Origin of the sequence: Roseovarius salinarum (genome assembly GCF_002834145.1) — a bacterium.
Classification (GTDB): domain Bacteria; phylum Pseudomonadota; class Alphaproteobacteria; order Rhodobacterales; family Rhodobacteraceae; genus Roseovarius; species Roseovarius salinarum.
The window spans coordinates 1-54,686 of record NZ_PHNT01000008.1; the positions used below are offsets into that span (position 1 = coordinate 1).

The 54,686-nt window shown below is 69.1% G+C and carries 57 protein-coding genes, 3 tRNA genes and 1 pseudogene (1 of these 61 running past the window's edge); 34 read left to right on the forward strand and 27 right to left on the reverse strand.

Going from position 1 to position 54,686, the window contains the following annotated elements; all coding sequences use genetic code 11:
* Positions 1 to 482: AMIN domain-containing protein (locus CEF10_RS08900; RefSeq protein ID WP_157932984.1), on the reverse strand; the 482-nt coding region annotated here is incomplete at its 3' end.
* Positions 483 to 666: 184 nt separating this feature from the next.
* A complete protein-coding gene (locus CEF10_RS08905; RefSeq protein WP_101067799.1) occupies positions 667 to 1,818 on the reverse strand; it encodes a pyridoxal phosphate-dependent aminotransferase in 1,152 nt (383 codons plus the stop codon).
* 60 nt (positions 1,819 to 1,878) lie between these two features.
* Here CEF10_RS08905 and CEF10_RS08910 point away from each other — a divergent pair, with 60 nt between their 5' ends.
* Genes CEF10_RS08910 through CEF10_RS08920 form a run of 3 tightly spaced genes read left to right on the forward strand, consistent with a single transcriptional unit; the run spans position 1,879 to position 4,535 of the window.
* The gene (locus CEF10_RS08910) at positions 1,879 to 3,207 is read left to right on the forward strand and encodes a M48 family metalloprotease (protein ID WP_101067800.1); all 1,329 of its coding nucleotides are present in this window, start codon (positions 1,879 to 1,881) and stop codon (positions 3,205 to 3,207) included.
* 25 nt (positions 3,208 to 3,232) lie between these two features.
* Positions 3,233 to 3,988 carry a DsbA family protein gene (locus CEF10_RS08915; RefSeq protein WP_101067801.1) on the forward strand — a complete coding sequence of 252 codons (756 nt, stop codon included), beginning with the start codon at positions 3,233 to 3,235 and terminating at the stop codon, positions 3,986 to 3,988.
* 4 nt (positions 3,989 to 3,992) lie between these two features.
* Complete coding sequence (locus CEF10_RS08920; RefSeq protein WP_108723459.1) at positions 3,993 to 4,535, forward strand: thioredoxin domain-containing protein; 543 nt, start codon at positions 3,993 to 3,995, stop codon at positions 4,533 to 4,535.
* Positions 4,536 to 4,611: 76 nt separating this feature from the next.
* Here the strand turns inward: CEF10_RS08920 and ispG are convergent, their stop codons facing one another.
* The 3 genes from ispG to hemA all read right to left on the reverse strand — a co-directional run bounded on the left by ispG (position 4,612) and on the right by hemA (position 8,443).
* Positions 4,612 to 5,742: a flavodoxin-dependent (E)-4-hydroxy-3-methylbut-2-enyl-diphosphate synthase gene (gene ispG, locus CEF10_RS08925; protein WP_101067802.1), complete on the reverse strand. Its 1,131-nt coding sequence runs from the start codon at positions 5,740 to 5,742 to the stop codon at positions 4,612 to 4,614.
* An 84-nt stretch (positions 5,743 to 5,826) separates the two neighbouring features.
* Positions 5,827 to 7,089 carry a helix-turn-helix domain-containing protein gene (locus tag CEF10_RS08930; RefSeq protein WP_101067804.1) on the reverse strand — a complete coding sequence of 421 codons (1,263 nt, stop codon included), beginning with the start codon at positions 7,087 to 7,089 and terminating at the stop codon, positions 5,827 to 5,829.
* A 130-nt stretch (positions 7,090 to 7,219) separates the two neighbouring features.
* The gene (gene hemA, locus CEF10_RS08935) at positions 7,220 to 8,443 is read right to left on the reverse strand and encodes a 5-aminolevulinate synthase (protein ID WP_101067805.1); all 1,224 of its coding nucleotides are present in this window, start codon (positions 8,441 to 8,443) and stop codon (positions 7,220 to 7,222) included.
* Between the two features lie 208 nt (positions 8,444 to 8,651).
* On the opposite strand from hemA, the gene CEF10_RS08940 reads away from it, so the two are divergent.
* The 3 genes from CEF10_RS08940 to CEF10_RS08950 all read left to right on the forward strand — a co-directional run bounded on the left by CEF10_RS08940 (position 8,652) and on the right by CEF10_RS08950 (position 12,084).
* Positions 8,652 to 10,025, forward strand: a complete 1,374-nt coding sequence (locus tag CEF10_RS08940; RefSeq protein WP_101067811.1) for a M20/M25/M40 family metallo-hydrolase — start codon at positions 8,652 to 8,654, stop codon at positions 10,023 to 10,025.
* A 7-nt stretch (positions 10,026 to 10,032) separates the two neighbouring features.
* A complete protein-coding gene (locus tag CEF10_RS08945; RefSeq protein WP_101067812.1) occupies positions 10,033 to 10,899 on the forward strand; it encodes an alpha/beta fold hydrolase in 867 nt (288 codons plus the stop codon).
* Between the two features lie 72 nt (positions 10,900 to 10,971).
* Positions 10,972 to 12,084, forward strand: coding sequence for a leucine-rich repeat domain-containing protein (locus CEF10_RS08950; protein WP_101067820.1), 1,113 nt, complete (start codon positions 10,972 to 10,974; stop codon positions 12,082 to 12,084).
* Positions 12,085 to 12,319: 235 nt separating this feature from the next.
* Here CEF10_RS08950 and CEF10_RS08955 read toward each other — a convergent pair.
* Positions 12,320 to 12,396 (reverse strand) — tRNA-Asp (locus CEF10_RS08955).
* A 223-nt stretch (positions 12,397 to 12,619) separates the two neighbouring features.
* Between CEF10_RS08955 and CEF10_RS17185 the strand changes: the two genes are divergently transcribed.
* A complete protein-coding gene (locus tag CEF10_RS17185) occupies positions 12,620 to 12,757 on the forward strand; it encodes a hypothetical protein (protein ID WP_232796449.1) in 138 nt (45 codons plus the stop codon).
* Positions 12,758 to 12,779: 22 nt separating this feature from the next.
* On the opposite strand, the gene CEF10_RS08960 is transcribed toward CEF10_RS17185, so the two are convergent.
* A tRNA-Val gene (locus CEF10_RS08960) sits at positions 12,780 to 12,855 on the reverse strand.
* A gap of 43 nt (positions 12,856 to 12,898) precedes the next feature.
* Positions 12,899 to 13,504 (reverse strand): histidine phosphatase family protein, encoded by a 606-nt coding sequence (locus tag CEF10_RS08965; RefSeq protein WP_101067828.1) that lies wholly within the window; start codon positions 13,502 to 13,504, stop codon positions 12,899 to 12,901.
* Between the two features lie 121 nt (positions 13,505 to 13,625).
* On the opposite strand from CEF10_RS08965, the gene CEF10_RS08970 reads away from it, so the two are divergent.
* Complete coding sequence (locus CEF10_RS08970) at positions 13,626 to 14,105, forward strand: MaoC family dehydratase (RefSeq protein ID WP_232796450.1); 480 nt, start codon at positions 13,626 to 13,628, stop codon at positions 14,103 to 14,105.
* Positions 14,106 to 14,154: 49 nt separating this feature from the next.
* Here the strand turns inward: CEF10_RS08970 and CEF10_RS08975 are convergent.
* Positions 14,155 to 14,229: transfer RNA gene (locus tag CEF10_RS08975), tRNA-Val, on the reverse strand.
* 13 nt (positions 14,230 to 14,242) lie between these two features.
* The gene (locus tag CEF10_RS08980; protein WP_232796451.1) at positions 14,243 to 14,779 is read right to left on the reverse strand and encodes an HU family DNA-binding protein; all 537 of its coding nucleotides are present in this window, start codon (positions 14,777 to 14,779) and stop codon (positions 14,243 to 14,245) included.
* 95 nt (positions 14,780 to 14,874) lie between these two features.
* Here CEF10_RS08980 and CEF10_RS16870 point away from each other — a divergent pair, with 95 nt between their 5' ends.
* Positions 14,875 to 15,084, forward strand: coding sequence for a hypothetical protein (locus CEF10_RS16870; RefSeq protein WP_157932985.1), 210 nt, complete (start codon positions 14,875 to 14,877; stop codon positions 15,082 to 15,084).
* Between the two features lie 75 nt (positions 15,085 to 15,159).
* Here CEF10_RS16870 and CEF10_RS08985 read toward each other — a convergent pair whose 3' ends face one another.
* Complete coding sequence (locus CEF10_RS08985; protein WP_232796452.1) at positions 15,160 to 15,405, reverse strand: hypothetical protein; 246 nt, start codon at positions 15,403 to 15,405, stop codon at positions 15,160 to 15,162.
* A 226-nt stretch (positions 15,406 to 15,631) separates the two neighbouring features.
* Complete coding sequence (gene lon, locus CEF10_RS08990) at positions 15,632 to 18,040, reverse strand: endopeptidase La (protein WP_101067837.1); 2,409 nt, start codon at positions 18,038 to 18,040, stop codon at positions 15,632 to 15,634.
* Between the two features lie 298 nt (positions 18,041 to 18,338).
* Here lon and CEF10_RS08995 point away from each other — a divergent pair, with 298 nt between their 5' ends.
* Positions 18,339 to 19,034 carry an FkbM family methyltransferase gene (locus CEF10_RS08995; RefSeq protein ID WP_101067839.1) on the forward strand — a complete coding sequence of 232 codons (696 nt, stop codon included), beginning with the start codon at positions 18,339 to 18,341 and terminating at the stop codon, positions 19,032 to 19,034.
* 79 nt (positions 19,035 to 19,113) lie between these two features.
* On the opposite strand, the gene tgt is transcribed toward CEF10_RS08995, so the two are convergent.
* A complete protein-coding gene (tgt, locus tag CEF10_RS09000; RefSeq protein WP_101067841.1) occupies positions 19,114 to 20,244 on the reverse strand; it encodes a tRNA guanosine(34) transglycosylase Tgt in 1,131 nt (376 codons plus the stop codon).
* 68 nt (positions 20,245 to 20,312) lie between these two features.
* Between tgt and rimK the strand changes: the two genes are divergently transcribed.
* The 5 genes from rimK to tpiA all read left to right on the forward strand — a co-directional run bounded on the left by rimK (position 20,313) and on the right by tpiA (position 23,850).
* Positions 20,313 to 21,734 (forward strand): 30S ribosomal protein S6--L-glutamate ligase, encoded by a 1,422-nt coding sequence (gene rimK, locus CEF10_RS09005; protein WP_198586170.1) that lies wholly within the window; start codon positions 20,313 to 20,315, stop codon positions 21,732 to 21,734.
* Between the two features lie 85 nt (positions 21,735 to 21,819).
* Complete coding sequence (locus tag CEF10_RS09010) at positions 21,820 to 22,182, forward strand: SUF system Fe-S cluster assembly protein (RefSeq protein WP_101067843.1); 363 nt, start codon at positions 21,820 to 21,822, stop codon at positions 22,180 to 22,182.
* A gap of 74 nt (positions 22,183 to 22,256) precedes the next feature.
* The gene (locus CEF10_RS09015; RefSeq protein ID WP_101067844.1) at positions 22,257 to 22,637 is read left to right on the forward strand and encodes a HesB/IscA family protein; all 381 of its coding nucleotides are present in this window, start codon (positions 22,257 to 22,259) and stop codon (positions 22,635 to 22,637) included.
* A 41-nt stretch (positions 22,638 to 22,678) separates the two neighbouring features.
* Positions 22,679 to 22,969 carry a TfoX/Sxy family protein gene (locus CEF10_RS09020; RefSeq protein ID WP_269801320.1) on the forward strand — a complete coding sequence of 97 codons (291 nt, stop codon included), beginning with the start codon at positions 22,679 to 22,681 and terminating at the stop codon, positions 22,967 to 22,969.
* 119 nt (positions 22,970 to 23,088) lie between these two features.
* Positions 23,089 to 23,850: a triose-phosphate isomerase gene (gene tpiA, locus CEF10_RS09025; protein ID WP_101067846.1), complete on the forward strand. Its 762-nt coding sequence runs from the start codon at positions 23,089 to 23,091 to the stop codon at positions 23,848 to 23,850.
* Positions 23,851 to 23,867: 17 nt separating this feature from the next.
* Here the strand turns inward: tpiA and CEF10_RS09030 are convergent.
* Both CEF10_RS09030 and CEF10_RS09035 read right to left on the reverse strand, forming a co-directional pair.
* A pseudogene (locus CEF10_RS09030) lies at positions 23,868 to 24,074 on the reverse strand (TRAP transporter large permease subunit); the annotation flags it as partial.
* A 155-nt stretch (positions 24,075 to 24,229) separates the two neighbouring features.
* Positions 24,230 to 24,691 carry an Lrp/AsnC family transcriptional regulator gene (locus CEF10_RS09035; RefSeq protein WP_101067848.1) on the reverse strand — a complete coding sequence of 154 codons (462 nt, stop codon included), beginning with the start codon at positions 24,689 to 24,691 and terminating at the stop codon, positions 24,230 to 24,232.
* A gap of 146 nt (positions 24,692 to 24,837) precedes the next feature.
* On the opposite strand from CEF10_RS09035, the gene cysG reads away from it, so the two are divergent.
* The 6 genes from cysG to CEF10_RS09065 all read left to right on the forward strand — a co-directional run bounded on the left by cysG (position 24,838) and on the right by CEF10_RS09065 (position 30,261).
* Complete coding sequence (cysG, locus tag CEF10_RS09040) at positions 24,838 to 26,235, forward strand: siroheme synthase CysG (protein WP_101067849.1); 1,398 nt, start codon at positions 24,838 to 24,840, stop codon at positions 26,233 to 26,235.
* A 1-nt stretch (position 26,236) separates the two neighbouring features.
* Positions 26,237 to 26,545, forward strand: coding sequence for a DUF2849 domain-containing protein (locus tag CEF10_RS09045; RefSeq protein WP_101067851.1), 309 nt, complete (start codon positions 26,237 to 26,239; stop codon positions 26,543 to 26,545).
* Entirely contained in the window at positions 26,538 to 28,205 is a 1,668-nt protein-coding gene (locus CEF10_RS09050) for a nitrite/sulfite reductase (RefSeq protein WP_101067853.1), read from the forward strand. The genes CEF10_RS09045 and CEF10_RS09050 overlap by 8 nt, the downstream gene beginning before the upstream one ends.
* Positions 28,192 to 28,926, forward strand: coding sequence for a phosphoadenylyl-sulfate reductase (locus CEF10_RS09055; protein WP_101067855.1), 735 nt, complete (start codon positions 28,192 to 28,194; stop codon positions 28,924 to 28,926). The genes CEF10_RS09050 and CEF10_RS09055 overlap by 14 nt, the downstream gene beginning before the upstream one ends.
* Complete coding sequence (locus CEF10_RS09060) at positions 28,923 to 29,336, forward strand: DUF934 domain-containing protein (protein ID WP_101067856.1); 414 nt, start codon at positions 28,923 to 28,925, stop codon at positions 29,334 to 29,336. The genes CEF10_RS09055 and CEF10_RS09060 overlap by 4 nt, the downstream gene beginning before the upstream one ends.
* Positions 29,337 to 29,406: 70 nt before the next feature.
* On the forward strand, positions 29,407 to 30,261 hold the full coding sequence (locus tag CEF10_RS09065; RefSeq protein WP_101067858.1) for a ferredoxin--NADP reductase: 855 nt from the start codon (positions 29,407 to 29,409) through the stop codon (positions 30,259 to 30,261).
* 75 nt (positions 30,262 to 30,336) lie between these two features.
* On the opposite strand, the gene CEF10_RS16875 is transcribed toward CEF10_RS09065, so the two are convergent.
* Positions 30,337 to 31,296, reverse strand: coding sequence for a hypothetical protein (locus CEF10_RS16875; RefSeq protein ID WP_157932987.1), 960 nt, complete (start codon positions 31,294 to 31,296; stop codon positions 30,337 to 30,339).
* A 249-nt stretch (positions 31,297 to 31,545) separates the two neighbouring features.
* On the opposite strand from CEF10_RS16875, the gene infC reads away from it, so the two are divergent.
* The 3 genes from infC (at position 31,546) to CEF10_RS09085 (ending at position 33,578) form a co-directional block, all read left to right on the forward strand.
* Positions 31,546 to 32,040: a translation initiation factor IF-3 gene (gene infC / locus CEF10_RS09075; RefSeq protein WP_232796453.1), complete on the forward strand. Its 495-nt coding sequence runs from the start codon at positions 31,546 to 31,548 to the stop codon at positions 32,038 to 32,040.
* Between the two features lie 44 nt (positions 32,041 to 32,084).
* Positions 32,085 to 32,684 (forward strand): SAM-dependent methyltransferase, encoded by a 600-nt coding sequence (locus tag CEF10_RS09080; RefSeq protein ID WP_101067862.1) that lies wholly within the window; start codon positions 32,085 to 32,087, stop codon positions 32,682 to 32,684.
* A 105-nt stretch (positions 32,685 to 32,789) separates the two neighbouring features.
* On the forward strand, positions 32,790 to 33,578 hold the full coding sequence (locus CEF10_RS09085) for a hypothetical protein (RefSeq protein ID WP_101067863.1): 789 nt from the start codon (positions 32,790 to 32,792) through the stop codon (positions 33,576 to 33,578).
* 119 nt (positions 33,579 to 33,697) lie between these two features.
* Here CEF10_RS09085 and CEF10_RS09090 read toward each other — a convergent pair whose 3' ends face one another.
* The 6 genes from CEF10_RS09090 to CEF10_RS09115 form a co-directional block, all read right to left on the reverse strand.
* Positions 33,698 to 34,489, reverse strand: a complete 792-nt coding sequence (locus CEF10_RS09090; RefSeq protein ID WP_101067864.1) for an FAD binding domain-containing protein — start codon at positions 34,487 to 34,489, stop codon at positions 33,698 to 33,700.
* Positions 34,490 to 34,502: 13 nt separating this feature from the next.
* Positions 34,503 to 36,866: a xanthine dehydrogenase family protein molybdopterin-binding subunit gene (locus CEF10_RS09095; protein WP_101067865.1), complete on the reverse strand. Its 2,364-nt coding sequence runs from the start codon at positions 36,864 to 36,866 to the stop codon at positions 34,503 to 34,505.
* A 122-nt stretch (positions 36,867 to 36,988) separates the two neighbouring features.
* Complete coding sequence (locus CEF10_RS09100) at positions 36,989 to 37,474, reverse strand: (2Fe-2S)-binding protein (protein WP_101067866.1); 486 nt, start codon at positions 37,472 to 37,474, stop codon at positions 36,989 to 36,991.
* Positions 37,475 to 37,553: 79 nt separating this feature from the next.
* A complete protein-coding gene (locus tag CEF10_RS09105; RefSeq protein ID WP_101067867.1) occupies positions 37,554 to 38,546 on the reverse strand; it encodes a molybdopterin-binding protein in 993 nt (330 codons plus the stop codon).
* A complete protein-coding gene (locus tag CEF10_RS09110; protein ID WP_101067868.1) occupies positions 38,543 to 39,508 on the reverse strand; it encodes an XdhC family protein in 966 nt (321 codons plus the stop codon). Before CEF10_RS09110 ends, CEF10_RS09105 begins: the two co-directional genes overlap by 4 nt.
* A gap of 69 nt (positions 39,509 to 39,577) precedes the next feature.
* Positions 39,578 to 41,113: an NAD(P)H-hydrate dehydratase gene (locus tag CEF10_RS09115; protein WP_101067869.1), complete on the reverse strand. Its 1,536-nt coding sequence runs from the start codon at positions 41,111 to 41,113 to the stop codon at positions 39,578 to 39,580.
* Between the two features lie 174 nt (positions 41,114 to 41,287).
* Between CEF10_RS09115 and CEF10_RS09120 the strand changes: the two genes are divergently transcribed.
* The 5 genes from CEF10_RS09120 (at position 41,288) to CEF10_RS09140 (ending at position 46,189) form a co-directional block, all read left to right on the forward strand.
* On the forward strand, positions 41,288 to 41,626 hold the full coding sequence (locus tag CEF10_RS09120) for a P-II family nitrogen regulator (RefSeq protein WP_101067870.1): 339 nt from the start codon (positions 41,288 to 41,290) through the stop codon (positions 41,624 to 41,626).
* 33 nt (positions 41,627 to 41,659) lie between these two features.
* Positions 41,660 to 43,066: a type I glutamate--ammonia ligase gene (gene glnA / locus CEF10_RS09125; RefSeq protein ID WP_101067871.1), complete on the forward strand. Its 1,407-nt coding sequence runs from the start codon at positions 41,660 to 41,662 to the stop codon at positions 43,064 to 43,066.
* A gap of 245 nt (positions 43,067 to 43,311) precedes the next feature.
* Positions 43,312 to 44,262 carry a hypothetical protein gene (locus tag CEF10_RS09130; RefSeq protein ID WP_101067872.1) on the forward strand — a complete coding sequence of 317 codons (951 nt, stop codon included), beginning with the start codon at positions 43,312 to 43,314 and terminating at the stop codon, positions 44,260 to 44,262.
* An 86-nt stretch (positions 44,263 to 44,348) separates the two neighbouring features.
* Entirely contained in the window at positions 44,349 to 45,308 is a 960-nt protein-coding gene (locus tag CEF10_RS09135) for a metallophosphoesterase family protein (RefSeq protein WP_101067873.1), read from the forward strand.
* 104 nt (positions 45,309 to 45,412) lie between these two features.
* Positions 45,413 to 46,189: a hypothetical protein gene (locus tag CEF10_RS09140; protein ID WP_101067874.1), complete on the forward strand. Its 777-nt coding sequence runs from the start codon at positions 45,413 to 45,415 to the stop codon at positions 46,187 to 46,189.
* Here the strand turns inward: CEF10_RS09140 and CEF10_RS09145 are convergent.
* From CEF10_RS09145 to CEF10_RS09155, 3 genes are all read right to left on the reverse strand, one after another.
* Positions 46,165 to 46,932, reverse strand: coding sequence for a heme-dependent oxidative N-demethylase family protein (locus CEF10_RS09145; RefSeq protein WP_101067875.1), 768 nt, complete (start codon positions 46,930 to 46,932; stop codon positions 46,165 to 46,167). The genes CEF10_RS09140 and CEF10_RS09145 overlap by 25 nt on opposite strands.
* Before the next feature lie 69 nt (positions 46,933 to 47,001).
* Positions 47,002 to 47,928: a GGDEF domain-containing protein gene (locus tag CEF10_RS09150; RefSeq protein WP_157932988.1), complete on the reverse strand. Its 927-nt coding sequence runs from the start codon at positions 47,926 to 47,928 to the stop codon at positions 47,002 to 47,004.
* A gap of 1 nt (position 47,929) precedes the next feature.
* Positions 47,930 to 48,433 (reverse strand): methanogen output domain 1-containing protein, encoded by a 504-nt coding sequence (locus CEF10_RS09155; RefSeq protein ID WP_101067877.1) that lies wholly within the window; start codon positions 48,431 to 48,433, stop codon positions 47,930 to 47,932.
* 190 nt (positions 48,434 to 48,623) lie between these two features.
* On the opposite strand from CEF10_RS09155, the gene dddP reads away from it, so the two are divergent.
* Entirely contained in the window at positions 48,624 to 49,964 is a 1,341-nt protein-coding gene (gene dddP, locus CEF10_RS09160) for a dimethylsulfonioproprionate lyase DddP (protein ID WP_101067878.1), read from the forward strand.
* On the opposite strand, the gene CEF10_RS09165 is transcribed toward dddP, so the two are convergent.
* Positions 49,951 to 50,838, reverse strand: coding sequence for an endonuclease/exonuclease/phosphatase family protein (locus CEF10_RS09165; protein WP_157932989.1), 888 nt, complete (start codon positions 50,836 to 50,838; stop codon positions 49,951 to 49,953). The two genes, dddP and CEF10_RS09165, sit on opposite strands and share 14 nt — an antisense overlap.
* A gap of 194 nt (positions 50,839 to 51,032) precedes the next feature.
* Here CEF10_RS09165 and CEF10_RS09170 point away from each other — a divergent pair, with 194 nt between their 5' ends.
* The 3 genes from CEF10_RS09170 to CEF10_RS09180 all read left to right on the forward strand — a co-directional run bounded on the left by CEF10_RS09170 (position 51,033) and on the right by CEF10_RS09180 (position 53,630).
* Entirely contained in the window at positions 51,033 to 51,764 is a 732-nt protein-coding gene (locus CEF10_RS09170; protein ID WP_157932990.1) for an FkbM family methyltransferase, read from the forward strand.
* A 98-nt stretch (positions 51,765 to 51,862) separates the two neighbouring features.
* Positions 51,863 to 53,080, forward strand: a complete 1,218-nt coding sequence (locus CEF10_RS09175; RefSeq protein WP_101067881.1) for a bifunctional alpha/beta hydrolase/OsmC family protein — start codon at positions 51,863 to 51,865, stop codon at positions 53,078 to 53,080.
* A gap of 142 nt (positions 53,081 to 53,222) precedes the next feature.
* Positions 53,223 to 53,630, forward strand: a complete 408-nt coding sequence (locus CEF10_RS09180; RefSeq protein WP_101067882.1) for a hypothetical protein — start codon at positions 53,223 to 53,225, stop codon at positions 53,628 to 53,630.
* On the opposite strand, the gene CEF10_RS09185 is transcribed toward CEF10_RS09180, so the two are convergent.
* Positions 53,620 to 54,057 (reverse strand): DUF6314 family protein, encoded by a 438-nt coding sequence (locus CEF10_RS09185; protein WP_101067883.1) that lies wholly within the window; start codon positions 54,055 to 54,057, stop codon positions 53,620 to 53,622. The two genes, CEF10_RS09180 and CEF10_RS09185, sit on opposite strands and share 11 nt — an antisense overlap.
* Before the next feature lie 106 nt (positions 54,058 to 54,163).
* On the opposite strand from CEF10_RS09185, the gene purB reads away from it, so the two are divergent.
* Positions 54,164 to 54,686, forward strand: the start of a protein-coding gene (gene purB / locus CEF10_RS09190; protein WP_101067884.1) for an adenylosuccinate lyase. 791 nt of this gene lie beyond the right edge of the window; 523 of the gene's 1,314 nt are visible here — the first part of the coding sequence; it begins with the start codon at positions 54,164 to 54,166; its stop codon lies off the right edge, out of view.

Below are 54,686 nucleotides of genomic sequence, written 5' to 3' on the forward strand. Positions count from 1 at the left end.
GCGGCCGGTGCCGGCCGCGCCCAGCCGGGCAGGTCCGGCGCGCCGGCGGCCGCCGCGAAGGCCCCGGCCGAGACCGGGTCCAGCGTGACCCGCAGACGCGCCCGTCCGGTTTCCCCGTCCACATCCAGCCCGCTGCGGTCAAGCGCATAGGGCCCGGCAAGGTCCAGCACCATGCGCGACCAGCCGGGCCGGAACACGCCCACGCGCGCGCCGCGCACGCGGTCGGTTTCAAGCAGCGCGGACGCGTCGAGGCCCTGCCAGTCGACCTCGCGGAAATCGAGCACGAGGCGCGGCGGCTGATCCAGGGTGAACACGCGGTAGGGCACGCCCTGGCTGAGCGCGAGGTCGATGCGCACGCCCTCGCCCGCCGCCGCGATGCGGCTTTGCGCCGGATCCGGGCGCGCCAGCCCGGAAAACTCCTGCGCCGCGGCCGCGCCGCTCAGCACGACGGCGGCCACGAGGGCGCAAATCTTTCGGATCATCCTGCTCACCTGCCGTTTGCCGTTCTCGCGGGCCCGTTTTGCCGCGATGATACACGATAAGGGCGCGCTTTGCACGATCGTCCTGCCCCCCTGTCGCCGCCGGATCCCGGGGCCCGCGGCGGATGCCTCCGGCGGGAGTATTTCGGGCAAGATGAAGCGCCGGAACGCGGATCTGCCGCTGCGCTCAGCGCGCCGGGCGGTCCTTCATGAAGCGCTCGAGCCGTGTCAGCCCCTCGCGGATGTCGTCGGTGGCGCGCGCATAGGAGAACCGCAGCGTCCCGCGACCGCGGGCCGGGTCGAAATCCACGCCCGGCGTGACGGCGACGCCCGCCTGCTCGAGGATCTCTGCGGCGAAAGCATGGCTGTCGTCGGTCAGGTGGTCCACCTGCGCGTAGACGTAGAAGGCGCCATCCGGCGGCGCGATCCGGTCGAAGCCCGCCGCCGGCAGCCCCTCGAGCATCAGGCGGCGGTTCTCGGCATAGACAGCGAGGTTCGCGTTCAGTTCGTCGGTGCAGTCCATCGCGGCCAGCGCGGCCACCTGGCTGGCGTGCGGAGCGCAGATGAACATGTTCTGCGCCAGTCGCTCGATCACGCGCACGTGGTCCTCGGGCACGACCATCCAGCCCACGCGCCAGCCGGTCATCGAGAAGTACTTCGAGAAGGAATTGATGACGTAGGCGTCGTCGCTGACCTCCAGCGCGGTGACGGCCTTCGCCTCGTACTCGATGCCGTGGTAGATCTCGTCGCTGATGAAGCTGGCGCCGCCCGCCCGCGCGGCGTCCATCAGCGCCGCCAGCCCCGCGCGCCCGAGCATGGTGCCCGAGGGATTCGCCGGCGAGGCCACCATCAGACCATCGAGCGCCCGCCCCTCCAGATCGCCCGGCACCGGCTGCAGGCGGTTTTCCGCCGCCGCCTCCAACAGCACCGGCTCGAGGTCGAGCGCGCGCAGGATCTGCCGGTAACTGGGATATCCGGGGCTGGCGATGCCCACGCGCTGGCCCGCGTCGAACAGCGCCGTGAAGGCCAGGATGAAGGCGCCCGACGAGCCGGGCGTGATCACCACGCGCTCGGGCGACAGGTCGACGTCGTACCATTCGCCGTAAAGCCGCGCGATCCGCGCGCGCAACGCCGGCAGGCCGAGGCCCACGGTATAGCCCAGCGCGTTTTCCTCCAGCGCGCGGGCCAGGACGTGCCGGGCGCCGGCCGGCGCGGGCGTGCCGGGCTGGCCCACTTCCATGTGGATGACATGGCGGCCCGCGTCCTCGGCGCGGCGGGCGGCTTCCATCACGTCCATCACGATGAAGGGATCGACACGGCCGCGGGTTGAGTTTCGCATGCGTTTGTTCCTAGACTGCCGTCACGTGACCCGTTTCACCCGGATCGAGGCAGGCCGTCAATGAAGCTTTTCCGCCTTGCCGCGCTGTGCGCCCTGCTGGCCGTGGCGCTGGCCGACCCCGCGCGCGCGCTGTCGCTGCTGCGCGACCCGGATATCGAGCATGCGCTGAACCGCCTGTCGGAACCGGTGCTGAAGGCGGCGGGGCTGAGCCCCACGCGCACGCAGATCCTGATGATCGACGATCGCAGCCTGAACGCCTTCGTCATCGACCGCGACCACATCTTCCTGCACTCCGGGCTGATCCTGAAGATGGACACGCCCGCCATGCTGCAGGCCGTGATCGCGCACGAGGCCGCGCATATCACCAACGGCCATCTCGCCCGCCGCCCGGTGAACATGCGCAACGCCCGCACCGCCGCCGGGCTGGGGATGGCGCTGGCCGCCATGGCGGGCGCGATCAGCGGCAGCCCCGATGCCGCCGCCGGCATCGCGCTGGGCACCCAGAACACCGCGCGCCGGGTCTTCTTCTCGCACACGCGCGCCGAGGAAAGCTCGGCCGACCGGTCGGCGATGCGCTTTCTGGCGCGCGCCGACGTCGACCCGCGCGGCATGGTCGAGGTCATGGATGTCTTTCGCGGCCAGGAGGCGCTGATGCCCGGCCGGCAGGATCCCTACGCCCGCACGCACCCGCTGTCGCGCGACCGTTACCGCGTGCTGGACCGGCTGGCGGAAACCTATGCCGACGACGGCGGCAAGGCCGACGCGCAGGCGCGCTACTGGTTCGCCCGCGCCAAGCACAAGCTGTCGGCCTTCATCCGCTCGCCCAAGTGGACGCTCAACCGCGCCGGCGAATCCGGCTATGCGGACGTGGCCAAGATGCGCGAGGCCATCGCCTGGCACCGTCGCTCGCAACTGGACCGCGCCCTGCCCGCGATCGACGCGGCGATCGCGCAGCGCCCCGATGACGCCTTCTTGCTGGAACTCAAGGGGCAGATCCTGATGGAAAGCCGGCGTTTCGATGCGGCAGCCGCCGCCTATGGCCGCGCCGTGGAGCTGGCCCCCGACAACGCGCTGATCCTGGGGGCGCACGGCCGCGCGCTGCTTGCGCAGGGGCGCACCGGCAAGGCCCTGCAGGTGCTCGAGCGTGCCCGCGCCCGCGACGGGCAGGACCCGCGGGTGCTGCGCGATCTCGCCGTGGCGCACGCGCGTGCCGGCAACAAGGGCCAGGCGTCGGTCGTGACCGCCGAACGCTACGCCATGAGCGGCCGGCTCGAGGATGCCGCCCTGCACGCCAAGCGTGCCTCCGACCTTCTGCCACGCGGGTCGACCGCTTGGCAGCGCGCGCAGGATGTGCTTTCTGCCGCCAAGACGGCCAAGGCCGACAAGTAGCCCGCCACCAACGGAGATGCCCCGCATGACACGCATTCCCCTTCTCGCCGCGATCGCCGCGGTTTTCGCCTTCGCCGCCCCCGTGCAGGCCATCGACCTGACGGACATGACCTCGGAGGAGCGCAAGGCGCTGCGTGCCGAGATCCGCGCCTACCTGATCGACAACCCCGAAGTCATCATGGAGGCCATCGAGGTGCTGGAGGAGCGCCAGGCCGCGCGCGCCGCCCGGGACGACGCCAAGCTCATCAAGCAGAACGCCGAGGCGGTATTCGACGACGGCCATTCCTGGGTCGGCGGCAACCCGGACGGTGACGTCACGCTGGTGGAGTTCATGGATTACGAGTGCGGTTACTGCCGCCGCGCCTTCCCCGAGGTCGAGAGCCTGATCGAGACCGACGGCGACATCCGCTTCATCATCAAGGAGTTCCCGATCCTCGGCGAGGGTTCGGTGCTGTCGTCGCGTTTCGCCATCGCGGTCAAGCAGACGGTCGGCGACGCGGCCTACAAGGCGGTGCACGACTCGCTGATGTCCTTCAAGGGGGAGATCGGGGAGCCGGCGCTGCGCCGCATCGCGAAAGGGCTGGATCTCGACCCGGCACCGATCATGGCACACATGAACACCGACGCCGTGACCGACGTGATCGCGCAAAACCACGCGCTGGCACGCAAGCTCAGCATCAGCGGCACGCCGACCTTCATCATGGAGGACCGGATGCTGCGCGGCTACGTTCCGCTGGAGCAGATGATGCAGATCGCCGACGAGATCCGCGCGGACGACTGACATGATGACGGCGCGGCGCCTCTTGATACCGGTCGCCGCGTCGGTTCTGGCCGCCGGCGCGGCGGGCGCGCAGTCCAGCTTCTCGGACCTGGACGCGGCCGAACGCGCCGCGCTGCACGCCGAGATACGCGCGCTTCTGCTGGACGAGCCGGGGCTGGCGCGGCCGGCCAGCCGGGCACTCGATCCGCCGCAACCGCCGCGGGCCGAAGAGATCTACGCCGAGGAAATCGCGCGCGACCTCGGCGCCATCTCGGAGCGGCGCGACAGGCTGTTCGGTGCCGGCCTGCCCGGATTCGGCCCGGCGGACGCCGCGCGGCGCATCGCGTTGTTCACGCGAAAGGACTGCCCCGCCTGCGCGCGCGCCGAGGCTGACCTGCGCGCGATGGCGCGGGCGCGGCCGCTGCGCGTCACCGTGCTGGACATGGAGGCCAATGCCGATCTTGCGCGCGACCTCGGTCTCGATACCGCGCCGAGCTACGTTCTGCCGGACATGATGCTGCGCGGCCACATCCCGAAGGTCGTCCTGCGCCGTTACCTCGACGACTGACGCCACACCTTCATCTTGCCTCAAATACTCCCGCCGGAGGCATCCCGGCGTCCCGGCCGGAGCGGGCGGCGGGGCATCACTCCGCAGCCGGGCGTTCGGCTTCGCCCGCCTCGATCTCGGCGGCGCGCTTCTCCACTTCCTCGACGATGTGATCGATCATCTCGTCGTTGGACATCTTGTGGCTGGCCTTGCCCGCGAGGTAGACCATGCCGGACCCCGCGCCGCCGCCGGTAAAGCCCACGTCGGTCATCAGCGCCTCGCCGGGGCCGTTCACCACGCAGCCGATGATCGACAGGCTCATCGGCGTCTTGATGTGCTCCAGCCGCGCCTCGAGCGTTTCGACCGTCTTGATGACGTCGAAGCCCTGGCGCGCGCAGGACGGGCACGAGATGATGTTCACGCCGCGGTGGCGCAGACCCAGCGCCTTGAGGATCTCGTAGCCGACCTTGACCTCTTCCACCGGATCGGCCGAAAGCGATACCCGCAGCGTGTCGCCGATGCCCATCCACAGCAGGTTGCCCAGCCCGATGGCCGACTTGATGGTGCCGGCGGTCAGCCCGCCGGCCTCGGTTATGCCGAGATGGATGGGCGCGTCGGTGGCCTCGGCGATCCCCTGGTAGGCGGCCGCGGCAAGGAAGACGTCCGACGCCTTCACGGAAATCTTGAACTCGTGGAAATCGTTGTCCTCGAGGATGCGGATATGCTCAAGCCCGGATTCCACCATCGCCTCGGGGCACGGTTCGCCGTATTTTTCCAGCAGGTACTTTTCAAGGCTGCCCGCGTTCACGCCGATGCGCATCGAGCAGCCATGATCCCGCGCGGCCGCGATCACCTCGCGCACCCGTGCCTCGCTGCCGATGTTGCCGGGGTTGATGCGCAGGCAGGCCGCGCCGGCCTCGGCGGCCTCGATCCCGCGGCGGTAATGGAAATGGATGTCGGCGACGATCGGCACGGGGCTTTCCGGCACGATCTCGCGCAGGGCGCGCGAACTTGCCTCGTCGGGCACCGACACGCGCACGATATCCGCACCGGCCTCGGCCGCGGCCTGCACCTGCGCCACGGTTCCGGCCACGTCCGTGGTCTCGGTGTTGGTCATGGTCTGCACGCTGATCGGCGCGTCGCCGCCCACGGGCACATTGCCCACGTGTATCTGGCGGCTCTTGCGGCGATAGATGTTGCGCCAAGGGCGTACGGGGTTCACCGGCATCCTGCGCCCCCTTGTGAACGGATTGGAATTTGCACTCGTCGCACAGATAGGCCACCTCGGCCCGTCGGGCAATGCGTGTCCGCCTCAGTTGCCCTGGCGCTGCCCCACGGACTGGGCCACGGCCTCGGCCACGTAGCGTGACAGGTCCTCGTCCTGGTCAAGGTCCGCCACGTCGTAGGTGTCGGTCAGCGCGTCGGCCGTCAGGGCCAGATCCGAGGTCACCGCCCCGTCCGGGCCGGCGGGGCCGTAGTGCTTGCCATCGACGGCGAAATAGATCGCGCCGGATTCTCCCGCCCGCAGCTTCGCCGGCTCCTCGGAGCTCGGCACCTTGTAGGTGTCGCCCGCGTTCAGGATGCCTTCGAAGATAACGCTGCCGTCGGCCCCGCGCACGCGCACCCACGCCGGGCGCACCGCGACCATGGTCACTTGGGGCGCCGGATCCTCGAGCACCTGCGGCGCCTGGGTTTCCTCTTCGGCGGCCGGCTCGGGCCGCGGCGGCACGCGGTCGTCCACGGCCGCCGTCCGGACGGACTCCTCGCTGAGCGCGCCGACCTTCTGCGGGTCCAGCGTCGAAATCGGCGCGTCGCGCGCCGTCATGACGGGCACGTCGAGCGCCTTGGGCCGGTACAGCCGGTCCAGCGCCTCGTCGCGGCGCGGCGCCTGGAAACTGCCGGCCACCTCTTGCCGGGTCGTTCCCGAGCCGCTGCCGTCACGATCACCGCCACCCGCGGCCTTAGTTTCCGCCCCGGCCAGCGGATCGAGATCGGCCAGCACCTCGGGGGTGTTCTCGACCGGTGCGAACTGGACGCGCTGGACCTCGGCCAGGACGTTCCAGCCGCCGTATCCGAGCGCCGCGATCAGCGCCAGCAGCACGGCCGCCGAGCCGATCGCGCCGGGTTCGATGCGCGACAGCGGGTTCTCCGGCGTCGGCGCGAACGGCGTGTTCGGCGCCACCAGCGGATCATCGCTGCGCACCGGCCCGGCCACCGGCTGTTCGGACTTGCGGCGGGCCGAGGCCTCGGCCGCCATGCCGTGCGTGGTGGTGAAACCGCTTTCCTCGCAGAAGGACGCGAAGGCCGCTTCGGGGTCCATGCCCAGGTACCGCGCGTAGGACCGCACGTAGCCGGGAATGAAACCGGGCGTGTCGAAAGCATCGGGATCGCATCGTTCGATCGCGGCCAGGTGCGTCGCGCGAATGCGCAGTTCCCTTTCGACCTCGAGAAGGGATTTGCCCATCGTCGCGCGTTCGCCGCGCATCAGGTCCCCGAGCCGCAGGTCGTAGTCGTCAAACCACGTCGGCTCGGTCGCTTCGCTTTTCGCCTCTCGCGTTGAACGCCGGCCTATCATTCGATCCGCCCCGTCATTCCGCTCTGCCTGCCTCTTTTTTGTCAAATCCTACAGCATGTGTGATTCGACGCCCAGACTTTTGTTTCGGCGAAGTTAGCACATCGCAAGATTTTTTGAATGGCAGTGCGGATCAGCCGGTCATTTCGGCACGATTCAGAGCACATTGGCTCCAAAGCTCGTCCATCGCGTGTATCAGCGTATCCATTTCATCCGGGCCATGCACCGGCGACGGCGTGAACCGCAGACGCTCGGTGCCGCGCGGGACGGTGGGGAAGTTGATCGGCTGGACGTAGATGCCGTAGCCCTCGAGCAGCATGTCCGACAGCTGCTTGGTATGGACCGGGTCACCCACGATCACCGGCACGATGTGGCTGCCGTGATCGATCAGCGGCAGCCCCATGCCCTTCAGGCGGGTCTTGAGGATCTTCGCCTGCGTCTGGTGCTTCTCGCGCAGCGCGTGGTCGCGCTTGAGGTGCGCGACGCTGGCCGCCGCGCCGGCCGCGACCGCCGGCGGAAGCGAGGTCGTGAAGATGAAGCCCGGCGCGTAGGAGCGCACGGCGTCGCACATCCTGGCACTGGAGGCGATGTAACCGCCCATCACGCCATAGGCCTTGGCCAGGGTGCCGTTGATGATGTCGATGCGGTGCATCAGCCGGTCGCGTTCGGCCACGCCCGCGCCGCGGGGTCCGTACATGCCCACCGCGTGCACCTCGTCGATGTAGGTCAGCGCGCCGAACTCGTCGGCCAGGTCGCAGATCGCCTCGACCGGGCCGAAATCGCCGTCCATGGAATAGACGGATTCGAAGGCGATCAGCTTGGGCGCGTCCGGATCGTCGGCGGCCAGCAGTTCGCGCAGGTGCTCGACGTCGTTGTGGCGGAAGATCCGCTTGGCGCCCCCGTTGCGGCGCACACCCTCGATCATGGAGGCGTGGTTGAGTTCGTCGGAATATATGATGAGGCCGGGAAACAGCTTGGGCAGCGTGCTGAGTGTGGCGTCGTTGGCAATGTAGGCCGAGGTGAACAGCAGCGCCGCTTCCTTGCCATGCAGGTCGGCCAGTTCGGCCTCCAGCCGCTTGTGATAGATGGTCGTGCCCGAAATGTTCCGGGTGCCGCCCGAGCCCGCGCCGGTGGCGTCGACGGCCTCGTGCATCGCGTCCAGGACCACGGGGTGCTGGCCCATTCCCAGGTAGTCATTGCCGCACCACACGGTGATCGGCTGCTCCGTCCCGTCGGGCCGGCGCCACCGCGCATGCGGAAAGTTGCCCTTGCGGCGCTCGATGTCGATGAAGGTGCGGTAACGGCCCTCCTCGTGCAGCCTTTCGATCGCTTCATCCAGTTTCGCAGTGTAGTCCACTGGCTTCCCCTCCATCTTCTTGACCCGCTGGTGGCGGATTCGGGCGCTTGGCACGCCACATATTCACGGAACGTAATAGAACGCGCCACCGTCACGCAACAGGCTACAAATTGCCGCCCCCCGGAACCTTGACTTGTGTCAAGCCATTGGAAACCGCCGGACCGGCTGCTAGGGTCGGCCGATCATCAAGCAGACAAAGGGCCGCTGCATGTCCCTGGACGCCGTTCTCGGTCGCATAGACGACGATCTCGACGCCGCGACGGAGCGGCTGCTCGACCTGATGCGCATCCCCTCCGTCTCCACCGACCCGGCCCACGCGGACGACTGCCAGGCCGCCGCCGACTGGCTGGTGGCCGACCTTGAAAAGCTGGGCGCGCGCGCGGAGAAACACGAAACGCCGGGCCACCCGATGGTCGTGGGCCACCTGCCGGGCAACGGGCCGCACGTCCTGTTCTACGGCCATTACGACGTGCAGCCGGTGGACCCGCTGGAGGAATGGGATCGCGACCCCTTCGACCCGGCGGTCGAGGACACGCCCGGGGGCCGCGTGATCCGCGGGCGGGGGGCCTCCGACGACAAGGGCCAGCTCATGACCTTCGTCGAGGCCTGCCGCGCCTGCATCGCCGAAACGGGCGCCCTGCCCTGCGCCGTCACCTTCTTTTTCGAGGGCGAGGAGGAATCGGGCTCGCCCAGCCTGGTGCCGTTCATGGAATCGCACGCCGATATGCTGCGCTCGGACATCGCGCTGATCTGTGACACCACCCTGTTCCAGTCGCGCACGCCGGCCATCGTGACCATGCTGCGCGGCCTTCTGGGCGAGGAGATGACCGTCACCGGCCCCGACCGCGACCTGCACTCGGGCTTCTACGGAGGGCTGGCGATGAACCCGATCCGCGTGCTCGCGAAGGTGCTTGCGGGGCTGCATGACGCCCAGGGCCGCGTGACGGTGCCCGGCTTCTACGACGGCATCCCGGAGCTTCCCGAGTCCGTGCGCGCGCAGTGGGACGCGCTGGATTTCGACAGCGCGGGCTTTCTGGCCGACGCCGGCCTCGGCGTGCCGGCGGGCGAATCCGACCGCACCCCGCTCGAGATGATCTGGTCGCGCCCGACCTGCGAGATCAACGGCATCCACGGCGGCTACACCGGCGCGGGCTTCAAGACCGTCCTGCCCGCAAGGGCCAGCGCCAAGATCAGCTTCCGCCTTGTGCAGGGGCAGGATCCCCACCAACTGCGCGAGGCGTTCCGCGAGCACGTGCGCGCGCAGATGCCGCCCGACTGCAGCGTCGCCTTCACCGGCCACGGGGCGAGCAGCGCCTCGGTGATGTCCACCGACGACCCCGCCTTCGAGGCCGCGCGCACCGCGCTGTCGGAGGAATGGGAGGACCCGGCAGCCTATGTCGGTTGTGGCGGCTCGATCCCCATCGCCGGCCATTTCAAGCAGATCCTGGGCACCGACGCCATGCTCATCGGCTTCGGCCGCGACGACGACGCGATCCACAGCCCGAACGAGAAATACGACCTCGAAAGCTTCCACAAGGGCACGCGCAGCTGGGCGCGCATCCTGCACGCGCTGGGGCGCTGACGCGGGCATGACGATCCCCGGTTTCAGCGACCACACCGCGCACGTGAACGGCATCGAGGTCGCGTTTTCCGCCGGCGGCGCGGGCCCGCCGCTGGTGCTGCTGCACGGGTTTCCGCAGACCCGCGCGATGTGGGGCGCCATCGCCCCCGCGCTGGCGGGCACGCACCGGGTGATCTGCCCCGACCTGCGCGGCTACGGCGCCAGCGGCAAGCCCGCGGGCACCGCCGGCTACAGCTTCCGCGAGATGGGCCGCGACGTGGCCGCGCTGATGACGCGGCTGGGCCACGACCGCTTCGCCCTGGCCGGCCACGACCGCGGCGGGCGCGTGGCGCACCGGCTCGCGCTGGATGCGCCGGGGCGCGTCACGCGGCTGGCGGTGATGGACATCGTGCCCACGCACACCCTGCTGGCCGAGTTGCGCGCCGAGGTCGCGGCGGCCTACTGGCACTGGTTCTTCCTGGCCCAGCCCGCGCCCTTCCCCGAGACCATGATCGGCCACGACCCCGACATGTTCTTCGAGACCTGCCTGCTGGGCTGGGGCGGCGCGCGGCTGGCGGATTTCGACGACGGTCAGCTGGCCGCCTACCGCGCGGCTTGGCGCGACCCCGACACGATCCGGGGGATGTGTGCGGATTACCGCGCCGCGCTGACCCATGATTTCGCCGATGACGCCGCCGACCTCGGCGCGCGCGTGGCCTGCCCCGCCCTGGTGCTTTACGGCGCCGACGGCGCGATGGCGCGGCACTACGACGTGCCAGCGACATGGGCCGGCAAGTGCGACGCGATGGCGCCCGCGGCGATCCCCGGCGGGCACTTCTTTCCCGACACCGCGCCGCGGGCCACGGCGCGGGCGCTCGCCACCTTCTTAGGCTGACCGCGCGCCATCCCGGGGCTTGCACCCCCCGCGCACCCCGGCCCACCCTGCGGACGACGGCAGGAGGGAAAGATGAGCGACGCGGACGAGGCCTACCAGGGCGCGGAAAGGCGGATCGCCAAGGCGCGGGAGCGTGGCGATGACAAGCTGGATTTTGACAGCAAGGACTTTCGCGCCCTCGACCGCCTGCCGCCCGAGATCGGCCACCTGCACTGGTTGAGGGTTCTGGACCTCGAAAACACAAAGATCGCCGACATCACCCCCCTGCAGGGCCTCGGAAAGCTGCAGGGGCTTGACCTCTCCGCGACACAGGTCGCCGACCTCGCGCCCCTGACCGGCGTCGAAAACCTGCAGGGGCTCAGCCTCCGAGAGACACGGGTCGCCGACATCGCCGCCCTAACCAACCTCGAAAACCTGCAGGGACTCGACCTCCGCCAAACACGGGTCGCCGACCTGCGCCCGATCGCCGATCTGCCACGGCTCGGAGACAATCAACCGGGTGGCCTGCGGTTCGACCACGCCCCCGCCGCCCGCGCCACGCCCGAGCTGAGCCGCCTGTCGCAGATCAAGAACGCTCAGGACCGCACCCGCGAAACCTTGGCCTATCTCAAGACCCTGCCGCCCTGGCCCGACCCGCTGCCGTGGGACATCCCGTCAGGCCCCCTGCGCGGTGGCGATACGGGCGCCGTGGTGAAAACCGCGCAGGCGCAGATCGCCTTCCTGCTGGACCACGCCGCCACCTCGCAGGTCACCGCCGAAACCACCGCCAGCCAGATCCGCCACGCCCTGCGAGAGGTGCCCGCGAGCGACGGCAACAAGCTGCCCCCGGTGCTGCAGACAATGCTCGACGTGGCGCAGGTGCTCGACCGGCTGGCCGCGGCCCCCATCGGCCCCGACAACCCCGATCGCGAGGCCGAACTCACCGCGCGCATCGCTCAGCTTGAGGAGCGGGTCCAGACCCTGACCGCGCAGCTCGCCGATGCCGAGTCCGCCCGCGAGGCCGCCGAGGCGCTGGCCAACACGACCGGCTTCTGGCCCAGCCTGCGGGTGGCCGCCGGCACCTCCATCGGGAAACAGGCGGGTCCGCTGATCCATACCGGCATCCTGAGCGGCACCGTCTATTTCCTGGGGACCAACCACACGTTCGTTCAGGGGCTGTTGAGGGCGATCGAGGCTTTGAAGTGACCGGCAAGCCGGGCTTCAGCCCGGCGCCGCCCGGCCCGGCACGGCCACGCGGGATGCATCCCGCCCGACGGGTCACGCGGGCGCGGCGCCGGTCGGGGCACCGACGCGATACCGACGTTGCGCCGACACCGGGCCGACGCGCGAAAATGCAGTGAAACGAAGGGCTTGGGCCGCCGCGCGCGCGGTGCCGCGGCCGGGGTGGTTGCCCGCGGGATCGGCTGATCGGAAGGGGAAGTGGCGCGGTTGACGGGGCTCGAACCCGCGACCTCCGGCGTGACAGGCCGGCACTCTAACCAACTGAGCTACAACCGCGCGTGGCGGGTCTGATACGCCAGCCCACGGGTGTCGTCAATGGGCAAATTCACATTATTTCGCCCCCCGATCCGCGCGGCCGGACGGGCGCGCACCGGGGCCCGCGCGGACGCCGTCGCGCGCCGCGTCCCTGCCCCCCGCTTGCGGCAAACGGGCGCAGCGGGCGGCTGCGGTTTGCCAAGGCGCGCGGGCGCGCCATGTCATCCCTGCAACGGAAAAGGAGGTGAGCATGTTCAAGGGGTTCGTGCCGTCGATGCTGATCGTCGTGGGGTTCCTGGTGGTGTTGCCCGCGCTGATCCTGCTGGGGTTGGGCGGCGAGGCCTGGCTGGAGCAACTGAAGAAGATGACGCCCACGCACTGACGCCTGCCGGCGCGCGGGGCGCTGGTGGGTGATGAAGGATTCGAACCTCCGACATCTTCGGTGTAAACGAAGCGCTCTACCAGCTGAGCTAATCACCCGTGGCGCGCGTCTTAGCCAAGCGCGCGCGCCCGCGCAAGGGTCTCAGCCGGCCGGACCGGACCCGTCGAGCACCCGTGCGCGCCCGTCCTCGATCAGGTGGACCACGCCCTGCCCGCCCGGCAGGTCGAGCAGCGCGCGCCCCTCCAGCCCAAGCGCGACCCCGCGGATGAACCGCGACGTGATGCCGTGGGTGACCAGCACGGTCGGCCGGTCCAGACGGGCCAGCAATGCCGCCGCGCGCGCCCGCACATCGGCGAAGGTCTCACCGCCCGGCACGCGGAAATACCAGTCGAGGTGGTGGTCGCCGGAAAAGACCTCGGGAAACTCCGCGCGCAGATCCGCGCGCAGGCGGCCGGCGAAATCGCCGATGCCGATCTCGGCCAGCGCCGGGTCCGCCCGCGCCTCGGCGCCCAGCGGCGCCAGGGCAAGGGTCGCCGTCGCGCGGGCCCGGCCCTGCGGGCTGGTCAGGAAATCATGCGTGGCCGCCCTGACGCCGACGGCCTTGAGGATCGCGCCCTGCCGGGCGCCCTGCGCGCGCCCCGTGGCGGTCAGGGGGGAGTCGAACGCACCCTGCAGCCGCCCCTCGGCGTTCCACTCGGTTTCGCCGTGGCGCAGGACGTAAAGCGGCGGGAAGCTGCGGCTGACCATGACACGGCCCCTTTCTGCGCCGGTGCCGGCCCGGCATAGCCAAGCGGCCCGGCGCGCGCAAGATTGACAAGGTGCGCGCGGCGGGGCCTGATACACCCGGAGCACCCGGAGGATGCACGAGGTGACATTCGACCCGCAAACACACTGGAGCCACCCCGTCCGCGCCTTCGAGGATTTCGCCGTGGGCGAGGTGTTCCGCGCGCCCTCGCGCACGATGACCGAAGGCGTCTTCGCCGCCTTCCAGGCCGCCAGCGGCGACAACCACCCGATTCACTACGACCGCGCCTACCTCGCGCGCCGCGGCCATCGCGATCTGATGGCACACGGATACCAGACCCTGATCCAGGCGGCGATCGGCGCCAGCCCGCTGGCCCACCAGATGGGCGACGCGCTGATCGGGTTTATCGAGCAGTCCAGCCGGTTCCGCGCGCCCGTCCATTGCGGCGACACGCTTTACCCTGCGTTCGAGATAACGGCGTTGACGCCCGGCCGGACGACCGGCGTGATGGAACTCGCGGTCACGATCCACAACCAGGACGGCGTTCTGGTGGCCGACGGGGTGCAGAAATACCTCATGGCGCTGAATATCCTCGAAGACTGACCGGAACCGAAAGGGGCGCGGCCCCTTGGCCGCGCCCCGTGGAATCCGGTGGTGGGTGATAGAAGATTCGAACTTCTGACATCTTCGATGTGAACGAAGCGCTCTACCACTGAGCTAATCACCCGCCGACGGGGTATTTAGCTTTCCTCGTCGCGCTCCGCAAGCGTCTCTTTGCCACTTTCGCGGGCCGGGGCCGCCGGCTTGTTCTGGCGGATCCGCGTGTGCAGGACGCGCGCCTTCTCGTCCTCCTTCGCGCGGTTGTATTTCACCTTCCCGAGCGGCTCGAGATTGAGTTCGCGCTCCTGTGCGATGGCCTCGCCCAACACCTCCATCATCGCCTCGATGACCGGTTTCGCGAATTTCTTCCTCACGTTCGAGCGCGCGACCACCGCCTCGATCAACTCGGGCTTCTTGAGTTGCCCCGCTTCAGCGGCGGCAACATCACGGTCGGATACCACCGAAAGCCTGGCCGGAGCGGCAGGCGATGCGGCCTTGAGTGCGCCGGGGTCACCCGGACCGGCCTGCGCGGCCTTCGTCGCGCCGGATTTGCGCGGCGCGGCGCTGCTGCCACGGCCGCTCGTGCGCTTGGCCTTGGTCGTTCCGGTCGCGCCGGCTGTGGATGTCTTGCGGGTCGATGCCATTGACTGCCTCATTTCATTGCTGCTCGGCAACACTATAACGACAAGACCGGCCCCGGGCCAGACATGCGTTGACGCGGCGAAAGATGCGCCGCTAGAAATCCCTAGCTGCCATTCTAAGGGGGACAGTCGTGAAAAAGACATTTGCCGCATACGCCTGCATTGCCACCCTGTCGGCCGGGGCCGCCTCTGCCGGAGGGATGAGCGACCCGGTCGTCGTGCCCGAGGTCGAACCCGCCGTCATCGAGGAACAGACCCGCGACGACAGCGAGGCCACGCAGAACGCAATGAAATGGCTGACGCTCATCACCATCATCGCGCTGGGCTCCACCGGCATCTGATCCGTGGTGTGATCTTATCGCTGCCCCTGCATTTGCAGGCGGCAGCCCCCTGAGTCCGGGTTCAGCCAAGTTGCCCTACGAATGCATGGCGCCGGCGCGGCGGATGTCCGCGCGGTTCCCGCAGTGCGTGCGGTGTTCGGGGTGTGCAACCGAATGGGGAGATCGCATGAAAATACGACCTTCGAGGCAACCTTGATCGTCGATCGTCGCACTGGCAAGCGCGACGCCGGCCGTTACGCGCGGCGGCGGCATCAGCGGTGACGACAGCGTGACTCCGGCCGAGACGATCGTCACGGCGACGGCTCGGACATCCGCGGTCAAGGCCCCATCATGATCCCCATTCTGCTTCTCGCCCTGCTGATCGCGGCGCAGTAGAGGGAAACGTTCCAACGCGCGTTGGGTGGCGGCGCGCTGCTTTCCGGTTCGCGGCGCAACCCGCAACCTTGGATATGCAATCACGGCGATCGGGTTGCGATGCCGTGACAACAATCGGGCCGCGCGGCAACCCGCGCGGCCCCATCTCTTTTCCGGTCTGCGCGGCCCGCCGTCAGTGCGTGGTGGCGGCGGCGGTTTCCGCGTCGGCCTTGAGCGCGGCCTCGGCGGCGGCGGCCTCGTCGGCCTCGTCCCACTCGACCGGCTCGGGCTGCCGCGTCAGCGCGTGGTCAAGCACGTCGCGGACGTGGGAGACGGGAATGATCGTGAGCCCCTCCTTGACGTTGTCGGGGATCTCCTTGAGGTCTTTCTCGTTCTCCTGCGGGATCAGCACCGTCTTGATGCCGCCCCGCATCGCCGCCAGGAGCTTTTCCTTCAGCCCGCCGATGGACAGCGCGTTGCCCCGCAGCGTGACCTCGCCGGTCATGGCGATATCCTTGCGCACCGGGATGCCGGTCAGCACCGACACGATGGAGGTGACCATCGCCAGCCCGGCGCTCGGCCCGTCCTTGGGCGTGGCGCCCTCGGGGACGTGGACGTGGATATCCCACTTCTCGAAGCGCGGCGGCTTCACGCCGATCTCGGGCGCGATCGACCGGACGTAGGAACTGGCGGCGTCGATGGATTCCTTCATCACGTCGCCCAGCGTGCCGGTCGTCTTCATCCGGCCCTTGCCCGGCAGGCGCAGCGCCTCGATGTTGAGAAGCTCGCCGCCCACGCTGGTGTAGGCCAGCCCGGTCACGACACCGACCTGGTCCTCTTCCTCGGCCAGACCGTACTTGAACTTCTTCACGCCAAGGAAATCCGAAAGGTTCTCCTCGGTGACGGTCACGCTTTCGGCCTGCTTGCGGACGATCTGGGTGACCGCCTTGCGCGCCACCTTGGCGATCTCGCGCTCGAGGTTCCGCACGCCCGCCTCTCGGGTGTAGGTGCGGATGATCGCGGTCAGCGCCTCGTCGGTCAGTTCGAACTCGCCCTTCTTGAGGCCGTGGTTCTTGATCTGCTTGGGCACAAGGTGCTGCTTGGCGATCTCGAGCTTCTCGTCCTCGGTGTAGCCCGCCAGCGGGATGATCTCCATCCGGTCCTTCAGCGGCTCGGGCATCGTGTAGCTGTTGGCCGTGGTCAGGAACATCACGTTGCTCAGGTCGTATTCGACCTCGAGATAGTGGTCGACGAAGGTCGAGTTCTGTTCCGGGTCCAGCACCTCGAGCATCGCGCTCGCCGGGTCGCCGCGGAAATCCTGCCCCATCTTGTCGATCTCGTCGAGCAGGATCAGCGGGTTGGTCGTCTTGGCCTTCTTGAGCGACTGGATGATCTTGCCCGGCATCGAGCCGATGTAGGTGCGGCGATGGCCGCGGATCTCGCTCTCGTCGCGCACCCCGCCCAGGCTGATGCGGATGAACTCGCGCCCGGTCGCCTTGGCCACGGATTCGCCCAGCGACGTCTTGCCCACGCCCGGCGGACCGACGAGGCACAGGATCGGCCCCTTGAGCTTCTTGCTACGCTGCTGCACGGCAAGATACTCGACGATCCGCTCCTTGACCTTCTCGAGACCGTAGTGGTCGTCGTCCAGCACCTTCTGGGCGCGGCTCAGATCCTTCTTGACGCGGCTCTTCTTGCCCCACGGGATCGACAGGATCCAGTCGAGGTAGTTGCGCACCACGGTGGCCTCGGCGCTCATCGGGCTCATGTTCTTGAGCTTCTTGAGCTCGGCCTCGGCCTTCTCGCGCGCTTCCTTCGACAGCTTGGTGTCGGCGATCCGCTGTTCCAGCTCGGCGACCTCGCCCTCGCCGTCGTCGCCGTCGCCCAGCTCCTTCTGAATGGCCTTCATCTGCTCATTCAGGTAGTACTCGCGCTGGGTCTTCTCCATCTGCGACTTCACGCGGGTCTTGATCTTCTTCTCGACCTGCAGGACGCTCATCTCGCCCTGCATCAGGCCATAGACCTTCTCGAGCCGCTCGCTCACGCTCAGCGTCTCCAGAAGCTCCTGCTTCTGGGCGACCTCGATGCCGAGGTGGCCCGCCACGAGGTCGGCCAGCTTGGCCGGCTCGTCGGATTCCGACACGGCCGTCAGCGCCTCCTCGGGAATGTTCTTCTTGACCTTGGCGTAGCGCTCGAACTCGTCCGAGACCGTGCGAAGCAGCGCCTCGATGGTGGCGGCGTCGCCGGGGATCTCGTGGACGGGTTCCGCGCGGGCCTCGAAGAATTCCTCGTTGTCGAGGTATTCGGTGATCTTGACGCGCGACACGCCCTCGACGAGGACCTTCACGGTCCCGTCGGGCAGCTTGAGCAGTTGCAGAACGTTCGCCAGCACGCCGGTGCGGTAGATGCCGTCGGCGGTCGGCTCGTCGACGCTCGCGTCGATCTGGCTGGACAGAAGGATCTGCTTGTCGTCCGCCATCACCTCCTCGAGGGCGCGGACGGATTTCTCCCGGCCCACGAAAAGCGGCACGATCATGTGGGGAAAGACCACGATGTCGCGCAGCGGCAGCACGGGATAGGAGGTATTCTGAGGGTCTTGCATGCTCGCTTCCTGTTCTTGGCAAAGGGTGCGGGCCCCGCAATTCGGCAACCCGTTCCTCTCCGTTTCCGGGTTGTTAACGTGGGGCAAGGCCCCGACGATTTCAACCGCGCTGCGCGCACAATGCCCGCCGCAGCGCGCCGCGGCAAGGACCGGCGTCGGCCAAGGTTGCCACGCCGCGCGCGGACAGCGCGCGGATAGCATGTGCTTGTGGCGAAGCCCAGCGCCTCGCCGGCGGCTTGCCGCTCAGCGCGCGCGCGGGTAGCATGCTCGTCACCCGTCCTCCCGGCAGGAGCGTTTCATGGCTGACGACGACACGCCGCTCACCTCGCGCGGCGTCGATTTTCCCCGCGATCCCGAGGTCCTGACCCCGCGGATCGCGCGCAAGCTCGAGCGCGCCACCTACGAGGCGGGCGAACTTGAAACGCTGCGCCGCTTTCTCAAGCCCGGCGCGCGGCTGCTGGAGCTGGGCAGCGGCATCGGCATGCTGTCGAGCCACGCCGTGAAACACTGCGGCGCCGGGCATGTCGCCTGCGTCGAGGCGAACCCGCGGCTGTGCGACTACACCCGGCGCGTGCATGCCGCCAACGGCATCGGCACGGCGCAGGTGATCAACGCGGTGGCGCTGCCCGGGGATGCGCCCGCGCCGCCGGGCGGCACGCTTCCGTTCTATGTCACCGACCCGTTCTGGTCGTCGTCGCTGGCACGACCCGACGGGCACGACGGGCCGGTCTGCGACGTGCCGGCGGTGCGTCTTTCCGAGCTTGTCGCGGAGCACCGCCCGGACGTGATCGCCTGCGACATCGAGGGCGGCGAGGCGGACCTTTTCGGCAGTTCGGACCTGAGCGGGGTCAGGCACGTGATGATGGAGCTGCACACCCGCGTCTACGGCGGCGAGGGCATCCGCCGGACCTTCGAGGGCATGCACCGGCAGGGGTTCTTCTACCACCAGAAGCACTCGGCCGCCGACATCGTCGTCTTCGAGCGGCTCAAGTGAACCCGCGGGCCGGCGGGGAACTTCCCCGCCGGCGGACAGCCACCCGGGCGCGCAGGCGGCGCTCGGGCCGTCTCCCGGCTCATAGCGGCGCGATGTCGCCCTGGGCACGGTCAGCGTGGAAATCGCGCTCGAAAGCGTCGAAGCGCCCCGCGGCGATCGCCGCGCGCATCGCCGCCATCAGATCCTGATAGTACTGGACGTTGTGCCAGCTCAGCAACATGCCGCTGATCATCTCGCCCGCGCGGAAGACGTGGTGCAGGTAGGCGCGGCTGTAGGACCGGCACGCCGGGCAGGCACATTGTTCGTCCAGCGGGCGCGGGTCGTCGGCGTGCCGCGCGTTCTTGAGGTTCACCACCCCGCGCCGGGTGAACGCCTGGCCCGTCCGGCCCGACCGGGTGGGCAGCACGCAATCCATCATGTCGATGCCGCGCCTGACGGCGCCGACGATGTCCTCGGGCTTGCCCACGCCCATCAGGTAACGCGGCTTGTCGGCGGGCAGCATTCCCGGCGCATGGTCCAGCACGCCGAACATCGCGTCCTGGCCCTCGCCCACCGCAAGCCCGCCCACGGCATAGCCGTCGAAGCCGATCTCGACCAGCCTCTCGGCGCTTTCGGCGCGCAGCTCGTGGCTGACCCCGCCCTGCTGGATGCCGAAAAGGGCGTGGCCGGGCCGGTCGCCGAAGGCGTCGCGGGACCGTTCGGCCCAGCGCATCGACAGGCGCATGGCGCGCGCGACCTCGTGTTCGGTCGCGGGCAGCGCGGGGCACTCGTCGAAACACATCACGATGTCGCTGCCCAGAAGCCGCTGGATTTCCATCGAGCGTTCCGGCGTCAGCTCGTGCCGGGAGCCGTCGATGTGGCTCTTGAAGGTCACGCCCCGCTCGGTCAGCTTGCGCAGGGCGGCCAGGCTCATCACCTGGAACCCGCCCGAATCCGTCAGGATGGGCCGCTGCCAGTTCATGAACCGGTGCAGCCCCCCCAGACGCGCCACCCGCTCGGGCCCCGGCCGCAGCATCAGGTGATACGTGTTGCCCAGCACGATATCGGCGCCGGTGGCGGCCACGTTCTCGGGCAGCATCGCCTTGACGGTGCCGGCCGTGCCCACCGGCATGAAGGCCGGCGTGCGGATGTCGCCCCGCGGCGTGGAAATCACCCCGGCGCGGGCGTTGCCGTCGTTTGCCTTGAGTTCGAATCGGAATAATGCTGTCATCTGCCGTCCATGCGCCGCGATCGCCCCATATCAGCCGATTCCCCCCGAATGCCAAGGAGGCGCCGCCGATGACCGAACAGGACGCCCTGCAGCCGCTGAAATTCGGATGGGAGGAATGGATCAGCCTGCCCGATCTCGGCGTGCCCGCGCTGCGGGCCAAGGTGGATACCGGCGCGCGCACCAGCGCGCTTCATGCCTTCGACATCGAAACCTTCGGGCCGGCGTCCAAGCCGAAGGTGCGCTTCACCGTGCACCCGATTCCCGGCCGCGACGACCTGGTGATCCCGTGCTCGGCCGAGATCCTCGACCGGCGCGAGGTCGCCAGTTCGAACGGCGAGAAGGAGCTGCGCTACGTCATTTCCACCACGTTGTCGGTGAACGGCGACAGTTGGCCCATCGAGCTGACGCTGACCAACCGCTCGACCATGACCAGCCGGATGCTGCTGGGCCGGCAGGCGATGAAGGACCACATCACCATCGTCGCCACCGACCGCTTCCTGCAGCCGGAGCTGAGCTACGACGTCTACCACACCGCGCGGATGCGGCAGGTTCAGCCCAAGCGTGCCCTGCGCATCGCCGTGCTCTCGCGCGAGGACAACTATTCGACCCGCCGACTGGTCGAGGAGGGCGAGAAGCGCGGCCACAGCGTCGAGGTCATCAACACCACGCGCTGCTACATGGCGCTCAATGCCATGGCGCCGGAGGTGCACTACGACGGCAAGCGGCTGCCGCGCTTCGACGCCATCGTGCCGCGCATCGGCGCCTCGATCACGCCCTACGGCGCGGCCATCATCCGCCAGTTCGAAACCATCGGCACCTACTGCGTGAACGGCAGCGCGGGAATCACCGCCAGCCGCGACAAGCTCTACGCGCATCAACTGATGGCGCGCGCGCAGGTGGGGATGCCCAACACGGCCTTCGCGGCCTCGCCCAAGGACACCGGGAACCTGATCGGTCTGGTCGGCACCGCGCCGCTGATCGTCAAGCTGCTGGAATCCACGCAAGGAAAGGGCGTGGTCATGGCCGAGACGAAGAAGGCCGCCGAATCCGTGATCGACGCCTTCCGCGGGCTCAAGGCCAACTTCCTGGTGCAGGATTTCGTCAAGGAGGCCGCGGGCGAGGACATCCGCTGCCTGGTGATCGGCAACCGCGTCGTCGCCTCGATGAAGCGCACGGGCGCCGACGGCGATTTCCGCTCCAACCTGCACCGGGGCGGCTCGGCCAAGTCGGTGCGCATCACCAAGGAAGAACGCGAAACGGCCGTCCGCGCGGCCAAGGCGTTCGAGCTCAACCTCGCCGGCGTGGACCTGCTGCGCTCCGAGACGGGACCGAAGGTGCTCGAGGTCAACTCGTCGCCGGGGTTCGAGGGTATCGAGAAGTCGACGAACAAGAACATCGTCGGCAAGCTCTACGAACAGATCGAGAGCCGCGTGCGCCCCGCACCCGTGCGCCGGCGCAGGACCGCCACGAAAAGCAGCGCGAAACGCTGAGCGCGCCGCCGGGGCCGGCGCCCCTCTGGACGCGGGCCGCCTGAAAACTTATATATTTGCTCAGGAACAAGCATAGGATGGTGGCATGTCCGAAAGCCCCGAAGCTCTGGAAGGGGCGCCTCTGATCGCGCCCTCGAGCACAGAACATCCGCTCTACGACCAGATCGTCGAGGCCTGCCGGTCGGTGTACGATCCCGAGATTCCCGTGAACATCTACGACCTCGGGCTGATCTACACCATCGACATCGACGCCGAGAACGCGGTGAAGGTGATCATGACGCTGACCGCCCCCGGATGCCCGGTGGCCGGCGAGATGCCCGGCTGGGTGGCCGAGGCGATCGAACCCGTCCCCGGCGTCAAGCAGGTGGATGTCGACCTGGTCTGGGATCCGCCGTGGGGCATGGACATGATGACCGACGAGGCGCGGCTCGAGCTGGGCTTCATGTAGGCGCCGACCGGCCCGCGCGGTTGAGACGGGCCGCCCCCTGCCCTAGGTTGGCGACAAAGGAAAGGACAGCTCCCATGTTCGGCATTCCCGGCAAGCAGGCCGTCACCATGACACCGGCGGCGGTCGAGCAGATCCGCAAACTGATGGAACGCGACGGCCACCAGGGCCTGCGCATCGGCGTCAAGAAAGGCGGCTGCGCGGGCATGGAATACACGATGGACTACGTGGCCGAAACCGACCCGAACGACGAGGTGGTCGAACAGGACGGCGCGCGGGTGATGATCGCGCCGATGGCGCAGATGTTCCTGTTCGGCACCGAGATCGACTACAGTGTCGGGCTGCTGGAATCGGGTTTCACCTTCAAGAACCCCAACGTCGCCGAGGCCTGCGGCTGCGGCGAATCGATCAAGTTCCGCGATGTCGAGGAGCTGGCCGCCGACCGTGACGAAAGCTGACGGCATGGCCGTCACGCACGACGCGATCGGCGTCGCGCGCGATTCTTTTCGCCGGGCCGGGCGATGTCACCAGCCGCAAGACCATGGGCGGCGCGCGCCTGGACCAGGCAGGCGCCGTGTTCGGCATTCTCCACACCGACAAATATCTACACCTGAAGCGCGCGGGCCCGATGCGGGCAAGGCCGGGCGCCATGGGCTGCGCCCGCTGGACATACGCGCGCCCGCAGGCGGGCCGCGAAACGCGGATGCCCTGCCGGCGGCTGCCCGACCCTGCGCTGGACGACCCCGCGGAGGCCGCGGCAATGGCCCGTGCGGCACTGGCACACCCGTGATCGTCACGCGCCCCGGCGCGGCCGCGTGGCGCCCGCGCGGGTCTTGACTGGCGCCGCCAAAGACCAATGATGCGCCGGGCCGCCAACGGCGCACAGGACAACAGGAAGGGACCCCACGCATGAGACGAAAGCTCGCCGCCGGCAACTGGAAGATGAACGGGCTGGCCGGCGACCTGGCCCAGCTCGACACGATCGCCGCCGGCCATGACGGCGCGGCCGCAGAGGTGCTGATCTGCCCGCCGGCCACGCTGCTCGCCCCGGCGGCGGCCCGCTGCGCCGACACCGCCGTGGCCGTCGGCGGGCAGGACTGCCATGCCGAGGCCGCGGGCGCGCATACCGGTGACGTCTCGGCGCGGATGCTGGCCGACGCGGGCGCGACGGCGGTGATCCTGGGGCATTCCGAACGTCGCGAGGATCACGGCGAAACCGACGATCTGGTTCGCGCGAAGGCCGGCGCGGCCCACGCGGCGGGGCTCATGACCATCGTCTGCGTGGGCGAAAGCCTGGAACAACGCGATGCCGCCAACACGCTCGACATCATCGCGGGCCAGCTGGCCGGGTCCGTGCCGGACGGCGCGACGGGCGAGAACACCGTGATCGCCTATGAGCCGATCTGGGCCATCGGAACGGGCCGCACGCCCACCAACGACCAGATCGGAGAGGTGCACGATTTCATGCGCTCGCGGCTCGTGGCGCGGTTCGGCGAAGGCGTGGGCCGGTCGGTCCGGCTGCTTTACGGCGGGTCGGTCAAGCCGGGCAACGCGGCCGAGATCTTCGCGGTCTCCAACGTTGACGGCGCGCTGGTGGGCGGGGCCAGCCTCAGGGCCGACGATTTCTCGCCCATCGTCGCGGCATTGTCGGACAGCGCACAGAGCATCTGACGCGCCATGCCCTGGACCGCCGTCGCGCCGGCGATCACCCCGGCCAGGAACATGCGCCCGACCGAGAGCGCGACGTAGACCACCATCACGATCGACGGCGGGATCGGGATGCCCAGCGTGCCCGCGTTGCAGGTCGCGCCCGCGGCGAAATCCCGGGGGCAGCCAACCTGCCGCATCCCCGCGACGGTGATGGAGCCGATGGCCACGACCGTGGCCCGCGAACTGTGCCGTTATGCCAGTTGGTCGCGCGCGCGGATCCGGCCGGAATGCCGGATCGCGACGACACGGACCACGACTGCCGGCCCGACACGCCATTGTCTTCACCTTGCCCGGAACACTCCCGCCGGCGGCATCCCGGCACCGCCGCGCGGGCCGGCGGCTAGAGCGGCAACGCGGTGGTGGACTTGATCTCTTCCATCGACAGCAGCGCGGTGACGTTGTGCACCTTCACCTCCGAGATCAGCGCCTGGTAGAACGCGTCATAGGCGCGCGCGTTCTTCACCCGCACCTTGAGGATGTAGTCGATGTCGCCGGCCAGGCGGTGCGCCTCAAGCACCTCGGGCCTTTCCCGCAGGGCCCTGAGGAAGGCCGCCTGCCAGTCGGCGTCGTGCTCGGCGGTGCGGATGAGCACGAAGAAGCACGCCTCGAATCCCAGCGCCTCGGGATCGAGCAGGTAGGTCTGCGCGCGGATCACGCCCGCTTCGCGCATCTTGCGGATCCGGTTCCAGACGGGCGTCTTGGAACTGCCCACGGTGCGCGCGATCTCGTCGAGCGACTGGCCGCCGTCCTGCTGCAGCTGGGCCAGAATTTTCCGGTCGAGGTCATCGAGGCGAACGGCCATTCCGGTTTCCCCTTGTGATTGGAACAATCGCGATTTCGATGGCCACGAGCGAAACATATGTTCTTATCTGCCGCGCCTTATGGCCAATTCCGAGGAATATTTTCTATATTCGCAGGGAAGTCAAACGCGGAACGGACGGGCCGACCATGCAGCATTTCCCCATCTTCCTCGACCTCGCGGGCCGGCGCGTGGTGCTGTCGGGCGGCGGCGACGCGGCACTGGCGAAGCTGCGCCTGCTGATGAAGACGCAAGCCGGCCTGACGGTTTTCGCCCCTGCGCCGGCGCCCGAGATCGCCGCCTGGGCAGAGGCGGGCCGGCTTTTGCTCCACCGCCGCGAGATGGCACCGGGCGATGCGCTGTGCGCGGCGCTGGTCTATGCCGCCGACGAGGACGCGGAAAAGGATGCGCGCACCGCGGCCATCGGCCGCGCCGACGGCGCGCTGGTCAACATCGTCGACAACCTTGCCGACAGCCAGTTCATCACGCCCGCCATCGTGGACCGCGACCCCGTGACCGTCGCCATCGGCACGGAAGGCGCCGCGCCCGTGCTGGCCCGCGCGATCAAGTCGGAGCTGGAGGCGCGCCTGCCCGCCACGCTGGGCACGCTGGCGCGCATCGGCAAGGCATTCCGCAAGGCGGTCGAGGCGCTGCCGGCCGGCCGGCGGCGGCGCGATTTCTGGGCCGACTACTATTTCACCGAAGGCCCGCGCGCGATGGACGCGGGCGGCGCTGCCGCCGCGAAGGCGCGCCTGCCGGAGCTTCTGGACAAGCACGCCCGCGCCGAAGCCGACACCGGGCACGTCGCCTTCGTGGGTGCGGGCCCGGGCGACCCGGAGCTGCTGACACTGAAGGCGCGCAAGGCGCTGGATTCCGCCGACGTGGTGATCCACGACCGGCTGGTGGCGCCGGAGATCCTCGAACTGGCGCGCCGCGAGGCGACGCTGATCGAGGCGGGCAAGACCGGCTACGGCCCGTCCACCGCGCAGGCCGACATCAACGCGCTGCTCGTGGCGCACGCCGGGGGCGGCGCGCAGGTGGTGCGCCTCAAGGGCGGCGATCCGGGCGTGTTCGGCCGCCTCGACGAGGAGGTGGAGGCCGTTCGGGCCGCGGGACTCGGCTGGCATGTCGTGCCCGGCATCACCGCCGCCTCGGCCAGCGCCGCCGCGATCGGCCGGAGCCTGACGCGCCGGGGGCGCAACGCCGATGTCCGCCTCATCACCGGACACGACATGACCGGATTTGCCGATCACGACTGGCGCACGCTGGCGCGGCCGGGCGCCGTGGCCGCCGTCTACATGGGCAAGACGTCGGCCCGCTTCATCCAGGGCCGGTTGCTGATGCACGGCGCGGACCGTGCCACGCCCGTGAGCGTGGTCGAGAACGCCAGCCGCGCCGACCAGCGCGTGATCGCCACCACGCTGGAGCGGCTGCCCGCCGATCTCTCGGCCGCGCGCCCGGAGGGTCCGGCGCTGACCTTCCTGGGGCTGGAACCGCGCGCCGCGTGCGCCGCCCTGCCCGAGGTTCAAGCAGAGGAGCTCGCCTGACATGCCCCGTGCCTTCACCCCCAAGGTTGTCACCGCCAACGATCTGCGCGAGGGCGACGTCGTCTACCTGACCGCCGACGACCGGTGGAGCCGACGCCTCGAGGAGGCCGAGCTGATCTCCGACGAGGCCCATGCGCAGCTGCGCCTGCTGTTGGCGCAGGGCCAGCCGCAGACGGTCGTCGGCGCCTACCTGGCCGACGCGCGCGAAGGCCCCGACGGGCCGGAGCCCGTGCATTTCCGCGAGGAATTCCGGCGCACCGGCCCCTCCAACCATTTCCACGGCAAACAAGCGGAGCCCGGCAATGTATGACTACAGCGATTTCGACGCGGCCTTCGTGGCCGAGCGGAACCGCCAGTTCCGCGCGCAGGTCGAGCGCCGCCTCGACGGCGGCCTGACCGAGGAGGAGTTCAAGCCGCTGCGGCTGATGAACGGCCTGTACCTGCAGCTGCACGCCTACATGCTGCGCGTGGCGATCCCCTACGGCACGCTCAACCCCGGCCAGATGCGGCAGCTGGCGCATATCGCCGAGAGGTGGGACAAGGGCTATGGCCATTTCACCACGCGCCAGAACATCCAGTTCAACTGGCCGAAGCTACGCGACGTGCCCGATATCCTCGACGCGCTGGCCGAGGTGCAGATGCACGCGATCCAGACCAGCGGCAACACGATCCGCAACGTCACCGCCGACCATTTCGCCGGCGCCGCCGCCGACGAGGTGGCCGACCCGCGCCCCGTGGCCGAGCTCATCCGGCAGTGGTCCACCGACCACCCCGAGTTCCAGTTCCTGCCCCGCAAGTTCAAGATTGCCGTCACCGGCGCCGAGGCCGACCGCGCGGTGATCCGCGCGCATGACATCGGCCTGCAGATCGTCGAACGCGACGGCGCGCGCGGCGTGCGCGTGATCGTGGGCGGCGGGCTGGGCCGGACGCCGATGATCGGCAAGGTGATCCGCGACTTCCTGCCCGAGGCCGAGCTTCTGCCCTATCTGGAGGCGATCGTCAGTGTCTGGAACCAGGCAGGTCGGCGCGACAACAAGTTCAAGGCGCGGATCAAGATCACCGTGCACGAACTGGGCCTCGACGAGATCCGCGACCGCGTCGAGGCGCGTTTCGCCGAACGGCGCGCGCTGTTCACCGGCGTCGACCGCGCCCTGTTCGACGAGATCCGCGCGGCCTTCGCGCCGCCAGCGTTCCGCGACGCCCCGACCGATGCCTTCGACGCGGCCCGCGCGGCCGATCCCGTCTTCCGGTCGTGGGCGGACACCAACCTCGCCGCGCACCGCGCGCCGGGCTATGCGATCGTGCAGGTCAGCCTGAAGGCGCACGGCGCGACGCCGGGTGACGCAAGCGCACGGCAAATGCGCGTGCTGGCCGACCTGGCCGAGCAACATGGACATGGCGAACTGCGCATCAGCCACGAGCAGAACGTGATCCTGCCGCATGTCCACAAGGCCGATCTGCCGCGGGTGCACGCCGCGCTGAAGGCCGCGGGGCTGGCCACGGCCAACATCGGGCTGGTCTCGGACATCATCGCCTGCCCCGGCATGGATTACTGCAGCCTCGCCACCGCCCGGTCGATCCCGATCGCCCAGGCGATCGCCAAGCGGTTCGACGCGCTCAAGCTCGAACACGACATCGGCGAGATGAAGATCAAGATCTCGGGCTGCATCAACGCCTGCGGGCACCATCACGTGGGCCACATCGGCATCCTGGGGCTGGACCGCGCGGGCGTTGAGAACTACCAGATCACGCTGGGTGGCGACCACACCGAGACGGCCGCGCTGGGCGAACGCACCGGCCCCGGTTTCTCGGCCGACGAGATCGTGCCGGCCATCGAACGGCTGGTGCATGCCTACCTCGACCACCGCGACGGCCCCGGGGAAACCTTCCTGCAGACCTATCGCCGGCTGGGCATGGCCCCCTTCAAGGCCGCGCTGTACGAGGAGCCCCAGGCCCATGCCGCACAGTGACCTGACCGCGCGCGTGGACGCGCTGAACCGCCGCTATCGCCATCATTCGGCCACCGACGTGCTGCGCGACGCGCTGGCCGACGCGCAAGCCGGTCGGCTGGCGCTGGTGTCCAGCTTCGGCGCGGAATCCGTGGTGCTGCTGCACATGCTCTCGGTGACGCGCCGCGACACGCCGGTGATCTTCATCGACACCCGGCTGCTTTTCGCGGAAACGCTCGTCTACCAGCAGGAGCTGGCCGAGCGGCTGGGGCTTCGGGACGTGCGCATCACCCGCACGCCGCGGCCCGAGCTGGACGCGCAGGACCCCGACGGCCGGTTGCACACCCGCGACACCGACGCCTGCTGCGCGTTGCGCAAGACACGGCCGCTGCAACGGGCGCTCGCAGGGTTCGACGGGTGGATCACCGGGCGCAAGCGGTTCCAGGGCGGGGCGCGGCAGACGCTGGACTTCTTCGAGATCGAGGCGGGCACGGGGCGCATCAAGGTCAACCCCTTGGCGCACTGGACACCCGAGGACATCCGCACCTACATGGAAGAGAACCGCCTGCCCAGGCACCCGCTGGTGACACAGGGGTATCCGTCGATCGGCTGCATGCCCTGCACCACGCGGGTGGCCCCCGGCGAGGATCCGCGCGCCGGCCGCTGGCGCGGCGAGGAAAAGACCGAGTGCGGCATCCATTTCGTGGACGGCAAGCCCGTCAGGCAAGGAGAGAACGCATGAGCGAAACCGTGATCGTCACCGACCAGGGGTTCGGTCCCGATGACTGGACCGGGCCGATCGTGCCGCTGGCCGAGCATGACGGCGCGGCGCGGGCCGTGGACCTTGCCCCGGACACCGATCCGGCCACGCTTGCCGGGCGGCTGGAGGGGCTCGCCCTGATCCGGGTGGATTTCCCCGCCTTCGCCGACGGGCGCGGCTTCACCATCGCGCGGCAGCTGCGGCTGATGGGCTACGCCGGCCGCCTGCGGGCCTGCGGGCACGTCATCGCCGACCAGTACGCGATGGCCCGCCGCGCGGGTTTCGACGAGGTCGAGATCGACGCGGCGCTGGCCGCGCGCCAGCCAGAGGCGCAGTGGCTGTTCCGCGCGAACTGGCGCGCGCATGACTACCAGGCGCGCCTGCGCGGATAAGACGCCCTTCACCTGACGCAGATCAAAGATTAACAAGAGGTGCCGGTTTAACGAGCCGGCGACAGGAGCCATGAACGAGATCAGACCCGTGACAGACGCAGCAGAGAAGGCCGCCAAGACCCCGACCCTGCCCGACGCGCAGACCGTGACGGCCGTCAAGCACTACACCGACCGCCTGTTTTCCTTCCGGGTGACGCGGCCCGCCAGCCTGCGCTTCCGCTCGGGCGAGTTCGTCATGCTGGGCCTCATGGGCGCGCCGGATCCCAAGACGGGCAAGCAGAAACCTTTGCTGCGCGCCTATTCCATCGCCTCGCCCAACTGGGACGACGAATTGGAATTCTACTCGATCAAGGTGCCGGACGGCCCGCTGACCTCGCGGCTCCAGCACATCGAGGAGGGCGACCAGATCATCCTGCGGCCCAAGCCCGTGGGCACTCTCGTGCACGATGCGCTTCTGCCCGGCAAACGCATCTGGTTCTTCGCCACCGGCACCGGGATCGCGCCCTTCGCGTCGCTGCTGCGCGATCCGCAGACGTATCACGACTACGAAGAGGTGATCGTGACGCACACCTGCCGCGAAGTGGGCGAGTTGCAGTATGGCCGCGACCTGATCGAGAGCATCCGCAACGACGAGATGCTCGAGGAACTGATCGGCGAAGGCTTCCACGAGAAGCTGCGCTACTACCCGACCACCACCCGCGAGGAGAGCCCGAAAATGGGCCGCATCACCGACCTGATGCGCTCGGGCGAGGCGTTCGAGGACCTCGGCGTGAAACCGCTCAGCCCCGAGACCGACCGCGCGATGGTCTGCGGCAACCTCGCCTTCAACCTCGAACTGAAGGAAATGCTCGAGGAATACGGCCTGCGCGAGGGCGCCAACTCGGACCCGAAGGAATACGTGGTCGAGAAAGCCTTCCTCGACTGACGCCGGCCGCCGCCATCACCGTGACAAAGCCCCGCGCCTCGCCGGCGCGGGGCCTTTTCGTGCCGGTCACAGGTGTCAGAGATCCAGCGCCTCGCGGACACGTTCCAGCGCGGCCGCCAGAAGCTCGGGGTCGTCCCCGGCCTTCTCCAGCGCGTTCCTGAGCAGCGCCTTCCGGCCATCCGAAAGATCCGAGTCGTCGATGACGGCGGCGGCCTTTTCCATGTCGAACCCGTCGACCGTCAGGACATCGGCGGGCTCGGCGGGGGCCGCGGCGTCCTCGCCTGTCACGTCCGCATCCGTGGTGCCGTCGTCCGTCGCGCCGTCCGCGGCGGCGTCACCAGCCGTGCCGTCCGTGCCGGCGGCGTCCGCGTCGGCCTCCGTTCCATCGGCGGTTTCGCCCTCGGTGGCCATGCCGTCATCCTCGGCGGCATCCTCCGCGGTGTCGCCTTGCGTGCGCGTATCCGCGCCATCGGCGGTTTCGCCCTCGGTTCCGGTGCCGTCCTCGGCGGCGGCACCGTCGTCCGGCGCGCCATCGTCCGCCGTGCCGTCGGTGGCCATGCCATCGTCGCCGGCGGCATCGGCATCCTCCGTTGCTTCGGTGCCTTCGTTTGCCGCGGCCGTGCCCTCATCCTCGGCGGTGTCCGCCGCGCCGGCATCTTCGGCGTCCGCGCCAGCGGACTCCCCTGCCTGGCCGGTCACCGCCTCTTCGGCGGCCTCGACCGCGCCCTCGGCTTCCTCGACAACGTCCCGGGCGGTCTCCTCTGCCGACTCGACAGCCTCGTTGGCCGTGTCCTCGACCGCCTCCGCGGCCTCCGACGCCGTTTCCGCGGCGGTGTCGGCCGCGTCGTCAGCCATCTCGCTGGCCTCCTTGGCCGCCTCGTCGGCAGCTTCGGCCGGATCCTCGGCGACCTCGGTCACCTCTCCGGCCGCCTCGCGCACCGTTTCGGCGATCTCTTGCGGCGTCTTACCGGTGAAAAGCATGTAGCCGCCGCCGATCACGATCACGGCGACGATCACCCACAACACGGTCCTCATGGCAGTTCCCCTCTGGTTCGCCGGACCACCATGCGCCCGGCCTATCGACCCGGTTCCCAGATGGTCCCATTCCACGTGCAGTGCAAGGAGATTTTGGGCCTTCATGGGCGGTTCACGCCGCGATTGCCGCTTGAAACGCCCCGCGGGCGCGTTTACCTTCGAACATCAAATTCCGCCAACAATCGAAGGAACAAGGCCATAGCCCGCAGACCCCACAACGCGCCGCCGACGCGCGACACCGGACCAAGAGTGAACGGTCGGATCAGAGCCCCCGAGATTCGGCTCATCGGCCCCGATGGCGAGAACGTGGGCGTTGTCCCCCCCGCCCGCGGCATGGAGATGGCCGAGGACGCCGGGCTCGATCTGGTGGAGATCTCGCCGAACGCGACCCCGCCGGTCTGCAAGATCATGGATTTCGGCAAGTACAAGTACGAACAACAGAAGCGGGAATCCGAGGCCAAGAAGAAACAGAAGGTCATCGAGGTCAAGGAGGTCAAGTTCCGCCCGAACACGGACACGCACGACTACGACGTCAAGATGCGCAACGTGATGAAGTTCCTCGAGAACGGCGACAAGGTGAAGGTCACGCTGCGGTTCCGGGGCCGCGAGATGGCCCACCAGGACCTGGGCCGCGAACTGCTCCAGCGCGTCGCCGAGGACGTCAAGGAGATCGGCAAGGTCGAGAACATGCCGAAGATGGAAGGCCGGCAGATGATCATGATCATCGCGCCGACGGCCAAGTAACCAACGCGGGTGCGCGTTCGCCCGCCGCCCCGGAAAGGCCCGCCATGTGGGAAGAGCGTTTCGCCACGCCGGATTACCTGTTCGGCACCGCCCCGGCGCAGTTCCTGCTTGACCACGCCCACCTGTTGACCCCGGGCGCCACGGCGCTGGCCGTGGCCGACGGCGAGGGGCGCAATTCCGTTTTCATGGCCGGGAAGGGCATGCGCGTCACCGCACTGGAATACGCGCCTTCCGCGATCGAAAAGGCGCGCGCCCTTGCGCGGGAGCGTGGCGTGGACGTCGATTTCCGCGAGGTCGACGTCATGGCACACGACTGGCCCGACGAATTCGATCTCGTGGCCGGGATCTTCATCCAGTTCGTCGGCCCCGATGACCGTGCCGCCCTGTTCGATGGAATGGAGCGCAGCGTGAAACCCGGCGGCCTTGTCCTGCTGCATGGCTACACGCCAAGGCAGGTGGACTACGGCACCGGCGGGCCACCCTACCCGGAGAACATGTACACCGAAGCCATGCTGGCCCGGGCCTTCGCGGGCTGGGAGATCCTCGAGAACCACGCCTACGAACGGGTGATCGAGGAAGGCACCGGCCACAGCGGGCATTCCGCGCTGATCGACTTCGTGGCGCGTCGGCCGGCGGACGGGTGACGCCGCCTGACACCGGGTATCACCGGGCCGCTATTGGATGACACGCCGCCCCTGTGCCACGGCTGGCCATGCAAAGCCAACCGAGCCATGACAGGGAGATCACCCATGCAACCCTTTACCCTTTCCACGCTGCGCACCCTTTGCGCCGCCGCCCTGGCGGCCTGCGTCGCCGGCCCCGCCGCCGCGACATCGCAGGCCGACACCTTTACCCCGCCCATCGTGATCGAGCCGTTCGAGGGCCGCTGGGCAACCAACCACGGCGAACTGCGCCTGCACCAGATCCGGCGCGATCCCTACACCTACGTCATCGGCGACTACGCCGGCCGCGGCATTCTCGTCGGCCGGGTGGCCGAGGACGGCAACTGCGCCTCGGGCGTGTTCACCAACGGCGAACGCAGCGGCAGTTTCCAGTTCATCCTCGACGACACCACCCCGGACCGTTTCGGGGGCCTCTGGTCGTGGCACGGCGAGCCGCCCGCGGGCGAATGGACCGGCCGGCGCACGGGCGCGGCCCCCGACACGCTGCGCAACTTCGCCCGCAATGGCACGACCCGCACGCTGCCACAGGACCGCGCGATCATGGACGGGCTTTATGACAGCCGCTACGGGATGCTCGACCTGACCTCCCGCGACCTGTTCGTGCTGGGCGAATACGCCGACAAGGGCGTGATCGCGGGCATGTGGGACGGCAACGGTTTCGTCGGACACTTCACCAACGGCGGTCGCACCGGCTGGTTCGACTTCGACGTGCTGTCGAAAACCGGCACGATCCGCGGTGGCCAATGGGGCTGGGCCGGCGAAGGCAGCCGGGGCCAGTGGAAACCCACGCCTTTCGAGGGCGCGCGCACCATGATGCTGGAACCGCTCGAGGTCGGCGGCGAGATCGGCTGCTGACAGCCGCATGCGTGCCGCGCGCGCCGGGTGCGCTTGGCGCCGTGTCAATCCGCGCACAAGGGAAAGGCCCCGCCGCGACGGGGCCTTTCATCGTTGACGTGCTTGAACGCGCGGGGATTTCAGCCCGCGGCGGCCACGGCGCGGCGGGTCATTACCCCAACGAGGTGCGCGCGGTATTCCGGCGATCCGTGCAGGTCGCCGATCATGCCTTCGGCCGAAGGCGCCATGCCGTCCAGCGCGTCGGCCGAGAACTCCGCGCCCAGAGCCTTTTCGGCCTCCGCCCAGCGGAAAACGCCATCCTCCGACGCGCCGGTCACGGCCACGCGCACGCCGTCGTCGTATTGTGCGACGAAGGCCCCGACCAGCGCGAAGCGCGACGCGGGCTGTTCGAATTTCGCGTAGGCCGCGCGCCGCGGCACGGGGAAACGGACCTCGACGATGATCTCGCCCTCCTCCAGCGCGGTCGTGAACATGCCGTCGAAGAACTCGTCGGCCGCGATCTTGCGCGTGTTGGTGACGACGGTCGCGCCCGTACCCAGCACGGCGGCCGGGTAGCACGACGAGGGATCGTTGTTGGCCAGGCTGCCACCGATGGTGCCACGATTGCGCACCGCGGGATCGCCGATGTTGAGCGCCAGATCCGCAAGTGCCGGGAAATCGCCCGCCGCCTGTGCGGCCACCACGGCGTGCGGCGTGGCCCCGCCCACGCAGACGGAGCCGTCGTCGGCGCGGCACACGCCCTGCATCTCGGGGATCGCGGACAGGCTGACCAGCGTCGACGGCATCGCCAGGCGCTGCTTGAGCGCGGGGATCAGTGTCTGTCCGCCGCCCAGCGCCTGCGCGTCCTCCGCGCCCAGTGCCTTGGCAGCCTCGTCGATCGTCCTGGGCCGGGTGAAATCGAATGCATACATCTCGTGGACCTCCTTACCCTTGCATCGCGGCCCAGACGCGCGACGGCGTCAGCGGCATGTCGATGTGTTTGACGTCATGGCCCCCGCGCTGCAGCGCATCGACCACGGCATTCACGATGGTGGGCGGGCTGCCGATGGCACCGGCCTCGCCGCATCCCTTCACGCCCAGCGGATTGTGGGTGCAGGGCGTCTGGCAGGAATGATCGACGGCGTAGAACGGCACGTCGTCGGCCCGCGGCATGGCGTAGTCCATGTAGGACCCCGACAGAAGCTGGCCGTTCTCGTCATAGGCGCAGTTTTCCAGCAGCGCCTGGCCGATGCCCTGGCCGATGCCGCCATGCACCTGCCCGTCGACGATCATCGGGTTGATGATGTTGCCGAAATCGTCGGCGGCGGCGAACCGTTCGATCGTGACCTTGCCGGTTTCCGGATCGACTTCGACCTCGCAGGCATAGGCGCCGGAGGGATAAGTGAAGTTCGCCGGGTCGTAGAACGCGGTTTCCTCCAGCCCCGGCTCGATCTCCTCGAGCGGGTAGTTGTGCGGCACGTAGGCCGCCAGCGTCACGTCGCCCCAGGCCACGGACTTGTCGGTGCCCGCCACGGTGAACTGGCCATCCTTGAGCTCGATGTCGCCCTCGCTGGCCTCCATCAGGTGTGCGGCGATCTTCCTGGCCTTGGCGATCACCTTCTCGGTGGCGCGGACCATGGCGCTGCCGCCCACCGCGATGGAGCGCGAGCCGTAGGTGCCCATGCCCATCGGCGCGTTGGCGGTGTCGCCGTGCTCGATCTCGACCATCGAGGCGTCGATGCCGATCATGTCGGCCACCACCTGCGCGAAAGAGGTCTCGTGCCCCTGCCCGTGGCTGTGACTGCCGGTCATCACCGTGATCCCGCCGGTGGCGTTCACCCGGACCGTGGCCGATTCGTACAGCCCGGCACGCGCACCGAGCTGGCCGACAAGGTTGCTGGGCGCGATGCCGCAGGCCTCGATGTAGCAGTTCACGCCGAGCCCGCGCAGCATGCCCTTCTTCTCGCTCTCGGCACGCCGGGCCTCGAACCCGCCGAGGTCGCCGATCTCCTCGAGCTTGTCCATGGTGGCGTTGTAGTCGCCGGTGTCATAGGCCACCGCCACCGGCGTTTCATAGGGAAACTCGGTGACGAAGTTCTGCCGGCGCAGCGCGATCGGGTCCACGCCCAGTTCGCGCGCGGCCTTGTCGATCACCCGCTCGAGCTGGAAGGTCGCCTCGGGGCGCCCCGCACCGCGGTAGGCGTCCACCGGCACCGTGTTGGTGAACACCGCCTTCACGTTCACGTAGATGTTGGGCGTGCGGTAGTTGCCCGCCATCAGCGTGCCGTGCAGCCAGGTCGGCACAGAGGGCGCGAACGTCGAAAGGTAGGCGCCCATGTTCGCGTAGGTCTCGGTTCGGATGGCGGTGAAGTTGTTGTCGGCGTCCAGCGCGAGTTCGATCGTGGTGACATGATCGCGGCCCTGGGCGTCGCTCACGAACGCCTCGCCACGGGTGGCCGTCCACTTCACGGGCCGGTTCAGCGCCTTGGCCGCATAGGTGCAGAAGGCTTCCTCGGCGTAGTGGAAGATCTTGGATCCGAAGCCGCCGCCCACGTCGGGCGAGACGACCCGAAGCTTGTGTTCGGGGATCCCCAGCACGAAGGCCCCCATCAGCAGCCGGATCACGTGCGGGTTCTGGCTGGTGGTGTAGAGCGTGCTGTCACCGGTGGCGCGGTTGAAATCCCCCACCGCCACCCGCGGCTCCATCGCGTTGGCGACCAGGCGGTTGTTGACCAGCTCCAGCGTGGTGACATGCGCGGCGGCCTCGAAGGCCGCGTCGACGGCCGCCTTGTTGTCCTCCACGAACCCCCAGTCGTAACACAGGTTGTTCTCCAGCTCGTCGTGAACCTTCGGCGCATCGCCGTCCAGCGCCGCCTTCATGTCCACCACCGCCGGAAGCTCCTCGATGTCCAGCTCGATCACCTCGGCGGCGTCGCGGGCCTGCTCGCGCGTCTCGGCCACGACCGCGGCGATGGGGTCGCCGACATGGCGCACCTTGGCCTGTGCCAGCACGGGGTGCGCCGGCTCCTGCATGGGCTGGCCGTGCCTGTCGGTGACCTGCCAGCCGCAGGGCAGCCCGCCCACCTCGGCGAAATCCGCGCCGGTAAAGACGCGCAGCACGCCGGGCATGGTCTCGGCGGCCGATGTGTCGACCCTGTTCAGCCGGCCGTGTGCCACGTCAGAGCGCAGGAAATGCACGTAGGCCTGCCCGTTGAGATTGATGTCGTCGGTGTAGTTGCCGGTTCCGGTCAGGAACCGCACGTCCTCGCGCCGCTTGTCGCCGGCGCCGATGGTTGCGTCCTTGGGCATTTCGATTTCCTCCCTGTGGGTGTGAAGGTCCACCCATCCTTGTTGCGGTGCCGCTCATCTGCCCTGCCGGGCCTTGTCGGAAAGAAAGGCCGCAAGGGGGCGGTGAGCGCGCGCGCCGCGTGCTACTCCGCGGCGATCCGGCCGACGTCCTGGCCGCTTGCGGCCATGATCGCCTTCACGATGTTGTGATACCCGGTGCAGCGGCAGATGTTGCCCTCGAGGTAATCACGGATCTCCGCCTCGCTCGGCTTGGGATTCTTTTCCAGCAGGGCAACGGCGCTCATCACCATGCCGGGCGTGCAGAAGCCGCACTGAAGCCCGTGATGGTCCTGGAACGCCTGCTGGACGGGGTGCAGCGTGCCGTCCGGCTCGCCCATGCCCTCGATCGTGGTCACCTCGGCGCCCTCGGCCTCGGCGGCGAACATGGTGCAGGCCTTCACGTCCCGGCCGTCCACATGGACAACGCATGCGCCGCACTGGCTGGTGTCGCAGCCCACGTGCGTTCCCGTCAGGCCCACGTTTTCGCGCAGGAATTCGACAAGCAGCGTGCGGCCTTCGACGTCACCGGACGCTGGCTTGCCATTCACGGTCATGCTGACCTGTGGCATCGGTTCCTCCCAAGTTGGCTATGTTGTTCGCTGCGGAAAGTTAAGCACGCTGCCGGGGCGTTGAGAACCCTGTTTCTGGTCAACTCTTGCCGCCGCGACGCGGCTGCGGGCGCGTCGGGATTTCCTTGAGCAACCCGCCCACCCCCATCGCCGCGATGTCGGCCGCGCTCACCGGCAGGCCGCAGACCACCCGCGACAGCACCCAGTCGACGCCGTGAAGCACCGGCGAACGCGCGCTGCCGGGCAGCCCGATCACCGGCCGCCCGTGCCGGTCGCCGATGAACAGCAGGTTGCCGGGGTCCACCGGCATGCCGAACCGTTCCAGCCGCCCGCCGGCCGCGCGCAGCGCCGCCGGGGCGGTATCGGCAGCATCCGACGTGGCCGAGCCCGTCAGGATCAGCACGACCTCGCCCTCCGCCGCGGCGATCTCGCGCGTCAGCGCCGGCTCCTCGTGGGCGCACACGCGCGTCTCGATCAGCGCCACGTCCAGCGCGGTCAGCCGGTCCAAGATGGCCTGCGTGCCCTTGGTGCCCGGCCCGCCGGGAATGTCGGTGACGATCAGGCTGGCGGTGGACAGCCGCGGCGGCGCCAGCCCGACGGCGCCGCGGCCACGCGCGACCGCACGATCGAGGTCGGCCTCGGGCACCGCGTAGGGAATGATCTTGACCGTGGCGATCATGCCGCCGGCGGCCAGTTGCCGGTGGTCGGGCACCGTGGCCACGGTGATCGCCGGGTCGACCGCGTTGACCGCGTTCACCTGCCCTGCATCGAGCCGCACCACGCCCGGCCCCGCCGCCGTCAGGTTCACGCGTCCCGTGAACGGGTTCGACAGCTTGACCTGCGCCGCGCCATCGGCCAGCGCGGCGCCCAGCCGCGCGGCGGCGGTGTCCTCGTGCACATCGGCCGCGTCGAGCCGGGCCACCGTGACCTCGGTCAGCCCGGCCGCGCGAAGCGCGGCAACGTGGTCGCACGTCAGCCGGAGCCCCTTGCGCAGCTTGCCATCCGCGACATGCAGCGAATGCGCGAGGATCGCGCCCTCCGCCTCGTCAACGGGCACGTCACCGAACTTCATGCGCCCTGCCTCAGCACGCGCGTCATCTCGGCCAGCGTCGCCACGGCGATCTCCGCGGGGCCCGCCGCCCCGATATCCATGCCGATCGGCGCGTGGATGCGCGCGATCGCGTCCTCCGGGTGGCCCGCCTCCTTCAGGCGCGCGACGCGCTTGGCATGCGTGCGCGTCGACCCCAGCGCGCCGATGTAGAAGACATCCGAGCCCAGCGCCCTGTCCAGCGCGGCATCGTCGAGCTTCGGGTCGTGCGTGAGCAGCACAAGCGCGGTGCGCGCGTCCAGCCCGTGCGCCTCGAGCGCCTCGTCCGGCCAGTCGTGCACGATGGTCTCGCCGGGAAACCGGGATTCCGAGGCGAAGGTTTCCCGCGGGTCGATCAGAACGGGATCGTAGCCCGCGATCCGCGCCATCGGCACGAGCGCCTGCGCGATATGCACCGCGCCCACGACCAGCAGCCGCAGCGGCGGGTTGTGGATCGCCACGAACGTCTCGCCGTCATCCTCGAAGCCCGAGCGGTCCATGCGGAAACGCACGGCGTGGCCCGCGCGCTCCAGCCGCCGCTCGACGTCGACCCCGGTGACATAGGCCACCGGCTGCCGCGCGGCGCGCGCCTCGACAAGGTCTTGCAGAAGGGCCTCGGGCATGACGCTGCCCACGGGCTCGACCAGCACGCGGATGGTCCCGCCGCAGGCCAGCCCGACGGCGAACGCGTCGTCGTCGCTCACGCCGTATTCCAGCATCATCGGGCGCCCGTCCTCGATCGCGTCGAGCGCCTCGGCCACCACCGAGCCCTCGACGCAACCGCCTGAGACGGAGCCCGCGATCTCGGCCTCGCCCGAGATCGCCAGCTGGCTGCCCACGCGGCGGGGCGCGCTGCCCCAGGTCTCTACGACCGTGGCCAGCGCCGCGCCCTTGCCGTCACGGTGCCAGGCCAGTGCCGTTTCAGGGATGTCATCGAAGCGGTCCATGGCACCTCTCTTGGCCCTCGTCGGAATATGGCCTTCGGCGGCGTGCCGGACAAATTAAAAATGCAACGCTCAGCGCTCCAGCCGTGCCAGCACGCGCGGCAGCGCGTCCGGCAGGTCCTCGGCCAGCATCGCGGGCCCGAGGGTGCGCGCGCAGTCGACGTGCAACCAGGCTGCCGCGGCGGCGGCCTGCATCGGCGCGCGGCCGCGCGCCAGCAGCCCGGCGATGAACCCCGCCAGAACGTCGCCCGCGCCCGCCGTGGCAAGCCACGGCGCCGCACGGTCGTAGTGCGCCGAATTCAGCACGCAGCGCCCGTCGGGCGCCGCGATCACCGTGTCCGGCCCCTTGAGCAACACGACGCAGCCCGCCTGCCGCGCCGCGTCACGCGCGGCATCCACGCGGGAATAGGCCGGGCCGCCCCCGGGCACGGCGTCCAGCCGCGCCGCGATATCGGGGAACAGCCGCGAAAACTCTCCATCATGCGGCGTCAGCACGCAGCCCGCGTGCAACCCCGCGAAGAGGGCGCCGTCGCGCCCGAGGAGTGTCAATGCATCGGCGTCGAGCACCGCCGCGCGGGCGCTTTCCAGGGCCGCTTCGACCAGCGAGGCCTTTTCATCGCCCAGCCCAAGCCCCGGACCAAGGCACAGCGCGTTCAGCCGCCTGTCCTCCAGCAGCGCGGCCAATCCGGCGGCATCCGGCACAGGCCGCAGCATCACGGCCGTGACCTGCGCCGCGACCTCGAGCTGCGCCGCCGGCGGCACGCCCAGGGTGACGAGCCCCGCGCCCATGCGCAGCGCACCGCGGGCGGCCATGCGCGCGGCACCGGTGCGCCCGGGCCCGCCCGACAACACCAGCGCGTGGCCGTGGCCATACTTGTGGCCGTCCGCCTGCTTGGAAAACACCCGGGGCGCCGGCGCCGCGTTGAGCTGAACCGCCTCCGCGCCGGCCCGCCCCTCCAGGCCGATGTCGGCCACCACCGTGTCGCCGCAGCGCGCCGGCCCTTCGGCCAGACGGTGCCCCGGTTTCTCGGCGTGGAAACTGACGGTCAGCGCGGCGCGCGCGGTTTCGGAATCGGCGGCGAGCATCCGTCCGCTGTCGCTGCACAGGCCCGAGGGGATGTCCACCGCGACGGTTTTCGCCGCGATCCCGGGATCGCGCGCGCAGGCCCGTGCCCAGTCCGCCAGCTCTCCGCCCAGCGCGCGTGCCAGCCCCGTGCCGAAGAGGGCGTCGACGAAAAGGTCGGCGGCCTCCGCGCAGCGCGGCGCGGCGGCGAAGGGCTGCACGTTGCCACGCGCGGCCCACCGGTCGTGGTTTGCGCGCGCGTCCGGGGGCAACTTTTCAGGCTCGCCGAACAGGTAGACCTCCACCGTCCAGCCCCAGTCGTTCAGCAGGCGCGCGATGACGAAGCCGTCGCCGCCGTTGTTGCCGGGCCCGCAGAGGACGACGGCCCGGTGCGGGGTGCGCGCCAGCTCGGGCCAGCGTTCGAAGACCGCCGCGACCACGCCGCGGCCGGCCCGTTCCATCAGCTCCGGCCCGCTTGCCGCGCCCGACTCGATGGCCTCGGATTCCAGCGCACGCATCTGTTGCGAGGTCAGAAGTTCGACCATCGGTTCCGCCTCCGGATTCTCAAATTGCCCAGTTTGCGCGCGCTATGCACATTTTTTGTGCATCATCGCCCGGCGAACCGCCGGCGCATTGGATTACCAATTCTAGCCGATTGAGGCCCCGCGAGGAAAGTGCTCTGACGGCGGCAGACCACCGAGGCGAGGAGGCCGCGCGCCATGAAGAAAATCGAAGCGATCATAAAGCCGTTCAAGCTCGACGAGGTGAAGGAGGCCCTTCAGGATGCCGGCATCCAGGGCCTGAGCGTCATCGAGGTCAAGGGCTTCGGCCGCCAGAAGGGCCACACGGAACTCTACCGCGGCGCCGAATACGTCGTCGACTTCCTGCCCAAGGTGAAGATCGACGTTGTCCTCGAGGAGGACCAGGTGGACGCCGCGATCGAGGCGATCTCGCAGGCCGCCCAGACCGGCAAGATCGGCGACGGCAAGATCTTCGTCAGCCCCGTCGAACAGGCGATCCGCATCCGCACCGGCGAGACCGGCCCGGACGCGCTCTGACATGCACCCAACGAAAGGAAAGGGACCAAGGCAATGAGCCAGCACGCAATTCTTCAGCAGCTCAAGGAAGAAGAGATCGAGTACGTCGATCTGCGCTTCACCGACCCGCGCGGCAAGCTGCAGCACGTCACGGTGATCGCCGACGAGGTCGACGAGGACTTCCTCGAGGAAGGCTTCATGTTCGACGGCTCCTCGATCCAGGGCTGGAAATCCATCGAGGCCTCGGACATGAACATGAAGATCGACACCGAGAGCGCCTACATCGATCCCTTCTATGCCGAGAAGACGATGTGCATCCACTGCTCGATCGTGGAACCCGACACCGGCGAACCCTATGATCGTGACCCGCGCGGCACCGCCGAGAAGGCCGAAGCCTACCTGAGATCCAGCGGCATCGGCGACAAGGCCTTCTTCGGCCCCGAGGCGGAATTCTTCCTGTTCGACGACGTGCGGTTCTCCAACTCGATCAACAAGGTGTCCTACGAGGTCGACGCGATGGACGCGTCGTGGAACACCGACACCGAGTACGAGATGGGCAACATGGGCCACCGCCCCGGCGTCAAGGGCGGCTATTTCCCCGTGAACCCGGTGGACGACGGCCAGGACATCCGCAGCGAGATGCTGTCGACGATGAAGCGGCTGGGCATGAAGGTCGACAAGCACCACCACGAGGTGGCCAGTTGCCAGCACGAGCTGGGGCTGATCTTCTCGAGCCTGACCGACCAGGGCGACCAGCTTCAGAAGTACAAGTACGTCATCCACAACGTGGCGCAGGCCTACGGCAAGTCGGCCACCTTCATGCCCAAGCCGATCGCGGGCGACAACGGCACCGGCATGCACGTCAACATGTCGATCTGGAAGGACGACAAGCCGCTCTTTGCCGGCGACAAGTACGCCGACCTCAGCCAGGAGGCGCTGTGGTACATCGGCGGGCTGCTCAAGCACGCCAAGACGCTCAACGCCTTCACCAACCCCTCGACCAACAGCTACAAGCGCCTGATCCCGGGCTTCGAGGCGCCGGTGCTGCGCGCCTATTCGGCCCGCAACCGCTCGGGCTGCATCCGGATCCCGTGGACGGAAAGCCCCAAGGCCAAGCGCGTCGAGGCGCGGTTCCCCGATCCCTCGGCAAACCCCTACCTGTGCTTCGCGGCGCTGCTGATGGCCGGGCTTGACGGGATCAAGAACAAGATCGATCCGGGCGAGGCGATGGACAAGAACCTCTACGATCTGCCGGCCGAGGAGCTTCAGGGCATTCCCACCGTCTGCGGCAGCCTGCGCGAGGCCATCGAATCCCTGGAAGCCGACCATGACTTCCTGCTGGCCGGCGATGTCTTCACCAAGCACCAGATCGAGGGCTACATCGAACTGAAGATGGAAGAGATCGAGGCCTACGAGCACACGCCGCACCCGGTCGAGTTCCAGATGTACTACAGCTGCTGACCCACACGGTTGGCGAACACCCGGGGGCGCCCTTTGGGGCGCCCCTTTCGCTTCGCGCGTTGGCGCCCGGCCGGGAGTGCCGTGACGGCGCCTCCGCTCAAGGCGACTGGATCACTGCCCGACAACTCAAGGTTTATTAATTCGTCCTTTTTGTGGCACCCGCCCGAATGCTTCCGCATTTGCGACATACTCATTACCCGTTTGCCGCGCACCATCGGGCCGAAGCAAAGTCAGGGAGGTCGCCAATGACCACCGGGAAGCAATGGGTCAAGGCCGGGCTGGTCTTTCTGGAAAAGGAAGACCGCGACATCGCCGCGCTCGGCAGCCGCATCAGCGACACGATGCAATCCCTGGGCGAATCGGTGACGGGCATCCGCGTGATCTCGCAGACCCAGGTCCGGGTTACCGCCCGGCAACATCAGGTTCGCGTCACCCTGCAAGCCGAACAGCCGGTGCCGATGATCGGGACCACCGCCCAGGAGGTCATCCTGGTCACGGTTGCCGAGGGCGAGGAGGCCGACGCGCCGGACGGCACCGGCCGCTCGGACCGGCTGCTGGCATATCTGGTCAAGAAGCTGCATGAAACGCTGCGCTGCGACTACATCCAGTGGCTAAGCCCCGAAACCGTCGTAAGCGCACCGGATTTCGCCGCCGCCGCGCGCGGCGAACGGCCGCGCCGGGCCGGCTGGTCGCGACGGTTCGCGCACCGGCATGCCAGGGGATTGAAACGGACAGCGACCAGGGCGCGCGCCGACCGCCCCGCCCCTGCGGCGGCCGCGGAAACACCCCCAGGGGCGGCGCATGCCGCGCGCGACCGCTTCCCCTCGATCGAGGAGACAAGCCGCATTCTCGAGGCCCGTCTCGACACCGAGGATCCAGCCGGCGCGCCGGCGCATGCCCCGGAAGCCGACACTGCCGCCGCCACGGCCACCGAGGGGCACGGCAGCGATCACGTTGCGGACAACGACGGCCACGCCGACTCCGCCCCGCTGCGCCTGGGGGCTTGGATAATGTCCTTCGCCGTGGCCCTGTTCTCGCTGCCGGTGGGTGCAGCCCTTGTGGTCTACACCATGCTGCGCGGCGAAAACCCGCGCCTCGCATTCCAGTCGATGGCGCTGACGGGCACCTTCATCGGCCTCGGCACGACGGCCTCCGCCTCCGAGATCATCGGTGTCGTGGCAAGCCTCGCCGCTTGAAGGCGCGGACCATCCGCCGACATGAAAACGTCGCGCGGATGGTGTAGGCTGCCGGCACACCGAAGTCAGGGTCCGGGGGTCACGCGATGCTCAAACGTCTTGTTGCCGCGGCGGCGCTGGCACTCGCGCCGGGATGTGTCACCGCCGAAACGCTTTCCTTCGTCGTGCTGGGCGACATGCCCTACGGGCCGCCCGAGCGGGTCTACCCGCCCTACGCGGCGCTGATCGACCGGATCAATGCCATCGACCCCGACCTCGTGATCCACGTCGGCGACACCAAGTCCGGCGGCGCCCCGTGCTCGGACGAACTCCTTTCGGAACAGCTCGATTTCCTCGAACGTTTCGAAGCGCCCACCCTCTACACCCCCGGTGACAACGAATGGACAGACTGCCACCGCACCGCCGCGGGTGGCTTCGATCCGGTCGAACGGCTGGCATACATCCGGCGCACCTATTTCGCCGATCCCGGCCGCTCCTTCGGGGCCGAGAGGATCACCGTCCGGTCACAGGCCGCCGGGGGTTACCCCGAGAACGTGCGCGCGATGCTGGGTGACGTGATGTTCGTGACGGCCCATGTCGTAGGGTCGAACAACAACCTCGAGCCGCGCCCGGCCGCCGCAAGAGAGCATTTCGCCCGGGACGCCGCCAACATCCGCTGGCTGCGGGCCAGCTTCGCCGAGGCCGCGCAGGCCCGCGCCGTCGTTCTGGCCATCCATGCCGACATGTTCGAGTTCGCCTTCGGCCCGCCTTGGGATCCGGAGGGGTTCCTGCGCCATTCCGGCTTCAAGCGCTTCGGCGAGGCTCTGGTCGAAGAGGCGAACGCCTTCGGCCGCCCGGTGCTGCTGGTCTTCGGCGACAGCCACCGGTTCCGCATGTTCCGTCCCTTCCGGAAGACGGCGCCGACTGTCATGGCGCTGGAGACCTTCGGCGCGCGGCACATGCACGCGGTGCAGGTCGACGTGACACCGTCTGCCGCGTTTCCCTTCGCCGTGCGCCCGGTGATCAACCCGGCACGGCCGGTCCGGCCCGCCGACGGCAGCGAGTGACACGGCGCGGCGGCAGTTTTCACCGTCGCGCCACATTTGCAGCAAACTGCGCCCAAAGTGTCGGGGTTAATTCGGATTGACCCTGTCAGAGGCAAAGACGAACGATGACCTATCGAGAACCCGGAACCGTCGCGGCCCTTCAGTTCAGCAAGCGCCCGGCCATGGACTTTCCCGATGTCGTGGAGGAACTCGACATCGCGCTGAACAGCCTCACGGCGAAACGGCGCAGCGTGTCGTGGGATTGCGACGACATCGCGATCATCGACCGCGACGCCGTGCGGATCGCCCTGGGCTGGTTGCCGCCGGCACAGGACACGGAGTCGTGGTACCTGGTCATCGCCGTCGGCGCCGGCCGGCCGGGCACCGGCGGGCCGGTTTCACCGGACATCTGCGAGCACCTCAAGACCATGATCGTGGACCGCGCGCATGGCTACCTCGACTGTGACTCGGTGCTGCACAGCCGGGCAGACCAGCCCGTCGGCGCGGACCTGATCGACCTCGTGTCCGACCGGCTGCGCGAGACCGAGCGCGCCGCAACCCGACCGGCGGCCGCGCAGCAGGCAAGCGACGACAACGTCATGTGCGCCACCGGCCATACCCGGCTCCACGAAGCCGCCCGGCGCACCTCGCCGTGGTATCACCCGGCAGCCCGGGCCTCGGAACAAAAGACGGTTCCGGAGGCAGACGCGGCTGAACAGGATCTGCGCGCGGCGATGAGCGGGCAAACCGGCGGTCAGGCGCCCGAGGAAGCCTCTCTGCCGATGAAGCTCACGGTCTACACGCTCGGCGCGACCATGCTGATCCACGTCCCGGCGATCGGCGCGGCGCTGCTGGTCTACACCGCGCTGCGCGAACACTATGACGCGCCGATGGCGGCCTGATCCCGCGCCAGGACGTAAGTGTGGATCGAGAACACGCAGGCGCGCGTGCGCGGCAGTCGCAGCACGCATTGCCGCTCCGACCGCAGGTAGGGATGTTCTTCCGACGGCCGGTCCGTCAACGTGCGCGGCGCGCTGCGCGAGCGGGGCTGATGAAGCGCAGCATCCGCGTAGGCCAGCGCGTTGTATCGCCACAGCGGACGCCCCGGGCGGACCCCGTCGAACAGCCGTTGCACGCGCCTGGCCAAGTTGGCGTCGTATTCCGGCACGGGATCGTGGATGGCCAGCAGGGGCCGGCCGATCTTGTCCGCCAGCCGCCAGCTGGCGGGAAAGCAAAGGACGGCGGCCGTCAGAACGTGCTCGGCGCCCCCCTCGGGTTTTTCCATCAGGCACAGGTCCTCCTGCACCAGCAGGCCCAGAGTTCCCATCGGGTCGGCGCGATCGAGCGCCACGGTCACCCCGTCGGGCCGACGCACGCGACCCGACGAGACGACATAGCCCGCCGCGTGGCGGTCCAGCCAGTCCACAACGAAATCCAGAAGCTCCTGCGCGGCCGCATCCGCGCCGGGCGTGACGGCAAGGACGCTTTCACGGCACTGCGCGAGAAGCCGTGCCCGTTCGGCCATCTGGGCCGCGAAGGCCTCGTCGGCGTGCAGCCAGTCGCGCTCGTCAAGCGGCGCGATCCCCGGCAGGGCGGGGTGCGCGGCCACGTCGTATGGCAGGGCGGTCTGCAGGATGCATGTCATGCGGGTCGCAGGTTAACCCGGTTCGGCCCGGGGCGCATCCGCAAAAACGGCTCGGGCCAAGTCCCGTGCTCACCCTGCCCTGCGCTGCGACTTGCACCGGTACATCCGCGCGTCCGCCACCGCCAGAAGTTCATCCAGCGTTGCGCCGTCCTCCGGCGCGGCGGCGCCGCCGACCGATGCCGTGGCGCGCAACGCGACCCGCGCGCCCCCGGCCGGTGGCTGCCAGGAAACCGGGGCGGCGACCGCCCGCTCGGTCTGCGACAGGAGCCGGGCCAGCCCGTCGGTGTCCTGCCCCGGGCACCAGAGCACGAACTCGTCCCCGCCCGGCCGGCCGGCGACGCCTGCCCCGCCGACGACATCCCGCAGCGCCGCACCCACCGCCCGCAGAACCGCATCGCCGGCGGCGTGGCCGTACCGGTCATTGAGCGCCTTGAACCCGTTCAGGTCAGCGTAGAGCACAACACCCGCCGCCGTCGGGGCGGCCAGGTCCCGCCGCATGCGCGCGGCCAGCCCGCGCGCATTGAGCAACCCCGTCAGATGGTCCGTTTCACTGAGCCGCCGCAGCCGCGCGGCCTCGGCGGCCATGTCCTGCTGTTTCTGACGGGGCCACGTGGGATCGGCGCCCTCTGTCGGGTCGGTCTGCAGGTCGACCGCCGCGAGGTTGTGCAGCATCCTGCCGCTTTCATCGCCCTGCAGCACCAGAAGCGGGATCTCGGGACTCAACGGCCCGGCCACGCGCCACGCCGTGAACAGCATGCGCCGCCCTGCGCAGTTAAGCGCGACCGGCAACGGCAAGGAGCAGGTGGCCGCCTTGCCGAGCGTATCGGCGATCGCCCGGCGCCCCCCGGCGGCAATGTCGAGAATGCTGTCCCCTTCGTCCAGCGCGAACAGGTTCGCCGCCCGGCGATTGGTGCCGCGCACCCGGCCATCGGGCGCGACGAGCAGGACCGGCTGCGGCGCGAACGCGAACCCCGCAAGCAAAACGGCCGTGCCCATATCAGGCAAGGAATTCATGGCCCTGCGCCCCGATATCGTCATCGCGCCGCAACGCGATGACCACGCGACAGTGATCGTGGCCGGTGGCGATCGCCTTGTCCACGTGCACGCGGGCGTAACCGTTGGCGTCCGCCGTGACACGTCCGAACACGGCCGTCGTCATCATGCACAGTGCCGGGCGCCCCTCCACCCGCTGTGCGAAGGGGCAGTCGCCATTGGTCAGCACGATCTGGTCAGCGGTGATTTCGGCGACCTGGAAGGATCCGCCGACCCGTCGCTTGAAATCGACGAGGACCGCGGCGATCGCCTCGGCGTCGGAGCAATCCGTATCCGCGCCATACGCACGGCTGACCTGGCGGCCAAGCTCCGTGCCGACGCTGGCCACGAATCCCGCGGCACCCTCCAGGCCCGCGACATCCTGCAGTGTGCCGGCCAAGCCGCCCACGATGTCGGCGAAGAAGTCTTCCGCCGTTGGCGTCCAGGTCGGCGGCCCGGCGGGCTTCATCCTGGTTCCTCCCTGTTCGGCAAGATACACCACGGTGCGCGATGAAAGGTTAACAACCGGTTAACGCCGACGCCCGTGCGCGTGGGGACGCCGGCCCGAAAACGACGCGACGCGGCGTCGCAAACCGGCACGACGCCGGCATGCGGCCTCGGCAGCGTGAAACCGGGGACAAACGGAGGAGGCATGCGGCATGACCACCCATTACCGCGACGGGCGCAAGATCGACCCGACGCGCGGCGCTGTGCTGGGCGACACCACGCTCAACGACGCCGACCGCATCGAGATCGGGCCGACACGGCTGGCTTACGCAGAGTGGGCCGCCGCCGGGCTCGACCTGCCCGACCTGCAGGCCATGCGCCGCTATCGCTGGGAACGGCTGACCCGGACCCTGGCGGCACGCGATTATGCCGGGCTGCTGATGTTCGACCCGCTCAACATCCGCTACGCGACCGACAGCACGAACATGCAGCTGTGGAACACGCACAACCCCTTCCGCGCCGTGCTCCTGTGCGCGGACGGCCACATGGTGATCTGGGACTACGCGAACGCGCCGTTCCTGAGCGCCTTCAACCCGCTCGTGGCGGAACAGCGCGCGGGCGCGGACCTGTTCTATTTCTCGCGCGGCGACAGGATCGACGCGGGCGCCGTCACCTTCGCCAACGAGGTACGGGTGCTGCTGTCAGAGCACGCGGGCGCCAACCGCCGGCTGGCCGTGGACAAGCCCATGCTGCACGGGCTGCGGGCGCTCGAGGCGCAGGGGCTGGAGATCATGGAGGGCGAGGAGGTCACCGAGAAGGCCCGCGCCGTGAAAGGCCCCGACGAGATCCGCGCGATGCGCTGCGCCATGCACGCCTGCGAAACCTCCGTGGCCGAGATGGAGGCGTTCGCGCGCCGCGCGGTGCCCGGCGGCGACACCAGCGAGGCCGACATCTGGGCGGTGCTGCACGCCGAGAACATCCGCCGCGGCGGCGAGTGGATCGAGACGCGCCTGCTGACCTCGGGGCCGCGCACGAACCCGTGGTTCCAGGAATGCGGGCCGCGCATCCTGCGCAACAACGAGATCGTGGCCTTCGACACCGACCTGGTGGGCAGCTACGGCATCTGCTGCGACATCTCGCGCACCTGGTGGATCGGCGACGCGGCACCGCGCGCCGACATGATCTACGCCATGCGGCACGCGCACGAGCACATCATGACGAACATGGAGATGCTGAAACCCGGCGTCATGATCCCCGATCTTTCGGCGAACACGCATGTCCTCGACGCGAAGTTCCAGAAACAGAAGTACAGCTGCCTGATGCACGGCGTGGGGCTGTGCGACGAGTGGCCGCTCGTCGCCTACCCCGATCGCGTGGTGTCCGGGGCCTGCGACCACCCGCTCGAGGCCGGGATGGTCCTGTGCGTCGAGGCGCTGGTTGGCGAGGAAGGCGGCGATTTCTCGATCAAGCTGGAGGACCAGGTGCTGATCACCGAGGACGGCCACGAGAACCTGACACGCTATCCCTTCGACGCCGCGCTCATGGGCGGCTGAAGCGGCGGGGCGCGGGCGGGGCCAGCCGCGCCAGCACGCCCCGGTGGTCCGACCCGAGCCACGGCCGCATCGCCGCGGACGCCGGCCGGCCGCGCGGGGCCAGAACGTGGTCGATGCCCAGCGGATAGCCAAGCGGCGGCAGGCGGAAGGAAACGGCGGTGCGCCCGGCGCGCTCGGTGCGCGTGGCCCGCGCGATGCGCGCGACCGTGTGCGACCATGCCACCGCGTTGAAATCGCCGGCCACGACGACCGGCCCCTCCAACCCCGCCAGGACCGGGATCAGCCGGTCGACCTGCGCGGACTGCCCCCTGGGCCACGGCCAGTGCAGGTGCAGCGACACCACCCACAGGCGCCCGCGCGGCGCGTCGAGCTGCATCGCCGCCATCCCGCCCGGGCCCGACGCACACCACCGGCTGCCCGGCACCACTGGCCAGCGCGACAGCACCGCCACCCCGCCGATGCCGCGCGTGTAGGGGCACAGCAGGCGTTCGGGATACGCGGGCGCCAGCGCATCCAGCACGGAGCGGTTGGGCCGGCTGACCTCCTGCAGTGTCAGCACGTCCGGCGCCGTGCGGGCGATCTCGCGCAGGAAGGCGCTGCGGTCGGTGGGGCGGTAAAGCAGGTTCTTCTGGTAGAGCGTGATGCCGCCCGGCGTGGCCACCGGGCCGCCGGGTGAAACCGCCATCATCGCCTGCCCGCCCAGCGCCGTCGCCACCAGCACAAGCCCCGGCAGCACCAGCACGAGGGGACGGCGCAGCCAGGCAAGGCCGATCAGCGCGATCCCCGCCAGCGGCAGGCGGAACACCGCCAGAAGGTCCCCGGCGGGATGCACGGCCCCGCCGTATCCCGCCGCCAGCAGGGCCAGAGACAGCATGACCGCGGCAATGCCGGCGCGTTGCATCCGCACCCCTTTCGTTGTTTCCCCGCGCCTTTCGGGCGCATATCATGACCACGTGTCACGCGTCAGTGCAAACACGCGAGTGCGCGCGATTTGCTCTGGCCATCCGCCGCGGGCTGTTCCAAGAACGGGTGCGCCGCAGCACAGCGCGGCATTGCCGGAGGAGCGCAATGTTCAAACGTCTCGCCACCTACCTGCGCGGCCGGCGCCGGGGCCTGCGATCACCGCCGGGGCGGGAGGCGCTGTATCCGATCACCGTCGGCGGCACGGAGCGCGAGGTGCTGCATTCGCGCTTCAACACCGCGTGGCCGGGCGAACTGGGAATCGACCCCGGCGTCATCGTGGACCTCGGCGCCTACGACGGCGGCGACGCCTACCGCTTCGCGAAGGCCTTTCCGAACGCGCGGGTGATCTCGGCCGAGGCGGACCCGGAACGCCACGAGATCGTCCGCAAGACGCTGTCGGAAACGCGCGTGGAACTTTTCAACGTGGCCGTCTGCGACCGCGACGGCCCGGTGGAGTGGTATCCCGCCACCGTCGAGGGCGAGCGCCACGCCCAGGGGTCGATCTATCGCCACAGCGCGGCCTACAAGGAACGGTTCCCCAACGTCGAACAGACCGAGACACCGACGACCGTCGCGGGCATGCGCTTTTCCACGCTGTGCGAGCGCGCCGGCATCGATGCGATCGACCTGCTGCACATGGATATCGAGGGCGCCGAGTACACGGTGCTCGACACGCTCGACGGGCGGCGGCCCAAGCTGATCTATCTCGAATGCCGCGACAGCTTCTTCGTGGGCAACCGGGGCGGCCGGGCCATCGAGACGCTGCTCGACGAGCTGGGCTACGACGCGATCCTTCAGCTCAGCGCCGACCGGCTTTACCATCACCGGACCGGCTGAGCGGGCGCGGTCACCTTCGTGTTACGCCGAAGGCAGGCGGCTTGCCCCCGACCGGCACGCGCGCCTAACTGGCGAAGCGTCAAGCCAGAGGAGCCGCCATGCCAACAGAACGCATCACCTTCCCCGGCCACGATGGCAGCACGCTGGCCGCCCGGCTCGACCTGCCCGACGGGCCGCACCTGGCCACCGCGCTGTTCGCGCATTGCTTCACCTGCTCCAAGGACATTCCCGCCGCGCGCCGCATCTCGGCGCGGCTGGCCGGCGCGGGCATCGCCGTGCTGCGGTTCGATTTCACGGGGCTGGGGCACTCGGCCGGCGAGTTCGAGAACACCACCTTCAATTCCAACGTCGCCGACCTGGTGCGCGCCGCGCAGACGCTGGAGGAGCGGGGCATGCCCCCGGCCCTGCTGATCGGCCATTCCCTTGGCGGGGCGGCGGTGCTGGCCGCGGCACGGCGCATCGAGAGCTCCAGGGCCGTGGTCAGCATCGCCGCCCCCTACGATCCCGACCACGTCACCCACAACTTCTGCGACGCGCTGCAGACGATCGAGACGGAGGGCGCGGCCGAGGTCAACCTGGGCGGCCGGCCGGTGCGAATCGGCCGCGACTTCGTCGAGGACGTGAAGGCCGAGACCCTGACCGACGAGATCCGCGACCTGCACCGCGCGCTGCTGGTGCTGCACGCCCCCCGCGACGCCATCGTGGGCATCCAGAACGCGGCCGAGATCTTCAAGGCCGCCAAGCATCCCAAGAGCTTCGTCACCCTTGATGACGCCGACCACCTGATCACCCGGCCCGCCGACGCCGAGTACGCGGCCGAGGTGATCGCCGCCTGGGCCACGCGCTACCTCGAGTTGTCGCCGCCCGCCCCGCCGCCGGGCGCGCCCGAGGGCATCGTGCGCGTGACGGAGGCGGACGCCGACGGCTTCCTGCAGGACATCAACGCCGGCCCGGACCATCACGTGCTGGCCGACGAGCCGGCCGCATACGGTGGCACCGACCGGGGCATGTCGCCCTACGGTTTCCTGTCGGCGGGGCTCGGTGCCTGCACCTCGATGACGATCCGGATGTATGCCCGCCGCAAGGGCTGGCCGCTTCGCCACGTCAGCGTGGACGTCAGCCACGACAAGGTGCACGCCCAGGATGCCGAGTCGGGCGGCGCGGCCAAGGCCGACCGCTTCACCCGCGTGATCCGGCTCGACGGGCCCGAGCTGTCGGATGACCAGCGCGAGAAACTGCGCGAGATCGCCGACAAGTGCCCCGTGCACCGGACGCTCGAACGCTCGGCGGAGGTCGTGACCGAACTGGCGGATTGACCCGGGCCGGCCGGTCATCCGCGATGCGTGAAACGCGGCGCGGCGCGGCCGGCGACGTAACGCGCGTATTCCGCGCATGCGCCATTGCAGAGGCAGGCGGCGCCCGGCACACCGGCACGAACCCCGCGCAAAGGAGGACGCCATGAGTTTTTCCGACGCCGTCCAGCAGATGCCGCCGCAGCTGCGCATCTGGGTGCTGTGGCTGACCTTCGCCATGATCGCCGCACCGCTTGTCCTGCTGTGTTTCCGCCAGACGCGCCGCGACGGCGCGGTGGTGCTGGCCGCCAGTTTCGCCGTGATCACCGCGATGCAGCTGCTCTACCAGGCGGTGGGCTTCACGCGCCTTCTGGGCCTGGCGCACGTGCTGATCTGGGGGCCGCTGGCCGTCTACCTGGCGCTGCGGCTGCGGCAGGGTGTCGTGCCGCGGCTGCCCCGCGCCGTGATCGCCGTGTTCCTGGTCACGATCGGCGTGTCGCTGGTCTTCGACGTGGTGGATGTCGTCCGCTACCTCGCCGGCGACCGCGCGCCTCTGGTGCCGCTCAGCCCGTAGAGGCCGCCTGCCCCTGCGCCGGGGCGTAGTCGCTGACCATCCGGTAGTCCTTGCGCGGCCCCGTCACCACCCAGACCGCGCGCCAGCGCGGCCAGTCGGAAAAATCATAGGCCACGTCGTAGGTATCGGGCGCGCAGTCGTGCCGGGCCTCGGGCGCGACGAGCTCGGGATCGAAGCGGTGAAAGGGGCGGCCGTCGTCGAAATACACGGCGACCTTTCCGTTCTCGGCCTGCCACTGGTAGCAACGCTCGGCGTGCATCGGCCGGCGCCCCGGCAGGATCAACTGCCCTTCCTCGCGGTAGTGCAACCCGCCGTCGCCGGGGGTGAGCCACGCCTCGCCGGCGAATCGGCCCTGCTGGCCCGTCAGCCGGTCGTCCACATGGCGCTCGAGCACCCAACTGCCGGCAAAGGCCCAGAAAATGGGCATCGCGTCACCTCGCTGCCGTGCCGGCGGCACACGCGTCGGCTTGCCGCCACCCTGAAGGCAGTCTAAACCCGCGCCGACCCCGCAGCACGAACAAAAGGCAATCCGCATGATCCCGCGCTATTCCCGCCCCGAGATGACGGCCATCTGGGACCCGGCCACCAAGTTCCGCATCTGGTTCGAGATCGAGGCGCACGCCTGCGACGCGCAGGCCGATCTGGGCGTGATCCCGCGCGAGAACGCGGACGCCGTGTGGAAGGCACGGGACGTGGAGTTCGACGTCGCCCGCATCGACGCCATCGAGGCCGAGACGCGCCACGACGTGATCGCCTTCCTGACGCACCTGGCCGAGATCGTGGGCCACGACGCGGCGCGGTTCGTTCACCAGGGCATGACCAGTTCCGACGTGCTGGACACCTGTTTCAACATCCAGCTGGTGCGCGCCGCCGACATCCTGCTGGCGGACATGGACGCGTTGCTGTCCGCGCTCAGGCGCCGCGCCTTCGAGCACAAGGACACCGTGCGCATCGGGCGCAGCCACGGTATCCACGCCGAACCGACCACGATGGGGCTGACCTTCGCGCGTTTTCACGCCGAGATGGAGCGCAACAGGCACCGCCTTGAAGCCGCGC

Coding starts and splice junctions, on each gene's coding strand:
- cysG (WP_101067849.1), top strand. CDS start 24,838: ATGCAGCATTTCCCCATCTTCCTCGACCTCGCGGGCCGGCGCGTGGTG.
- CEF10_RS09045 (WP_101067851.1), top strand. CDS start 26,237: ATGCCCCGTGCCTTCACCCCCAAGGTTGTCACCGCCAACGATCTGCGC.
- CEF10_RS09010 (WP_101067843.1), top strand. CDS start 21,820: ATGTCCGAAAGCCCCGAAGCTCTGGAAGGGGCGCCTCTGATCGCGCCC.
- CEF10_RS09120 (WP_101067870.1), top strand. CDS start 41,288: ATGAAGAAAATCGAAGCGATCATAAAGCCGTTCAAGCTCGACGAGGTG.
- CEF10_RS08920 (WP_108723459.1), top strand. CDS start 3,993: ATGACGGCGCGGCGCCTCTTGATACCGGTCGCCGCGTCGGTTCTGGCC.
- lon (WP_101067837.1), bottom strand. CDS start 18,040: ATGCAAGACCCTCAGAATACCTCCTATCCCGTGCTGCCGCTGCGCGAC.
- rimK (WP_198586170.1), top strand. CDS start 20,313: ATGACCGAACAGGACGCCCTGCAGCCGCTGAAATTCGGATGGGAGGAA.
- CEF10_RS09050 (WP_101067853.1), top strand. CDS start 26,538: ATGTATGACTACAGCGATTTCGACGCGGCCTTCGTGGCCGAGCGGAAC.
- CEF10_RS09055 (WP_101067855.1), top strand. CDS start 28,192: ATGCCGCACAGTGACCTGACCGCGCGCGTGGACGCGCTGAACCGCCGC.
- CEF10_RS08905 (WP_101067799.1), bottom strand. CDS start 1,818: ATGCGAAACTCAACCCGCGGCCGTGTCGATCCCTTCATCGTGATGGAC.
- CEF10_RS09080 (WP_101067862.1), top strand. CDS start 32,085: ATGTGGGAAGAGCGTTTCGCCACGCCGGATTACCTGTTCGGCACCGCC.
- CEF10_RS08965 (WP_101067828.1), bottom strand. CDS start 13,504: ATGGTCAGCCGCAGCTTCCCGCCGCTTTACGTCCTGCGCCACGGCGAA.
- CEF10_RS09100 (WP_101067866.1), bottom strand. CDS start 37,474: ATGCCACAGGTCAGCATGACCGTGAATGGCAAGCCAGCGTCCGGTGAC.
- CEF10_RS08910 (WP_101067800.1), top strand. CDS start 1,879: ATGAAGCTTTTCCGCCTTGCCGCGCTGTGCGCCCTGCTGGCCGTGGCG.
- dddP (WP_101067878.1), top strand. CDS start 48,624: ATGACCACCCATTACCGCGACGGGCGCAAGATCGACCCGACGCGCGGC.
- CEF10_RS09090 (WP_101067864.1), bottom strand. CDS start 34,489: ATGTATGCATTCGATTTCACCCGGCCCAGGACGATCGACGAGGCTGCC.
- CEF10_RS09180 (WP_101067882.1), top strand. CDS start 53,223: ATGAGTTTTTCCGACGCCGTCCAGCAGATGCCGCCGCAGCTGCGCATC.
- CEF10_RS09095 (WP_101067865.1), bottom strand. CDS start 36,866: ATGCCCAAGGACGCAACCATCGGCGCCGGCGACAAGCGGCGCGAGGAC.
- tgt (WP_101067841.1), bottom strand. CDS start 20,244: ATGACAGCATTATTCCGATTCGAACTCAAGGCAAACGACGGCAACGCC.
- CEF10_RS09065 (WP_101067858.1), top strand. CDS start 29,407: ATGAACGAGATCAGACCCGTGACAGACGCAGCAGAGAAGGCCGCCAAG.
- CEF10_RS08940 (WP_101067811.1), top strand. CDS start 8,652: ATGTCCCTGGACGCCGTTCTCGGTCGCATAGACGACGATCTCGACGCC.
- tpiA (WP_101067846.1), top strand. CDS start 23,089: ATGAGACGAAAGCTCGCCGCCGGCAACTGGAAGATGAACGGGCTGGCC.
- CEF10_RS08930 (WP_101067804.1), bottom strand. CDS start 7,089: ATGATAGGCCGGCGTTCAACGCGAGAGGCGAAAAGCGAAGCGACCGAG.
- CEF10_RS08945 (WP_101067812.1), top strand. CDS start 10,033: ATGACGATCCCCGGTTTCAGCGACCACACCGCGCACGTGAACGGCATC.
- CEF10_RS09145 (WP_101067875.1), bottom strand. CDS start 46,932: ATGACATGCATCCTGCAGACCGCCCTGCCATACGACGTGGCCGCGCAC.
- CEF10_RS09115 (WP_101067869.1), bottom strand. CDS start 41,113: ATGGTCGAACTTCTGACCTCGCAACAGATGCGTGCGCTGGAATCCGAG.
- CEF10_RS09130 (WP_101067872.1), top strand. CDS start 43,312: ATGACCACCGGGAAGCAATGGGTCAAGGCCGGGCTGGTCTTTCTGGAA.
- glnA (WP_101067871.1), top strand. CDS start 41,660: ATGAGCCAGCACGCAATTCTTCAGCAGCTCAAGGAAGAAGAGATCGAG.
- CEF10_RS09185 (WP_101067883.1), bottom strand. CDS start 54,057: ATGCCCATTTTCTGGGCCTTTGCCGGCAGTTGGGTGCTCGAGCGCCAT.
- CEF10_RS09105 (WP_101067867.1), bottom strand. CDS start 38,546: ATGAAGTTCGGTGACGTGCCCGTTGACGAGGCGGAGGGCGCGATCCTC.
- CEF10_RS09155 (WP_101067877.1), bottom strand. CDS start 48,433: ATGAAGCCCGCCGGGCCGCCGACCTGGACGCCAACGGCGGAAGACTTC.
- CEF10_RS08950 (WP_101067820.1), top strand. CDS start 10,972: ATGAGCGACGCGGACGAGGCCTACCAGGGCGCGGAAAGGCGGATCGCC.
- CEF10_RS09085 (WP_101067863.1), top strand. CDS start 32,790: ATGCAACCCTTTACCCTTTCCACGCTGCGCACCCTTTGCGCCGCCGCC.
- CEF10_RS08915 (WP_101067801.1), top strand. CDS start 3,233: ATGACACGCATTCCCCTTCTCGCCGCGATCGCCGCGGTTTTCGCCTTC.
- CEF10_RS09135 (WP_101067873.1), top strand. CDS start 44,349: ATGCTCAAACGTCTTGTTGCCGCGGCGGCGCTGGCACTCGCGCCGGGA.
- CEF10_RS09110 (WP_101067868.1), bottom strand. CDS start 39,508: ATGGACCGCTTCGATGACATCCCTGAAACGGCACTGGCCTGGCACCGT.
- CEF10_RS09165 (WP_157932989.1), bottom strand. CDS start 50,838: ATGCTGTCTCTGGCCCTGCTGGCGGCGGGATACGGCGGGGCCGTGCAT.
- CEF10_RS08995 (WP_101067839.1), top strand. CDS start 18,339: ATGGCTGACGACGACACGCCGCTCACCTCGCGCGGCGTCGATTTTCCC.
- CEF10_RS16875 (WP_157932987.1), bottom strand. CDS start 31,296: ATGAGGACCGTGTTGTGGGTGATCGTCGCCGTGATCGTGATCGGCGGC.
- ispG (WP_101067802.1), bottom strand. CDS start 5,742: ATGCCGGTGAACCCCGTACGCCCTTGGCGCAACATCTATCGCCGCAAG.
- CEF10_RS09150 (WP_157932988.1), bottom strand. CDS start 47,928: ATGGGCACGGCCGTTTTGCTTGCGGGGTTCGCGTTCGCGCCGCAGCCG.
- CEF10_RS09140 (WP_101067874.1), top strand. CDS start 45,413: ATGACCTATCGAGAACCCGGAACCGTCGCGGCCCTTCAGTTCAGCAAG.
- CEF10_RS09060 (WP_101067856.1), top strand. CDS start 28,923: ATGAGCGAAACCGTGATCGTCACCGACCAGGGGTTCGGTCCCGATGAC.
- CEF10_RS09170 (WP_157932990.1), top strand. CDS start 51,033: ATGTTCAAACGTCTCGCCACCTACCTGCGCGGCCGGCGCCGGGGCCTG.
- CEF10_RS09015 (WP_101067844.1), top strand. CDS start 22,257: ATGTTCGGCATTCCCGGCAAGCAGGCCGTCACCATGACACCGGCGGCG.
- CEF10_RS09175 (WP_101067881.1), top strand. CDS start 51,863: ATGCCAACAGAACGCATCACCTTCCCCGGCCACGATGGCAGCACGCTG.
- CEF10_RS09035 (WP_101067848.1), bottom strand. CDS start 24,691: ATGGCCGTTCGCCTCGATGACCTCGACCGGAAAATTCTGGCCCAGCTG.